The organism is Micromonospora sp. NPDC048040 (assembly GCF_055587185.1).
Map to the genome: position 1 here is coordinate 55,574 of NZ_JBVJGT010000017.1, position 54,075 is coordinate 109,648.

The following is a 54,075-nucleotide window of genomic DNA, read 5'->3' on the forward strand; positions in this document are numbered from 1 at the left end:
GGAGTCGGCCAGCCCGCTGGTCGCCGCCGTCGCCGGGGAGGTCGTCTCCCGGGTGGGCGACCCCGAGGCCGGCGAGGAGCTGCCGGTCATCGCGCCGTCCGACCCGCGGGCCTACCTGGAGGACGTGCTGGGCCGGGCCAAGGAGGCGGCGGCGCTGCTGGCCGCCAAGGTGGACGAGGGCGAGGCCGGGGCGTACAAGCACTGGCTGGTGGACATCGCCGAGCAGGTGGTGGGCGCGGCGTCCAGCGGCGGCATCCTCGGCCTCGGCGGGGACGTGGTCAGCGACTCGGAGCGGCGCTTCCGCGACCGGCTCGCCCAGGTGCTCAACGACTGACACGTCGGCGACGGCGGCGCCGGACGAGGTCCGGTGCCGCCGTCGCCCGGTCCGGGTGGCCGCCGACGCGCGTCCGGCGCGAGCGGCCGGGCCGGACGCGTCGCCGGGTCGGCGCGCGGCGGGATCCGCGCGGCGCTCAGGCGACCCGGCGGCGGAACAGCACCACGCTCGCCAGCACGGCGACGAGCAGGATTCCGAGGCACCAGGCCACGGCCCGGGCCGGGGCCGTACCCGTCGGGGTGTCCAGCAGCAGGGCCCGCAGCGTCTCGATGACGGGTGTGACCGGCTGGTTGTCGGCGAAGCCGCGCAGCCAGCTCGGCATGGTCTCCACCGGCACGAACGCGCTGCTCGGGTAGGGCAGGAACATCACCAGGAAGGTGAAGCCGCCGGCCGCCTCCGGGGTGCGGGCCAGCAGGCCGAACGCGGCCGAGAGCCACGACACGGCGAGCAGGAAGAGCAGCAGCACCCCGAAGGCGGCCAGCCAGCGCAGCGGCGCGACGGTCGGGCGGAAGCCGATGGCGACGGCGACGGCGAGCACCAGCACGGTGGAGACGGTGTTGCGGACGATGCTGGCCACGACGTGCCCGCCGAGGATCGCGGCGGCGCTGACGTCCATCGTGCGGAACCGCTCGATCACCCCTTCGGTCAGGTCGGTGGTCACGCTGACGGCCGTGCCCGCCGCCCCGAAGCCGGCGCAGAGCAGCAGCACGCCGGGGACGACGTAGGTGACGTACCGGGTGCCGGTGTCGATCGCGCCGCCGAACAGGTAGACGAAGAGCAGCATCAGGATCACGGGCAGCAGCAGCGAGGTCAGCAGCGCGTCGACGTTGCGCCGGGACAGCCGCAGGCAGCGCGCCGCCATCACGAGCGCCTCGCCGGCGCGGGAGGGCCGCAGGGTCAGCTCAGACACGGGCCACCTCCCGCGCGGCCGTCACCGGGTCGTCGGTGAGGGTGAGGAAGACGTCGTCCAGGGTGGCCTCGCGGACGGTGAACCGGGCGAGGCCCTGCCCGTCCGGGTCGACCTCGTCGAGCAGGTGCCGGACGTGCGGCGCGCCCCCGTCGGTCGCCACCGCCAACTCCAGCCGGGCCGGGTCGCGGTGCGTGACCCGGTCGCCGAGGCGGCGCTCCGCCGCGGCGAAGCTCGGCGCGTCGCGCAGCGTCAACTCCAGGCGGTGGGCGCCGAAGCGGCGCTTGAGGTCGCCCGCGCTGCCCTCGGCGGCGAGCCGGCCGCCGTGCAGCACCGCGATCCGGTCCGCCAGCCGGTCGGCCTCCTCCAGGTACTGGGTGGTGAGCAGCACCGTCACCCCCGCCCCGGCCAGCTCGGCCACCACCTCCCACAGCCCCTGCCGGCTGCGCGGGTCGAGGCCGGTGGTGGGCTCGTCGAGGAAGATCACGGACGGCTCGCCGACCAGGCTGGCCGCGAGGTCGAGGCGGCGGCGCATGCCGCCGGAGTAGGTCGCCACCCGCCGTCCGGCGGCGGCGACCAGGTCGAAGCGCTCCGTCAGGTCGGCGGCCCGGCGCCGGGCGGCGGCGGGGGACAGCCCGGCCAGCCGGGCCATCATGTGCAGGTTCTCCGTGCCGGTCTGCTGGTCGTCGAGCGCCGCGTGCTGGCCGGCGAGGCTGATCGTCCGCCGCACCCGGCGCCGGTCGCGCACCACGTCGTGACCGTCCACCCGGGCCACGCCCCCGTCGGGGGTGGCGAGCGTGGCCAGGATCCGGACGGTCGTGGTCTTCCCGGCCCCGTTCGGGCCGAGCAGGGCGTACACGCTGCCCCGGGCGACCCGCATGGTCAGGCCGTCGAGCACGGTGACCCCGCCGTACGACTTGCACAGGTCGATCGTCTCCACCGCCTCAGGTGCTGCTGCTCCCATCGCCACTCACCCTCCGCATTCCGCGTACGTCGTACGCTATTCTGCGTAGAAGATACGCAGAAGCTAGGATGGCGGTCAAGCCGGATCGGGAGGTGAGGGTGAGCGACGCCGACGTCGAGCTGCCCGAGAGTGTGGAGATCGCCTGGGGCCTGCGCGAACGCCCCGGAAAGGGCCCCAAGCGCAGCCTCAGCCTGGAGCAGGTGGTGGCCGCCGGCATCCGGGTGGCCGAAGCCGAGGGACTGCCGGCGGTGTCGATGAGCCGCGTCGCCGGCGAGCTGGGCGTGGGCACCATGTCGCTCTACCGTTACGTCTCCGCCAAGAGCGACCTGCTGGAGCTGATGGCCGACGCCGCGTACGGCGATCCGCCGCCACCGCGCGGCGCGGACGAGGGGTGGCGGCCGGCGCTGGCCCGCTGGGCGCTGGGCAACGCGACAGCGATCCACCGCCACCCGTGGACCCGGCACGTCCCGGTCGGCGGCCCGCCGATGGGCCCCAACCAGGTGCGCTGGATGGAACAGGGGCTGGACACCCTGCGCGGCACCGGCCTGCGCGCCGCCGAGCGACTCTCGACGATCCTGCTGGTCAGCGGGTACGCCCGGCACTGGGCCACCCTGGCGGCGGACATCACCGAGGCGGCGGCGCGGACCAGGATCAGCCCGGAGGAGGCCGGCGCACGCTACTGGCAGCAGCTCGCCCGGCTGACCCGGCACGGCCCGTACCCGGCGATCCGCGCGCTGCTGGCCGACGGCGTCGCCGCCGAGGGCGACGACGCGGAGGAGTTCGACGCGGAGTGGCAGTTCGGCCTCGACCGGGTGCTCGACGGCGTCGAGGTGCTGGTCCGCAGCCGCTCGGCGGCGGACTGAACGCGAACCCTCCCTGGCCGCCACCGGCCGCGTCGCCCACAATGGCCACCGGACGGAGCGCGAGGGACGGGGGGCGGGGATGCTGCGGCGGACCACCATCGACACGGAACAGGTTCCGGCAGCCGACCGCTTCGGGATGTGGCTCGACATGGTGGCCCGGACGGCGACGCCGCTGCGGATCCGGACGGAGCACGCGCGCGACTTCGCCGCCCGAGCCGAGATCATCGAGCTCGGCCCGATCCAGGTCGTCAACTACCGGTACCCGTCGCTGGACTGCGTCCGGACGCCCAAGCTGGTGCGCCAGTCGGATCCGGAGGTCTACATGCTGGCGCTGACCGTCAACGGCGACGGCGTGGTCAGCCAGGCCGGCCGGAGCAGCGTGCTGGGGCCCGAGGAGTTCACCTTCTACCACGCCTCGCGCCCGCACGGCGTCCGGCACCTCGGCGACGACCGGGGCCAGGAGGCGGCCCGGTCGGTGGTGGCGCTCATCCCGCACGGCGCGCTGCCGCTGCCGCCGGACCGGCTGGCTCCCCTGCTGGGCGGCCGGATGTCGGGCACCGAGGGGATCGGCGCGCTGCTGGCGCAGTTCCTCGTCCAGGTCGCCAACCATCCCGAGCAGTACCATGCCGCCGACGCCGCCCGGCTCGGCACCGTCGCGCTGGACCTCGCGTCCACCATGCTCGGTCGGCACCTGGTGGCCGAGGACGCCGTGCCCACCGAGGTACGCCGGCGCGCGCTGGTCGCCCAGGTCCAGGGCTACATCCAACGGCACCTGGGCGACGCGACGCTGAGCCCCCAGGTGGTGGCGGACGCCCACCACATCTCGCTGCGCAGCCTGCACCGGCTCTTCGAGGCCGAGGAGTCGACGGTCGCGTCGTACATCCGGGACCTGCGACTGGCGCGGTGCCGGCACGACCTGGCCGACCCGGGCCTGCGCAACCATCCGATCCAGACGATCGCGACACGCTGGGGTTTTCCCGACAAGGCGCACTTCAGCCGGGTCTTCCGGGCGGCCCACGGCATGACGCCGCAATCCTGGCGCGCCAGTCAGGCGGAGCCGGCACGGAAAGTCAACTCGACGGCGTCCACGGTCAACCCGGTCGGGGCAGACTGACATCCGAGGCGGCCGATCCCCTCCCGCCGATGGCGACAGCGGGATCGGGGCGCCAACGGGGGCCGTGGCGAGGCGCCCGCCGTCCATGGAGGCGGCGGGCGGCCGCCCGGTGACCACCCGGACTCGTCCTGGACCCCGGCCCCGTCGCCCACTCCCCCAGGACCGACGGCGGGGCCGGTCAGGCCTCCTCCAGCAGTTCCAGGACGATCTGCTCGGCCCTCTCCCGGGGCGTCCGCCCGTCGACCGGGGCCACCACACCGTCGTGGTAGAGGTCGACCACACGCGGGTCGACGTAGGACGTACGTGCCACGGTCGGGGTGTTGCCGAGCAGCTCCGCGACGTTCCGCATCACCCCCGCGACCGCCCTCCTGCGGGCGGTGACCGAACGCTGCGCCCCCGCCGTCGCCAGCGCGGTGGCGGCCAGCACGGTGGCGTGCCAGGTCCGGAAGTCCTTCGCGGTCATCTCCCCGCCGCTGGCGTCGCGCAGGTACTCGTTGACCTCGTCGCTGCGTACGTCGCGCCAGTCCCGGCCGTCCCAGTAGCCGAACAGCCGGTCGGCCGCCCGCCGCCGGCGCCGCAGGTTGGTCAGCACCCGGCACAACTCCGGGTCCTCGATCCGGCGCACCTGCTCGACGCCGCCCTTGGCGGGAAACTCGAACACCACGCAGCCGCCCCGGGACCGGGCGTGCTCCGGCCGCAGGGTCGACACCCCGAAGGTCGGGTCGTCGCCGGCCGCGTACTGGTCGCTGCCGACCCGGAACATGCCCATGTCCAGCAGCCGGGTGACCGTCGCCAGCACCCGGTCGCGGTTCAGCCCCCGGCCGGAGAGGTCCTGCCCGACCCGCTCGCGCAGCACCGGCAGCCGGCGGGCCACCTCCAGCACGTGGTCGAACTTCGCCTCGTCCCGCTTCTGCCGCCACGTCGGGTGGTAGAGGTACTGCTTGCGTCCCGCCGCGTCCACGCCGGTGGCCTGGATGTGCCCGTTCGGGTGCGGGCAGATCCACACGTCCCGCCAGGCCGGCGGGATCACCAGCTCCCGCAGCCGGCCCAGCGCGTCCGGGTCGCGGACCGGCTCGCCGGCCGGGTCGAGGAAGAGCCACCCCTTGCCGCGCCGGCGACGCCCGTACCCCGGCCTGCCCGGATCACTACGCCGCAACCGCACCGGAAACCCGCACCGCCTGTTCCGCCTCGTCCACGGCGGCCACCACCTCGTCGACACCCACGGCCGCCAACGTCGGATGCGTTCCTACCCCGTCCCACCTCGGCCAATCCCGTCCGCCGGCCCACAGCACCCGGTGCCGGGGGCGGTCCGGCGGCGGCCCCCACAGTGCCGGCGGGACCGGGCCGAAGAGCACCACGGAGGCGGTGCCGTAGCCGGTCGCCAGGTGCGCCACGCCGGTGTCCCCGCAGACCACCAGCCGGGCGTACGCGACCAGGGCCGCCAGCCCGGCCAGGCCCGTCCGGCCGGCCAGCACCGCCGTGCCGGGCAGCCCCGCGTCGTACGCGACCCGCTCGGCGAGCGCCCGCTCGTCGGCGCTGCCGGTCAGCACCACCCGGTGCCCCCGGCGGGTCAGCTCCCGGGCGAGCGCGGCGAACCGCTCCGCCGGCCAGCGCTTGGCCGGGACCTTGGTCCCGGGGTGCAGCACGGTGGCCCCGGTCGGGGCGTCCCCCGCCGGCGGCCGGCGCAGCCCGAGGTCGGCCGGGTCCGCCGCCGTCCCGTACCAGCGCAACAGCCGGCACCAGCGGTGCACCTCGTGCTCGTCGTCGGCCCAGTCGGGGCCGTCGTGGTGGCCGGCGGCGGGGTTGGCGAAGGCGAGCAGCCGGCCGGGCCGGGTCTCGGCGAGCATGCGGTGGGACTCGGGGCCGCGGCCGTGCAGGTTGACGGCGAGGCGGGGCCTTCGCACGGCGGGGTCGAGGCGGCCGAGGCCGTCGGTGGGCACCAGCCGGTCGACGCCGCCGACGAGGTCGACCAGCGGGGCCAGCCAGGCGGGCGCGGCGAGGGCGAGTTCCTGGTCGGGGTGGGCGGCGCGCAGGGCGCGCAGGGCGGGGGCGGCGGTGGCGAGGTCGCCGACGCCGAGGGCGCGCAGGGCGAGGATCACGGGTAGGAGGTTTCCTGTTCGGCGCAGACGACCATCTCGCGGACGGCGCAGCCGGGGGGCTGGGTGAGGGCGAACATGACGGCGGCGGCGGTGTCGGCGGGGTCGTTGAGGTTGGCGTCGGGGCCGGGCCGGTACTGGGGGTCGCGGTCGTCGAAGAAGGCGGTGCGCATGCCGCCGGGGATGAGCAGGGTGACGTTGACGGTGCCGGCGAGTTCGGCGGCGAGGGCGCGGGTGAAGCCGACGACCCCGAACTTGGCCGCGCAGTAGGCGGTGGCGTCGCTGACCGCCTTCACGCCCAACGTCGAGGCGACCGTGACGATGCTGCCCCGGGAGCTCTCCAGGAACGGCAGGGCGGCCCGGACGACGGCCGCCGTGGCGAGCAGGTCCACGGTCACGACGCGGTCCCAGGTCTCGCCGGGGAGGTCGGCAAGCCGGCCCGGCACGTCCACCCCCGCCGCGGTGACCACCGCGTCCAGCCCGCCGGAGCGCTCGGCGAGCTGCCGGGTGGCGGCCTCGGCGGCCCGCGTGTCGGCCAGGTCGCACTCCACCCACGGCACCCCGTCCGCCGGCGCGTGCCGGTCCAGCACCACGGGCCGGCCGCCGGCCCGGGCCACCGCCGCGACCACGGCGGCGCCGAGGCCACTCGACCCGCCGGTGACCAGCACCGTCTGCCCGGCCCCGGGCGGTGTGCCGCTCACCGGGTGCCCTCCGCCGTGCTCGGCCGCTGCGCCGACGCGCCCCCGGAACCGGGGCCGGGCGACGGACAGGTCGGCGGCACGGTGTCGGTGAGCGGCGGCACGGCGGCGGGGCCGGCCGACCGGGCCGCGGCGATCAGCCCGGTGGTGGAGCGACCGTCCAGGTACGGCACCACCACGGTGTGCCCGCCCCAGCGGCGCAGCACGTCCGCCTCCGGCAGGGCGGGCTCGCCGCCGTCGCCGGCGTAGTCGCCGCCCTTGACCCAGACGTCCGGCCGCAGCCAGGACAGCGCCGCGTGCGGGGTGGACTCGTCGAAGATCATCACCGCGTCGACGCAGCTCAGCGCCGCGAGCAACCGGGCCCGGTCGCCCTGCGGGATCACCGGCCGGTCGGGGCCCTTCAACCCGGACACGCTCGCGTCGGAGTTGAGGCAGACGACCAGGCAGTCGCCGAGCTGCCGGGCGGCCTGCAACGTCGCCACGTGCCCGGCGTGCAGCAGGTCGAAGCAGCCGCCGGTGGCGACCACCGTGCCGCCGGCCGCGCGTACCGCCGACACCACGGCGGCGGCCGCGGCCACGCCGACCCGCTCCCCGCCGGGGCTGGACACCGCCGGCGGCAGTGGACGCGCCGGCGGCAGCGCCGTCGCCACTCCCCCGCCCGCCACGTACGCCGACGCCTCCGCGACCGCCTCCTGCACCGCCTCGGAGACCAACGCGCCCCGCGCGAGGGCGAGGCTGGCGGTGGCGGCGAACCGGTCGCCGGCGCCGCAGGTGTCCCCCTCGGCGGTGGTCGGTGCGGAGACCACCAGCGGGGTCGAGCCGGCGTGGCAGAGCAGCGCGCCGTCCCCGCCCAGGGTCACCGCGACCGCGCCGGCCCGCCAGCGCTGCCGCAGCCCCTGCGCGTCCCGGGACGCGGTCGCCAGCCGGGTCGCGCCGGGCGGGGACTTGACCAGTTCCCGCACCTCGGACTCGTTCGGGGTGGCCAGGTGCACCCCCGGCACCGCCGCCGGTCCCCGCGGGTGGGGATCCCAGACCACCGGCGCCCGGGTCTCGGCGAGGGCCGCCCGCAGCGCGGGCTGCCGGGCCACCCCCCGGCCGTAGTCGCTGACCAGCACGGCGGAGGCCCGGGCGATCACCCGCAGCACCGCGTCGGAGGGCTCGCCCGGCGTGCCGGCGGCCCCGCCCCGGTCGTGGCGCAGCAGCACCCGGCCCCGGGCGCGCAGCCGGATCTTCTCCGGTGTGCCGCCGCGCAGGCCGAGGGCGTACACCTGCACCCCGGCGGCGTCGAGCAGCGAACTCAGCCGGGCCCCGCCGGCGTCGTCCGCCAACGCGGTCACCAGCACCACCTCCGCGCCCTCGGCGGCGGCGAAGACCGCCGCCAGTCCGGCGCCGCCGGGCCGGTCGACGTGGACGGTCTCGTCCAGCACCGGCACCGGCGAGTCCGGACAGAGCCGGTTCACCACTCCCTCGACGTCGCGGTCCAGCAGGGTGTCGCCGACCACCACCACGGGTCCCGTCACGCTTCCCCTCCTCATCACGCGTCGACCTGCTGACCTGCCCCACCGTCGAGCACCACCTCGACCCCGGTCCGCACGGGCGCCCCCGGCCCGGCGAGCGCCGTCGGCAGCGCCTGCTCCACGTACTCGCAGAGCAGGTGGCTGGTGACGAGGTGGAGTTCCTGGACGACCTGGCTGTCGGGTGAGGGGACGGCGAGGGTGTCGTGGCAGAGGTCGGCGAGGGGGTTGGGGGCGGGCCCGGTGAGGGCCCAGCAGCGCAGGCCGGTGTCTCGGCCGGCCTGGGCGGCGGCGAGGAGGTTGGTGCTGGTGCCGCTGGTGGACAGCAGCAGGAGGATGTCGTCCGCGCGGCCGTGGGCGCGCACCTGGCGGGCGAAGACCTCGTCGTAGCCGTAGTCGTTGCCGATGGCGGTGAGGGCGGAGGTCTCGGCGTGCAGGGCGATGGCGGACAGCGGTCGGCGGTCGTCGCGGAGTTTGCCGACGAGTTCGGCGGTGAGGTGCTGGGCCTCGGCGGCACTGCCACCGTTGCCGGCCACCAGCAGCCGGCCGCCGTCGACCAGCCGGCGCGCCAGTGTCTCCCCCCACCCGGCCAGCAGCTCCTCGTACTGCCGGAACGGCAGCAGCGCCGCGGCCAGGTTCGCGAGGTGCGCGTCGAGCGGCGTCGGGGCCGCCGCCATCAGGCCACCACCCGGGTGGGCCGGCGCACCGCCGCCACGTCGCCGTAGACCTCGACCAGCCGCTCGGCGGTGGCCGCCCACGAGTACCGCCGCCGGGCCCGTTCCCGCGCCGCGGCCGCGTACGCGAAGCGGCGGATCCGGTCGTCGAGCAGCCGCTGGATCGCGGTGCCCAGCGCGCGCGGGTCCCGGGCCGGAACGAGGTCGCCGGTGACGCCCTCGACCACGGTGTCCTTGATGCCGCCCACGGCGGTGCCCACCACGGGCACCCCGCACGCCATCGCCTCCAGCGGGGTGAGCCCGAACGGCTCGTACCAGGGGGCGGCCACCAGGACGTCCGCCGAGCGGTACCAGCGCCCCATCTCCTCCCTCGGCACCGCGCCGACCAGCTTCACCCGGTCGGCCACCCCGCAGGTGCCGGCGAGGGCGCGCAGCCGGCGGGCGTACGGGTCGGTCTCCAGCAGGCCGGCGGGCGGCCCGCCGACCACCACGCACTCGGCCCCCGGGACGTACGCCATCGCCCGGACCACCGTCTGGAAGCCCTTCCGCTCGACCAGCCGGCCGACGGTGAGGATCCGCGGCCGGCCGTCCTCCTTGTCGGCGGTCGGGCCGAGCGGGGCGAACGTGCCCAGGTTGACCCCGGACGGGACGACCGTCATCCGGGACCGGGGCACGCCCATCCGGACCAGCTCGCCCACCTCGTCCTGGCACTGCGCGATCACCCGGTCGACCGAGCGGCCCAGCTCCCGCTCGTAGCCGATGCGGCGGGCGGGGCTGGTGTCCTGCACGCCCTGGTGCCGCCGCTTCACCACGCCCAGGGCGTGGTACGTCTGCACCACCGGCACCCCGGTCTGCCGGCTGGCGGCCAGCGCGGCGAGGCCGCTCATCCAGAAGTGCGCGTGGATCACCTCGGGCATCCAGTCCCCGCCCCGCCACCGGTCGACCAGCCACCGGCTGAACTCCTTCATGTGCGGCAGCAGCGCGTCCTTGGCGACCGGCTCGGCCGGCCCCGCCGGGACGTGCACGACGTCGTAGCCGTCGGCGCTGCGTACGGTCACGGGCAGGTCCACCGCGTCGCGGCGCGTGTAGACCCGCACGTCGTGTCCGGCGGCCGCGAGCGCGGCGGAGAGCTCGGCGACATGCGTGTTCTGACCGCCGGCGTCCTCGCCGCCCAGGATGGCGAGCGGGCTGGCGTGCTCCGAGATCATCGCGATGCGCATACTTCCTCCTCCAGCAGCCGGTCCCAGTCGGCGAGGAAACGGTCGAGGCCGTAGCGCTCCCGGGCGGCGGCGCGGGCCACGGCCCCCGCCCGGCGCGCCTCCGCCGGCTCCTCGACGAACCGGCGGGCGGCGTCCAGCAGCGTGTCGACCCGGGTGGACAGGGCTCCGGCGCCGGGCGGCACCGCCGTCACCGCCTCGGTGGTGGCCAGCGCGACGACCGGCATCCCGATCGACATCGCCTCGATCAGGCTCAGCCCGAGGGACGTCCACCGGCACAGGTGCAGGTACGCCCGCCGCCGCCCCAGCTCGGCGTGCATCCGGTGCTGGGGGACGTCGTCGTGGCTGGCCAGCCGGTCGGCCGGCAGGCCCAGGTGGTCGGCCAGCCCGGCGACCCGCATCCCGAAGACGTCCAGCGGGGCGATCTCGGCGAACCGGGGCAGCAGGTCGGTGCCGGTGACCCGCCAGCGGCGTACCGGCTCGTTGATCACCACCGCCAGCCGCTCCAGCTCGCCGGTGTACTCGGCGGTGGGCGGGACGATGCCGTGGTCGACCACGGTGGTGCGGGTGGCGCCGGTGTCCCAGAACAGCTCGTTGAATGCGGTGACGTGGGCGATGAGCAGGTCGTCCCGGTCGGCCATGGGATGGCGGCTGTGGGGGACGTCGCCGTCCTTGGGGGTGTTGTGTTCGACGTAGACGGCGGGGATGTCCTGGCCGGGGCGGCGGCCGAGCCACTCGGTGGCGAGGTCGAGTTCCTCGGGGCGTTGGAGGACGACGAGGTCCACGTCGGCCGTGCGCAGGTGGTCGGGGGTGACCTCGACGGCCGTGTCCGGCCAGGAGTAGGTGCGGGCGCGGCCGAGGCCGTAGGGGCCCCGGTCGGGCGTGACCGGCACGAGGTAGCGGTGCTTGCCGTGCACGAACGAGGTGGTCCAGGAGCCGTGCACGTGCCACAGCAGGACGTTCATCGGCCGCTCCCGCCGGTGCTGGCCGCCGCCGGCACGCGGTCTCCCGCGCCGCCCCCGTCGGGCGCCGGCAGGCCCGCCGGGGCCACCCCGAGCAGCCGCAGCGCGTCGAGCACCTGCCCGGCCCCGACGCCGCTGAGGCAGGGATGCCCGGGCACGGGACACCGGGCGGCCCGGGTGTCCCGGCAGGGGGCCTCGGCGTCGCCGAGCCGTACGGTCGGCACCCGCCACGGCCCCCACTGCCCGAACGGGACGGTCGGGGCGAAGAGGCTGACGACCGGGACGCCGTGGGCGGCGGCGAGGTGGGCGGGGCCGGTGTTGCCCACCACCACCGCGCCGGCCCGGGCGACGGTGGCGGCCAGTTCGGCGAGCCCGGTCCGCCCGCCGAGGTCGACGGCGTCGTCGCCGGCCACCTGGGCGGTCAGCTCGCGCTCGCCGGGGCCACCGGTGACCACCACCCGGTAGCCGGCGCCGGTCAGGGTGCGGACGATCCGGGCGGCCAGTTCCGGCGGGCAGCCCCGGGCCTGCGCCGCCGAGCCGGGGTGCAGCACCACGTAGCCCGGCTCGCCGGCCTCGGGCGGGGGCTCCGGCGCCGGGCGCAGCCGCAGGGCCGGTTCGTCGTGGTGGGCGAGGGTGTAGCCGGCGGCGGCGGCGAGGGAGAGGGCGCGCTCGGGTTCGGGTACGCCGGCCGGGACGCGGTGGCGCACGTCGAGCAGGGCGCCGGGGTAGTCGTCGCTGATCGCGCTGATCCGGCCGACCCCGGCCAGCCGGAGCAGCAGCGCCAGGGGCAGGGCGGACTGGTGGAAGCTGGTGAAGATGACCGCCTCGTCGGCGCCGACGGCGGCCAGCCGATCCGTCAACGCCGTCATGTCGGCCGGGTCGACCGGCTCCGGGGTGGGGTCGATCCAGGGCAGCGGGTGTTCGACGATCTCGTCGACGCCGGGCAGCAGTTCCGCGGCGGCCCGCCCCCGGGGCCCGCACAGCATCACCACCCGTCCGGCGGTGGCGGCGACGGCGCGGATGCCGGGGCCGGTGACCAGCACGTCCCCCGCGGAGTCCGACCGCACCACCAGCACCGTCCCGCCCCGCTCCCGCCGGCCGACCGGCGGAACGGTGCCGGTCCCGGTCCACCGGGCAGGTCGGGTGCCGGCCCGGCCGGGGATGGCCGGGTCGAGGGCCGGCTGGCCGTAGGTGGCCGGGTCGAGGGCCGTCTGGCGGCGCAGGATCTCCGCCACCGCCGCCGGCAGGTCCGCCGCGACCTGCGGGGCGGCAGCCACCTCCTGGGGGCGGGTCACCGGCGTGGGCACGAGGATCCCCGCCGCCCCCGCCGCCAACGCCGCCGTCATGTCCCGGCCGATGTCACCCACCAGCACACACCGCGACGGCACCGTGCCCAACTCCCGGGCCGCGGCGTGCACCAGCCCCGGCGCCGGCTTGCGGCACCCACACCCGTCACCGTCGTCGTGCGGACACACCACCCACGCGTCGAACCGCCCCAGCAGTTCCTCGACCCGGGCGTGCACCGCCCGCATCTGCGCCTCGCCGAAGCAGCCCCGCGCCAGGCCCGACTGGTTCGTCACCACCGCCAGCTTCAGGCCGGCGGCCCGCAACCGGTCCAGCGCCGCCCGCGCCCCCGGCATCGGCCGCACCTTCTCCGGGTCACCGTTGTACGGCACGTCCTCCACCAACGTGCCGTCCCGGTCCAGCAGCACCGCGTCGAACAGGACGGGCCCGGACGCGCCCCGGTCAGCGCCGGCACAAACCCGGGCTGACCTGCGCTGATCCGGCTCCACCTGGTCCTGTCGCACAGCCGGCGGGTTCCCGGCGCCCCGGGGAGTAAACGTCATCTTCAACGCGCCGCCGCGTCGCCCACGCCGGCGGCGTCGACACGCCGGCCCGGGGTGGCGTTACCCGTCGCCCCGGAGAAGCTAACCCGCGGGCGCTGTTAGGCCGGGCCGCGTCAGGGTATGGGGACGCAGTGGCGATTGTGGAGAAAGTGATCGAAGCTCGCCCGGAGCAGGTCTGGGCGGTGCTGGCCGACGGGTGGACCTACAGCGACTGGGTCGTCGGCACGGTGCACGTCCGGGACGTGGACGACGCCTGGCCCCGGGTGGGCACCCAACTGCACCACAAGGCCGGGCCGTGGCCGCTCTCCCTCCAGGACTCCTCGACGGTGCTCGCCTGCGAGCCGCCGCGCCGGCTCGTGATCCGCGCCGGGCTCTGGCCGGCGGGTGAGGCGAACGTGGTCTTCACCCTCGAACCGGTCGGCGACGGAACGACCCGGGTGCGCATCGGCGAGGACTTCGCCGCCGGCCCGCTGCGCTGGGTACGCAACAAGCTCAACGACCTCGTGCTGCACCAGCGCAACAGGGAGACGCTGACCCGGCTGGCGGACATCGCCAAGCGGCAGAAGGCGGACGGATGACGCAGACCGTGGTGGTGACCGGGGCGAGTGCCGGCGTGGGACGCGCCGTCGCCCGCCGGTACGCCGAGCGCGGCGCCCGGCTCGCGCTGCTCGCCCGCGGCGAGGCCGGCCTGGCCGCCGCCGAGCGGGACTGCCGGGAACTGGGCGCCTCCGAGGTGCACGCCTACCGGGTCGACGTGGCCGACGCCGGCGCGGTGCAGCGGGCCGCCGACGACGTGGCGCACCGGTTCGGCGGGATCGACGTGTGGGTGAACAACGCGATGGTCTCGGTCTTCGCCCCGGCCTGGGACATCCCGGCGCCGGAGTTCCGCCGGGTCACCGAGGTCAACTACCTCGGCACCGTGCACGGCACCCTCGCGGCGCTGCGCCACATGCGGGCGCGCGGACGGGGCGCGATCGTGCAGGTCGGCTCGGCGCTGGCCTACCGGGGGATCCCGCTGCAGTCGGCGTACTGCGCGAGCAAGCACGCCATCCAGGGCTTCAACGACTCGCTGCGGGCGGAGCTGCTGCACGACTGCCCGGGCGTGAGCCTGTCGATGGTGCAGCTCCCGGCGCTCAACACCCCGCAGTTCTCCTGGGTGCGCACGCGGCTGCCCCGGCATCCGCAGCCGGTGCCCCCGATCTTCGCGCCCGAGGTGGCCGCGAAGGCGATCGTCTGGGCGGCCGACCACGGGCCGCGCGAGCTGAACGTGGGCGGGCCGACCTGGCGGGCCCGGCTCGGCGACATCCTGGCGCCCGGCCTGCTCGACCGGAAGCTCGCCCGCGACGGCTACGACAGCCAGCAGACCGGGACGCCCGTCGACCCGGATACCTGGCGGGACAACCTGGACCGCCCCGGCGACGACGAGCGGGACCGCGGCGTGGAGGGCGTCTTCACGGACCGGGCCCGCACCCGCTCGGCCGCCCTCTGGGTCGGTACGCACAAGCCGGCCGTCTCCGTCTCCGTCGCCCTCGCCGGCCTGGCCCTGGCCGGCACCGCCCTCACCCGCCGCCTCCGCTGATCCACGGACCACCACTCAGGCCCGTCCTCGCCCCGACCAGGGGGCGGATGACCGGCGGAACGGGGTGCCTTTTCGACCCGGATGTGGCAACTGGCTACGCTCTCAGGGAGCCCTGTCCGCCGACCGAGGATGTCCGACATGATCGAACCCGTGCAGTTGCCCGCGCCCTGGCGGGACGCACGCCTGACCGTCGTGGTTCCCACCTACAACGAGGCGGGCAACCTCCCGGTGCTGGTCGAGCGGCTCCTGGCCCTGCCGCTGCCCGGCCTGAAGATCCTCGTCGCCGACGACAACTCCCCCGACGGCACGGGCGAGGTGGCGGACAAGCTGGCCATCGAGCACCCCGACCGGATCGAGGTCGTGCACCGCGCCGGCAAGGAGGGCCTCGGCCGGGCGTACGTGGACGGGATCGGGCGCGCGCTGGACGGCGGCGCGGAGTACGTGGCGCAGATGGACGCCGACCTGTCGCACCCGCCGGAGGCGCTGCCGGGCATGCTCGGCGCGCTGCTCTCCACCCAGGCGGGCGTGGTCATCGGCTCCCGGTACGTGCCGGGCGGCGAACTCGACGAGAACTGGCCGCTCTACCGGCGGGCGCTCAGCGGCTGGGCCAACCTCTACGTGCACACCCTGCTGCGGGTCCGGATCCGTGACCTCACCGCCGGCTTCAAGATCTGGCAGGCGGACGCGCTGCGCGACATCGGCCTGGAGCGCGTGCAGTCCAACGGCTACAGCTTCCAGGTGGAGATGCACTACCTGGCCACCAAGCTGGGGCACACCATCCTGGAGGTGCCGATCCGCTTCGAGGAGCGGCGCGACGGCGCGTCCAAGATGACCACCGCCACCAAGATCGAGAGCGCGCTGATGCCGTTCAAGCTGCGCACCAAGCACCGCAACGTCGAACGCTGAGGCACAGCGAGCAGCGAGCAGCGTCTTCGACGAGCTGGTGACGGCAGCGTGGGTCAGCCGCCGGTCCCGCCGGCTGACCCGCTGGGATCCATGGAAGCCGCGGGAATCCACAGGGCGGCCGGGATCTACCGGTACAGCCGGAATCCCGGGTACAGCCGGGATTTCGGTGCGGCCCGGGTGCGGGCGGCGACGCCGGGCGGGCGTGGGTGGTGCGGTCGGGTCAGCGGTAGATCGCGCGGTGCGCCGCGTCGATCGTGGCGGCGTACACCGGACCGGTGAGGGCGCGGTCGCGGGCCAGGGCGGCGCGGGCGGCGTTCGCGCCGGGGGCGCCGTGCACCCCGCCGCCCGGATGCGCCGACGCACTCGCCAGGAACAACCGGTCCACCGGGGTGTCCGCGCGGCCGAGGCCGGGGATCGGGCGCAGGAAGAGCTGCTGGTACGCGGCGGAGGTGCCACCGCCGACCGCCCCGCCGACCAGGTTCGGGTCGCCTGCCTCCAGGTCGGCCGGCCCGGCCACGTGCCGTCCCACGATCAGGCTGCGGAAACCGGGCGCGGCCTCCTCCAGCACCCGCTCCATCCGGTCGACGTGGTCGGTTATCTCCTCGGCCCGCCAGTGCCGGCGGAACGGCAGGTGGGTGTACGACCAGAGCGACTCGGTGCCCGGCGGCGAGTGGCTGGGGTCGGCCACCGACATCTGCCCGACCAGCAAAAACGGGTCGCGCGGGACCTCCGAGCGGGCCAGTGTGGCCGCGTAGCCGGTCAGCCCGTTCAGGTCCGCCCCGAGGTGCACGGTGCCGGCGGTGGCCACCGCGCGGTTGGTCCACGGCACGGGCGCGGACAGTGCCCAGTCCACCTTCAGCGTCGAGCCGTCCCACCGGAAGTGCGCCAGGTCCTCCACCAGCCGGGGCGGCAGCGCCGCCGCACCGACCAGGTCCAGGTAGAGCGCGGGGGCGGGGACGTCGGCCAGCACGGCCCGGCGGGCCCGCCACAGGGCACCACCGACGGTGCGCACGCCCATCGCCCGGCCCCGGGCGGTCAGCACCCGGTCGACCCGGGCGCCGTAGAGGATCCGGCCGCCGCGCTCGGTCAGCCGGGCCACCAGCGCATCGGTGATCTTCTGCGCGCCGCCTTCGGGCACCGGCCAGCCGACCTGCTGGCCGAGCATGGCGAGCAGCCAGCCGTACACGCCCGAGCCGGCCTCCTCCGGCGACAGGTCGGTGTGCAGGGCACAACCGGCCAGCAGCGCGGGACCCCCCTCCCCGTCGAAGAGCTCCTCACTGAGCTTGCGGACCGGCACCACCAGCCGCCGGGCCAGCCGCAGCGCGCCGGAGACCCGCAGCCGGCGCAGCAGGGCCAGGCCGCCGCGCACCGGCGGGAACGGCCTGGTGATGGTGTCCAGCATCGGCTCGGCGACCTGCCGCCAGTCGTCGTACGCGTGCAGCCAGCGCTTGCCGTCGCCCGGCGCGAACGTCTCCAGCGAGGCCGCGGTGGCCTCCGGGTCGCGGTTGAGCACCGCCGCCCGACCGTCGGGCAGCAGGTGCGCCAGCACGTCCGGCGAGTGCCGCCAGCGCAGGCCGTACCGGTCGAGCCCCAGCCCGCGCAGCACCGGCGAGGCGTAGCCGAGGGGGTAGAAGGAGCTGTAGAGGTCGCTGAGGTAGCCGGGGGCCGTGACCTCCGCGGAGCGCACCGCCCCGCCGGGCGCGGCGGTGGCCTCCAGCACCAGGACGTCCCAGCCGGCGTCCGCCAGCAGGTTGGCGGCGACCAGACCGTTGTGACCGGCTCCGACGACGACGGCGTCCGCGCTCTCCGTGCCGGGCGAACTCATCCGGTCCGCCTACCCTGCCGGCAACCGGGCGAAACGCGTTTGCCTCGTCGGGGCACGGGGATCCACCGCCGCATGTACACGGTTGCGCAGCTCATAGGTGGAGTGTGGGGCGCGGGCGGCGAGGGGGGCGAGCTGGTCGTACGCGATCCGGCCGACGGCTCCCCGGTCAGCTCCGTGCCGGTGGCGACGGCGGACGAGGTCGGCAAGGCGGTGGAGGCGGCGCGCGGCGTCGCGGCGGAGTGGGCGGGGACCGCCCCCGCCGAGCGCGTGGCGGCCCTGCACCGGGCGGCGGACGCGGTGGCGGCGGTCGCCGACGAGCTGGCCCGCGCGACGACGGCCGAGATGGGCAAGCCCCTCGCGGACGCGCGGGGCGGCGTGGAGGCGGGCATCGGCACGCTGCGACAGTACGCGGAGCTCGCCCCGGTGCGCGGCGGGCGGACCCTGCACGGCGGCACGCACGCCCTCGACTTCATGGTGCCGCAGCCGCGCGGGGTGGTCGCCGCGATCACCCCGTGGAACGACCCGGTGGCGGTCTCGTGCGGGCTGCTCGGCGCCGCCCTGGTCACCGGCAACGTGGTGCTCTACAAGCCGAGCGAGCGCACCCCGGCGACCGGCTGGCTGCTGGCGAAGGCGCTGGACTCCGCGCTGCCGCCGGGGGTGCTGTCGCTGCTGACCGGCGGCCCGGAGGTCGGGGCGGCGCTGGCCGCGCAGGAGGTCGACGTGGTCGCGCACGTCGGCTCCACCGCCACCGGGCGCGCCATCGCGGCGGCGGCGGCGCGGACCGGCGCCAAGGTGGTGTTGGAGAACGGCGGCAGCGACCCGCTGGTCGTCGACGGCGACGTCGACCCGGTGTGGGCGGCCGGGCAGGCGGCGACGGGCGCGTTCGCCAACGCGGGGCAGATCTGCGTGGCGGTGGAACGGATCTACGCGCACCGGGACGTCGCCGAGGACCTCACGGGGTCCCTCGTGGAGCGGGCGGAGCGGCTGCGGGTCGGCCCGGGCGCGGACCCGGCGACCGAGCTGGGGCCGCTGGTGGACCGGCGGCACCGCGACCACGTGCACGGGCAGGTGACCGCGGCGGTGGCGGAGGGGGCCCGGATCCGCACCGGCGGGACGCTGCCCGAGGGCCCGGGGGCGTTCTACCCGGCGACGGTGGTCACCGACTGCCGGCACGACATGACGCTGGTACGCGAGGAGACGTTCGGGCCGGTCGCCGCGATCGTCGTGGTCGACTCGTTCTCCGAGGCGCTGCGGTGCGCCGCCGACTCCCCGTACGGGCTGTCCGCGACGGTGCTGACCGGGTCGATGAGTCACGCCCAGCGCGCCTGGCGGGAGTTGCCGGTGGGCACCGTGAAGATCAACGCGGTGTTCGGCGGGGCGCCGGGCGGTGCCGCGCATCCGCGCCGGGGCAGCGGCCACGGCTTCGGGTACGGCCCGGAACTGCTGGACGAGTTCACCGCCACCAAGGCGGTGCACATCGAGGCGCCCGGCGGCGGTCACTGGTGAGCACGCGCACGCAGGGGCTGCCCGCGGTCGGGCAGCCCCTGCGTCGTACGCGATGGTGGCCTCAGCGGCCGCGGGCCTTCGCGGTCTGCCGGTTGTTCGCCTTCTCGATGGCCTTGACCAGTTCGGGCTTGGTCATGCTCGACCGGCCGGGGACGTCCAGCTTGCGGGCCACCTTCATCAGGTGGTCCTTGGTGGCGTTGGCGTCCACCCCGCCGGCGGTGGGCGCCCGGCGCTCCGGTCCGCCGCCGGCCGCCTGGCGGTCGCTCGGGCCCTTGCGGCCCTTGGGCTCCCAGTGGTCGCCCACCTTCTCGTACCGGTGCTTCACCGCGGCGAACGCGGTGCGGTGTGCCCGCTCCCCCTCGCCGTACGTCTCCACGGCCGAGTCGTGCGTCTTCTCCCAGGTGCGCTGCGCCTTCTCCGGGGAGCGTCGCAGCGTGCTGGGCAGTACCTCGCGCCCGGGCATCTCGTCCTCCTCCGCGTCGATGGGTTCTGGTTTGACCGTTCCCCCACCGCCGGTCGGCAAACCGGGCGGCCGGGTTTGTCGTTTTCCGGCCGGGGGTACCGGCGGGGCCAGGCTGAGCCGGAGGCGCCCGGGCGTCCGGCGGCCGGGGCACAGGGAGCGGGCCATGACGACGACGGAGCCCGGCACGGCGCGCACCGGGGAGCAGCGGCTGCGGATCCCCCGCAGGGTGCGGCAGTTGAGCTGGCGGACCTGGCGCGGGGTGCTGGTGCGCAGCGCGCGGAACTTCGTCAAGGACAACTGCGCGGACTGGGCCGCCGCGCTGACCTACTACGGTGTGCTCGCGCTCTTCCCCTCCGCCATCGTGGTGGTCGCCCTGGTCGGGCTGGTGTCCAACGGCGAGCAGACCGTGGACACCGTGCTCGACCTGGCCCGGGACATGGGCGCCGGCTCGGTGGTGGCCAACGAGGGCTTCGTCTCGGTGGTCCGGGGCGTGGTCGACCAGAACGACTCGGCCAGCGTGCTGCTGAGCTTCGGTCTGCTCGGCGCGCTCTGGTCGGCGTCCGGCTTCATCGGGGCATTCACCCGGGCCTCCAACGCCGTCTACGGCGTGGTGGAGGGGCGGCCGGTCTGGAAGCTGCGGCCCATGCAGATCGGGCTCGCGGCGGTCTCGCTGGTGCTGCTCGCCGTCGTCGCCACCGGCCTGATCGTCAGCGGCCCGGTCACCGACGCCGTGGGCGACCTGCTGAACGCCGGCGGGCTGGCCCGCATCGCCTGGAGCGTCGCCAAGTGGCCGGTGCTGGCCATGGTCATGATGGTGCTGCTGAGCCTGCTGTTCTGGATCGCGCCGAACGTCCGGCAGCCACGGTTCCGCTGGCTCACCCCGGGCGGGGCGGTCGCCCTGGTGTCCTGGGTCGTCGCCTCCTTCGGCTTCGGCCTCTACGTGGCCAACTTCGGCTCGTACGACGCCACCTACGGCAGCCTCGGCGCCGTGATCGCGTTCCTGGTCTGGCTCTACCTGTCCAACTCGGCGCTGATGCTCGGCGTGCAGATCAACGCCGAGTTGCAGCGGGGTCGCGTGCTCCAGGCCGGCGAGCCGGACCCGGACGAGCCGGTCCTGCCCCCGAAGACGCCCGCCGACGCGTGACCGCTGCCGGTTTACCGCCGGTGCCACCGGGTAGCGCAGAAGGCATGGAACGTGGCAGCAGCAAGCACGGACCGAGGGTCGACGAGCAGATGAGCCGGGAGGTCAGCGGCCTCGTGCAGGGGCCGGGGACCGGCGGCTCGCGGGTCGACGAGTCCCGTGTGCCGGAGCCGGCCGGTGAGGACCAGCCGGAGCCGACGACGGCCCCGGCCGGCGAGTTGCGTACGGGCGCGCCCAAGGGGATGAGTTCCCAGGACGTCGAACGGCGCAGCCGGCTCGGACGGTACATCACGATGGCCGCCCTGCCGGGCGACCGGGAGGCGCTGATCGCCAACGCGCGGGACAACGACGCGCCGGCGGACATCCTCGCGGAGCTGGAGCGGCTGCCCGAGGGCATCCGTTACCAGACGGTCTCCGAGGTGTGGGCGGCGCTCGGCCACAAGAACGAGACGACCCGCTGGTGACCGGATTCCCGCACGATCCGGCCCGACACCGGCGGACGAAGGAGGATGCCTGATGAGTGGCGTTACCGAACACGTGGACGTCTCCGTCCCGGTGCGCACCGCGTACGACCAGTGGACCCAGTTCGAGGAGTTCCCCCACTTCATGGAGGGGGTGCAGGAGGTCCGGCAACTGTCGGACACGATGACCCACTGGACCGTCGAGATCGCCGGGGTGAAGCGCGAGTTCGACGCCGAGATCACCGAGCAGCTCCCGGACGAACGGGTCGCCTGGCGCTCGACCGGCGGCACGAAGCAGGCCGGAGTGGTGACCTTCCACCGGCTGGACCCGGACACCACCCGGGTCACCCTGCAGCTCGAGTTCGAGCCGCACGGCGTGGTCGAGCAGGCCGGCGACAAGCTGGGCATCGTCGACCGGCGCGCCAAGGGCGACCTCGATCGGTTCAAGCAGTTCATCGAGCGGCGCGGTCAGGAGACCGGCGCCTGGCGCGGCAGGGTCGACCGGCCGCAGCCCTGATCCCCCGCCCCCGGGCAACGAACTCCGATGGCCGCCGGCTCCCCCGGCGGCCATCGCCGTTTGCGGGGAGTCGGCCCGGGTACCGCGATGGGTATGACGGACGAGAACACGGTGTGGCGGGACGAGGAACGGATTCCCCTACCGGAACTGGACAAGGCCGTCGCGCGGTCGACCCTGGACGGCCAGACCGACGACGCGACGGGCAACGACGCCGGCGAGGAGGCCGCGTTCGGGCACGGGCCGGAGGCGGTGGACCGCGGCGGGCAGGCCGCCGGGGCGGGCCGCGAGCCGACCGACCCGCAGCGCGCCTACCGCCCCTCCACGACCGGACGGACCGGCCCCGACACGATGTGAGCCGCGACCGGCGCGGGCGAGCGCCCCGCCGGTCCTCGGGGCCATGCTCATCGTGTCTCCATCATCGTGCGGAGCCGCCTTGGCGGTCTCCCTCGGCGTCGCCTGGCCGGCGCCGGCCGCGCTCAGCGGGCCGCCGGCACCGGCCGGTCGGCACCTCCGGCCTGGGCGGGCGCCGGTCCCGTTCAGCGGGTCGCCGGCACCGGCCGGCCGGCGCCTCCGGCCCGGTGGCGGTCGTGCTGCCGGCGGGTGCCCGCTGCGTGCAGCGCGATCAGCGCCAGCGCGAGCACGACCAGCGCCGGCCCGAGCAGCTCGACCGAGGTGTTGCCGAGCAGCACGCCGATCCCCGCCGGGACGAGCGCCCCGCCCAGCCCGGCGGCGCCGATCTGGAGCCCGATGGTCCGGTCCGCGTGCGCGGCGCCCACCCGGTCGACGGTGGTGAGGGTGAGCAGCGGGAAGACCGGGGCGGCGGCGAACCCGACGACGAACAGCCCGGACACGGCCAGCCAGGCCGGGGCCGGGGCCGCGATCAGGGCCGCGCCGACGGCCATCCCGACCAGGCTGCCCCGCAGCACCACCCCCGCGCCCAGCCGCTCGGCCACCACGCCCTGCACCACCCGCCCGACGAACAGGCACCCCCAGTAGCCCGAGACGCAGATGCCGGCGACCGCCGCGCCGAGGCCGCGGCCCTCGGTGAGCAGCAGGAACGCCCAGAGCCCCGCGGCCACTTCGATCGCCACGTAGACGGCGAAGGCCAGCGCGCCGGTCCAGACCGCCGGCAGCCGCAGCGTCTCGCGTACCGGCGTGACGGTCGGCGGGGCGACGGGCGCCGCGCCGGCCGGGGGCCCGGCGGGCTCGCGGGCCGGGGCCCGGTCCCGCCAGGCCCGGACGGTCAGCGCGAACGCGGCGGCCAGGACGAGCTGGGCCGTCGCCACGAGGCCGTACCCCCAGCGCCAGGCCAGCCCCGCGCTGAGCGCCCCGGTCATGATCAGCGGCCCGAGCGCCACTCCGAGGCCGAAGAAGGCGTGCATCCAGTTCATGTGGCGCGCACCGAAGGCGCCGGCGGCGTACGCGTTGAGCCCGGAGTCGATCGCGCCGGAGCCCAGACCGAGCACCAGGGCGCAGCCCACCATCAGGGCGAGGCCGGGCGTCAACGCGTAGCCGGTGAGCGCGAGGCTGGCCAGCAGGGTGCTGCCGGCGAGCAGCCAGCCGACCCCGAGCCGGGCCAGCGTGAAGCCCGCCAGCACGCTGGAGGTGAGGTAGCCGGCGGTCCCGGCGGTGAGGACCAGGCCGACGGCCTCGGTGGGCACGCCGAAGTCGGCCCGGATCGAGGGCCAGCCCACCCCGATCAGCCCGTCGGGCAGGCCGAGGCTGACGAAGGCGAGGTAGGCCAGCAGGAGCAGCGAGGCGCGGGGCGGGACAGTGGACACGAACCACCATCCTGCCTCGTGTCACCGGCGCCGCGACCGGGCCTCCCCCGCAGGGACAAAAAGTGCGGTCCGGACGGGTGGAGAAACGGACAGCTCATCCAGAATCGGCCGTTCGGCTGACGGCAACCCCTGGGTCGCGCGCAAGACTTTCGGGATGCAACAGGGCTCCGGCTTCCTCTCCACGCGTCAGCGCCGCCTGGCTTGGCTCGGCTTTCTCCTCGCCGCGCTCCAGGCTCCCGTCTCCGCCAAGCTGGTCTCGGACGACTCCTGGTTGTTCAGCCTCTGCGTGGCGCTGATGGTGGCGACCGTGATCATCGCCGACGACGCGGCCCGCCGCCGCCCGGCCGACGCGCGCTCGACGGACTAGCGCTGCGGAGAGCGCGGCCCTCGCCGCGCGGGATCAGCCCGGCTTGACCGCGATCGCGCCGTCGACGGTACGCAGGATCAGGCGCAGCGTCTCGTGCCGGGAGGCGCCGGTCTCGGCGACGTAGGCCCAGCCGGCGTACAGCTGGGACCAGACCAGGCTCTGCACCCAGGCCGCCGGCAGCTCCGGGTCGATGGTCCCGTCGCGGTGGCCGCGCTCGACCATCGCGGCGAACTCCGGATCGCAGCCGGCCGGCCCCTCGGTGGTCGGGGCGGCGGCGAGGCCCGGCTCGGTGAAGATCAGCGAGAGCAGGCTGCCGAGGTCGAAGTACTCCTGGCAGAGCCGGCGTACGGCCGACGCCCCGCTGCCCTCGGCCATCCGCGCCTGGGCGGTCGCGCGGGACAGCCGGGCCCCGGCCTCGGTGCCGACGGCGGCGAGCAGGTCGGCGCGCTCGGCGAAGTAGCGGTGCAGCGTCGTACGCCCCACGTCGGCGGCGGCGGCGATGTCGCCGAGGGAGGCGGCGGGGTTGCGCCCCAGCACCTCGATCGCCGCGCCGACGATGGCCTGGCGGGTCCGGGCCCGGCTGCCGGACACCTGCGTATCGGTCACGCGGCGAGGATAGCAATACGTCGTTTCGGTATAGCGCTTGACTGAATTGGAACATCGCTGTTCCATTCAGGGCATGACTTCCTCCGTGCCGGTGCCATCCCGGATGCGTACGCTCGCGTCGTTCCTCGCCCCGCACAGGCGGACGATGGCCCTCGGGCTCGTGTTGGGGCTCGCCGCGAACGCGGCCGGGCTCGCGACGCCGATGGTCACCAAGTGGGTCCTGGACACACTGGGCGCCGGCGGGTCGATGGCCCGCCCGATCTGCCTGCTGCTGGCGCTCGTCGTCGTCGGCGCGGCCATCTCGCTGTGGCAGTGGCGGCTGCTCGGGACGCTGGCCGAGCACATCGTGCTCGACGCCCGGGCCGCGATCGTCCGGCACTACCTCCGGGCCCGCGTCGGCGACCTGCAACGCCGGCCCACCGGCGAGTTGGTCACCCGGGCCACCTCCGACACGCAACTGCTGCGCGAGGCGTCCGGCAGCATCGTCGGCCTGGTCAACGCCGGCATCGCCCTGGTCGGCACGCTGGTGCTGATGGGCGTGCTCGACCTGTTCCTGCTGGGCTGCACCATCGTGGCCGTGCTGGTCGTCGCGGCGGTCATGGGCGCGCTCATGCCCCGCATCGCGGCGGCGCAGGCCGCAGCGCAGGAGTCGATGGGCACGCTCGGCGGCACGCTGGAGGGGGCGCTGCGCGCGATCCGGACGGTCAAGGCCAGCCGGGCCGAGGCCCGGTTGACCGAGCGGATCGTCGCCGACGCACGGCAGGCGGCGGCGCACAGCGTACGGGCGGCGCGGGTGACCGCGTCGGTCTGGACCATCGCCTGGACGGGGATCCAGCTCGCGGTGATCGCGATCCTGGGCATCGGCGCCTGGCGGGCCCAGCGTGATCTGCTGGAGATCTCCAGCCTGATCGCGTTCCTGCTGTACACGTTCCAGCTCATGGGGCCGATCACCGAGCTGACCCAGAACACCACGGCGTTGCAGGCCGGGATCGCCGCGGCGGGACGGATCCGCGAGGTCGAGACCATCCCGGCCGAGCCGGTGGGCCCGGTGTCCGCCCCGACGGAACACCCGGGCACACCCGACGCGGAGCAGCCGGTGCTGGTGTTCCGTGGGGTCACCGCCCGGTACGGGCCGGACGCGCCCGCTGCGGTGCACGACATCGACCTGGCCATTCCCCGGCGCGGGCACACCGCGATCGTGGGGCCGTCGGGGGCCGGCAAGACCACGCTGTTCTCGCTGATCCTGCGCTTCCTGGAGCCCGAGCGGGGGCAACTGCTCCTCGACGGCCGCCCGTACGCGGCCCACGGGCACGACGAGGTGCGGGCCCGGCTCGCGTACGTCGAGCAGGAGACCCCCGCGGTGCCCGGCACCATCCGTGACAACCTGCGCTTCACCCACCCGGACGCCACGGACGAGGAAATCCGGACGGTTCTTCGCGCCGTCCGGCTCGACGACAAGGTCGATTCGCTGCCGGACGGACTGGACACGTCGCTGTCGTCGACGGAGGTGTCCGGCGGGCAGCGCCAGCGCATCGCCCTGGCGCGGGCCATGCTGCGCACCCCCGACGTGCTGCTGCTCGACGAGGCGACCGCGCAGGTCGACGGGCTGACCGAGGCGGCGTTGCAGGAGTGCGTCCGGCAGCGCGCGGCGGCCGGGGCCGTGGTGACCATCGCGCACCGGCTCTCCACCGTGCTCGACGCCGACCGGATCGTGGTGATGGAGCACGGCCGGATCCGGGCCCAGGGCACCCACTCCGAGCTGCTGGCCGGCGACGACCTCTACCGCCGGCTGGTCGTGGCGCTGCGCATCGCGGCCGAGGAGCACGCGGTGGCGGCGCGCTAGCCCCGCACCGGCGGAGCGCGCCTCGGGGCCGGCGCGGCCCCCTGGGCGCCTGTGCGGGGCCGCTTCCGGCGCACCTCGTGACCGGAGGAGAGGCCGCTAGCCCGCTCCGCCGGGGCGCGCCTCGTGGCCGGGGCGGCCCCGGCTCCGCCGCCGCTCCTTCATCTCCGCCTCGTAGAGGTGCCGGCGACCGTCGACCAGCTCCTCGCGGGCCGACCGGTCCAGGTCGCGGAAGAGGGCGTAGTACCCGTCGTCGAAGTCCTCGACGATCTGGAACGTCCAGCGGCCGGCGATCACGTTGCGGCCCAGCAGCTCGGTGTCGATGCGCTCGGCGATGTGCGGGTGCCCGGCGGCGCGGAACATCTCCACGGCGTCGTCGAGCATCAGGTCGGCGTGCCCGACGAGCTGGTGCAGCGAGTAGAGGTGGCCGCGGACCCGCTCGACGCACTCCAGCGCCTCGCTGAGCTTGCCGAGCGCGGCCACCGTCTCGTCGCTGACCCCGGCCGGCCGGCGGTGCCTTTCGTCCGGTCCGTCCACGTGCTGTCCCATCCGTTCCTCCACGGTGTCGGCTGCGCCCGTCCGGGCGGTTCTCCTCCTGCCCCGCCCGCGCCGGGTCAATCCCGGTGGGCCGGGTTGACCGATCGGTGGAGGACCAAAAACCCGCCGAGTGGCCGAGGTCGACCGGGGAATCGGCCGGATAGCCTCGTTTCCCATGCGTGTGCCGTTCAACCGGGTCGAGGCCCGTTCCGCCGCCGGCTCGGCGCGAGCCACCCTGGCCCTCCTGTCCACCTCGGTCGGCGTCGAGGGGCTGGCCGCCGCCGCGGCGCGGCCGGGACTGCTCGCCCTGGTCGACCAGCACGCCGCGGCGGTGCGGGAGAGCCTGGACGGCGACCGGCGGTCGCTGAGCGCCGCCGCGCTCGCGGGCTACGCGGAGGGCGTACGCGCGGCCGCGCTGGAGCACGGCTGGGAGCCGGCGGCGGCGCCGGTGGACTGGTCCGAGCCGGACTGGCTGCTCACGCGGCTGCTGGCGGTCTGCGCGCTGGCCCGCTCGCTGGGCACCCCGGCGCCGGGTCCGCTTCCCCGCGTCTGAGCGGGCCGACCGCGTCCGCCGGCACGCCGGAGGGGCGCCCGCCACGTTCGCGGACGCCCCTCCCGACTGGCCGTCACCGGCTCGGTCAGCGGCGGAACTGCTGGGTCTCCTCGCCCACGTTCCCCGACTGGTAGGTGCCGCGCCCGCCGGCCATCGTCGACTCCTGCGGCATGACCTGGGTGCGCTCGGCCGCCGCCCGGTCGGCCATCTGCCGGCCGACGTCGGTCTGGCCGGCCTCCCGGGCCCGGCGGTGCTCCTGCATCGCCCGCGACTCCTCGGCCATCCGGTTCAGCCAGCCGTCCCAGCGGTTCTGCATCGGCTTCACCAGACCGCCGCCGACGCCGACGATCAGGATGCCGGCCACCGTGGCGAGCACCGCGATCAGCACCGGTGTCGTCACCGTGGTGGCGATGCCCACCTGGTTCAGCGCGGCGATCACACCCAGCGCGAGGATGAAGATCGCCGTCAGGTCGGCCAGGATCTTGCCGTACGCGAGCCCGCCCAGCGCCCCGGTGACCAGGTCCCGGACGGCGTTGGCGATCGCGGCGGCCACGACGACGATGATGATCGCCACGAAGGCGCGTGGCAGCCAGGCGACCACGCCGCGGATCAGGTCACTGATCGCGTTGGGTCCCCAGACCCCGAAGGCGAACTGCAGGGTGAACAGCAGTACGGCGTAGTAGGCGAGTCTCGCCAGGATGTCGCTGGCGTCGTACTTCGTGCGTTCCAGCGCGCGCTTGATGCCGCCCCGTTCGACCGCTTTGTCGAAGTTCACCCGTTCCAGCGCCGCGTCGACGATTTTCAGCACGGCTCTGGCGATGAGCCATCCGACCACGAGGATCGCGATGAACGCGACGGCCCGCGGTATGAACAGCAGCACCGACCTCCACATGTCGGCCACGGCGTCGCCGATGTCGACCTGCCTGACCGCGAGGGTTTCCGGCATGATGTCCCTCCTGTCGCATGGACTGCGTCGGGCGCTTACCCGGTCGCCGACGCGGCACGCCGTGCCGGTCCCCGTCTTTTTCCCGACATGTCATCGCAGAACCGTCCCGACGTGGCCGAACATTCGCCGTGGACGACGCGCGGGACATGATCGGGAACGGGTGCCGGGTGGTCCGGTTAGGCTGCGTTCATGCCAGGAACGGTCGGACGGGTCCCCAACCCACCAGCCCCGGTGTCGGGGGCGCCCTCCGCCTCGGGCGCGGCGGCCGCCGTCCTCGGCCACGACTGGGCCGGCACCCCGCTCGGCCCGTGGCACTCGTGGGACCCGGCGGTCCGCGCGACGACCGAGGTCGTCCTCGCCTCGCCCGTGCCGATGGCCCTCACCCTGGGCGCCGACCATCTGCTGCTCTACAACGACGGGTACGCGGAGCTGATCGGCGACCGGCACCCGGGGGCGGTGGGCCGGCCGGCCGGCGAGGTGTTCCCGGAGGTCTGGCCGATGCCCGGGGTCGGCGACGCCGTCGAGCGCGCCTACCGCTCGGGCGAGCCGTTCCTGGAGAAGGAGTCCACCCTTCCCCTGCACCGGCGCACCGGCCCGGTCGAGCAGCGGGTCTTCACCCGGGGCCACTCCCCGGTGCGGGACAGCGCCGGGCGGATCGTCGGCGTGCTGACCGTGGCCGCGGAGACCGCCCAGGTCACCCAGCAGTTGCAGAGCCTCAGCGACTTCGCCGCCGCGCTCGCCGGCACCCTCACCCTGGACGACGTGGCCCGGGTGACGCTGCGCTACGCGATCACCTCGTTCGACGCCGACCGGGTCTCGTTCGCGGTGGACGAGGGCGGCGGCGGGTGGCGGATGGTCCGGCGCGTACGCGGCGAGCTGATGGACGAGGCCGACGAGCGGCTCCCCCCGCTGTGGCGGCGCATCCCGCCGGACTGGGAGGGCCCGGTCGCGTCGGCCGCCCGCACCGGCGTGCCGCTCTTCGTCGACGACGGCCACCCGCTGCGGGAGATCGCGGTGGACCGGCACGACCAGAAGATCCGGGCGCTGGCCGCGGTGCCGCTGCGGGCGTCGGTGGTCCGCGGCGGGCTGGCCGTCGGCTACCAGGCCCCGCGCGTCTGGTCGGCCGCCCGGCGGGCCCTGCTGGCCGCGTCCGCCGAGCTGGTCGGCCAGGCCGCCGAGCGGGCCCGCCGGTTCGAGACGCAGCACGGCACCGCCCAGCTCCTGCAGCGCAGCATGCTGCCCGAGCACCTGCCGGACCTGCCCCGGATGCGGATCGCCGCCCGCTACGACCCGGGCGTCGACGGCAACGCCGCCGGCGGGGACTTCTACGACGCGTTCCTGCTGCCGACGGGCGGCCTGGGCATCGTGCTCGGCGACGTCGCCGGCCACGACGTGCAGGCCGCGGCCCGGATGGGGCAGGTCCGGGCCGCGCTGCGCGCGCTGGCGCTGACCGATCCGCGCCCGGACGCCGTGCTGGCCGGGCTCGACCGGCTGGTCACCAGCCTGGGCGCCGAGGGCGACACGCACGAACTCTTCGTGACCGTGGTCTTCGGGGTGGTCGACGCCGAGCGGCAGCAGCTCACCCTGGCCAGCGCCGGCCACCCCGCCCCGCTGATCCGTCGGTGCGCCCCGGACGGCGAGCCGGTCGCCGAGTACGTCGACGTGCCCGCCGGCGCCCCGCTGGGCCTGGGCTGCCGGCCGCCCACCGCGACGGTCCGGTTCGCCCCCGGCGACACGCTGCTGCTGTTCAGCGACGGCGTGGTGGAGCGGCGCTGGCAGGGGCTGACGGCGGGCCTGGACGCCCTGGCCGAGGCGGTGGCCGGGGCGGGCAGCGGCGACCCCCGCGCGCTGTGCGCGGTGGCGACCGCGGCGGTGCCCGGCGCCACCGAGGACGACGTCGCGGTGCTGGCGGTGGAGCACGCGCTGCGGCCGAGCCGGTCGACGAGCATGGAGGTGCCGGCCGAGCCGACCGCGCCGAGCCGGGTGCGGCACTGGATGACCGGGCAGCTCACGGAGTGGCAGGTGCCGGAGTCGATCATCGGCGCGGCGGTGCTCTGCACCAGCGAGTTGACCACCAACGCGCTGCTGCACGCCGGCACCGCCGCCCGCGTGGAGATCGACCTGAGCCCGGAGCGGCTGCTGGTGTCGGTCGCCGACTCGGGCACCCGGGGCACGGTCACCCGGGCGCAGACCGACACGCTCAGCAGCCGGGGCCGGGGGCTCGGGCTGATCGAGGAGCTGAGCGACGCGTGGGGGACGGACCCGACCGTACGCGGCTCGACGGTCTGGTTCGAGCTGCTGATCCCGTCCGGCTGAGCGGTGGCGTCAGCCGGCCCGGCACGGGGTAGGAGGAACACCATGCCCACCGAACAGCCCGCCGGTGTCCTCTTCGACGTGGACGGCACCCTGGTCGACACCACGTACCTGCACACCGTGAGCTGGTGGGAGGCGCTGCGCCAGACCGACCGGCAGGTACCGATGGCGGAGATCCACCGCGCCATCGGGATGGGCTCGGACAAACTGCTCGACCACCTGCTCGGCCCGGAGCGGGACCGCGGCGCGGACGGGAAGCTGCGGGACGCCCACGACGCGCTCTTCGCGGAGTACTGGGAGCGGCTGGTCCCGCTGCCCCGCGCGGCCGACCTGCTGCGGGCCTGCGCGGAGCGGGGGCTGCGGGTGGTGCTGGCCACCTCCGCCGCCGAGCACGAGGTCGCCGCGCTGCGCCGGGCCCTGGCCGCCGACGACGTGATCGACACCGTGACCTGCGCGGCGGACGCGCAGGAGAGCAAGCCCGCACCCGACATCCTGGTGGCCGCGCTGGAGCAGTCCGGGCTGGCCGCCGAGCGGGTGGTCTTCGTCGGCGACTCGGTCTGGGACGTCGCGGCCGCCGGCAAGCTGGACATCCCGTGCGTCGGGCTGACCTGCGGCGGGACGAGCCGGGGCGAACTGGCCGGGGCCGGGGCGCTGGCCGTCTACGACGATCCCGCGGCCCTGCTCGCCGCCCTCCCGGACTCGCCGATCGCCACGGCGTGACGGTCGCACCGCACCGGACCGGGACACGAAGTCGATCGGGACAGGAATACGAAAAGACCTCCGGGGGCAAGGACTCTCTCCGCCTGCCCGCACGCCGTGGGCGACGCGGAGAGGTGGTGTCGTGGAGCCGGTAGACGTGGCGTTCGCGGTGGTCGGTCTGGGCGCGCTGCTGGCGGGGGTCCTGCCCCGGGTGCTCGAACGCCGACCGCTGTCGATGCCGATCGCCTTCCTCGGGCTCGGCATGCTGGCCTTCGTCCTTCCCACCGGGCTGCCGAACCCCGATCCGCTCGCGTACCCGGAGATCGCCACCCACCTCACCGAGATCGGCGTGATCGTCGCGCTGATGGGCGCCGGCCTCAAGATCGACCGGCCGCTGAGCTGGGCCCGCTGGTCGTCGACGTGGCGGCTGCTGGCCATCGCCATGCCGGTGTGCATCGCCGCGGTGGCGCTGCTCGGCTGGTGGTGGGCCGGGCTCGTGCCGGCCGCCGCGCTGCTGCTGGGGGCAGCCCTCGCCCCCACCGACCCGGTGCTCGCCGCCGACGTGCAGGTCGGCGAGCCCACCGACGTCGAGGACTCCGAGGACGAGGTCCGCTTCGCCCTCACCTCGGAGGCCGGGCTCAACGACGGGTTGGCCTTCCCCTTCGTGTACGCGGCCATCGCCATCGCCACCGCCGGCCTCGCCCCGGCGGACTGGCTGGGCCGCTGGCTCGCCGTGGACGTGCTCTGGAAGATCGTCGCCGGGGTGGCGGGCGGCTGGCTGATCGGCTGGCTGCTCGGCAAGCTCTTCTTCCGGGCCCCGAGCGAGCTGCGGCTGGCCCGTCACGCCGAGGGCTTTCTCGCCCTCGCCGCGACCTTCCTGGCGTACGGGCTGGTGGAGGTGGTCGGCGGGTACGGCTTCCTGGCAGTCTTCGTGGCCGCCCGGGCGATCCGGGCCGCCGAACGGACCCACGAGTTCCACTCGGTGCTGCACGCCTTCGCCGAGCAGATCGAGCGGCTGCTGACCGTCATGCTGCTGCTGCTCTTCGGCGGCGCGGTGGTGGGCGGGCTGCTGGCCCCGCTGACCTGGCCGGCCGCCGCGGTCGGGCTGGCGCTGGTCTTCGTGGTCCGGCCCCTGGTCGGCCGGCTGTCCCTGCTCGGCGCGCCGGGCCGGCCCGCCGAGCACTGGGTGATCGCGCTGTTCGGCATCCGCGGCGTCGGTTCGTTGTTCTACCTCGCGTACGCGACGGCGAAGACCGACTTCGCGCAGGCGGACCTGATCTGGGCGACCGTCGGCCTCGTGGTGATCGTGTCGGTGGTGGTGCACGGTGTCGCGGCGACCCCGGTGATGCAACTGCTGGACCGCAGGGGCGATCGCACCGCCGACCCGTCCGAGCGGGGCCGCGCCGGCGAGCCCGTCGCTGTCACGCGCTGACCGGTCGGCGCAGACCGGGGCGACCGGTCAGTCGGCGGCGAGCGATCGGCCTGGCCGGGGGCCCGGTCAGGCGGCGGCGACCCGAGGTCCGGGGCGGGCGGTCAGGTCAGGCGGGCGACCAGGGCGCGGCCGAGGTCGCGGCCCGAGAGCCAGGCGCTCTGCACCCGGGGCTCGCCGAAGGCGTCGCCGGCCAGCCCGACGCCGTCGGCGTCCAGGTGGTAGGTGCCGCCCCGGCCGGCCGTCGGCTTCGCGTACCTCCAGCGGTGCACGTGCACGTGCTCCGCCGGCTCGGGCAGCCCCAGCAGGTCCCGGACGGCCTCCTCGATCGCCGGCCCGGCGCCGGTGGGCTGGGCGAGGTGGCCGGCGGCGAACCCGGGCGTGGTGTGCGCGACCAGCACCGGCGCGCCGTCGCCGCGCCGGTCGCCGTCGTCGCAGACCAGGCTCAGCAGCGGGTGGTCGTTGACGAACGCGCCCCGGAAGGCGGCCCACCGGCGACTCGGGAAGCGCAGAACCCCGGCCAGCGACGGCGACCACCGCTGCGCCTGCACGACCCGCGTGGCGGCGTCCAGGGCCGGGTCGAGCAGCAGGGCCGCCTGCGGCCCCGGCATCGCCAGGGCCACCGCCTCGCAGGCCCGTCCGTCCACCACCGGCCCCGGCTCGACGCCCAGCACGAGCCGGTCGACGGTCACCGGCAGGTCCCGGGCCAGGTGCTCGACCAGCGACCGCAGCCCCCGGGGCGCCGCCCAGCGCATCGGGCCGGGCACCTCGCGCCGGCCGTCGGCGCCGTACGCGACGAAGGTGTCGGTCCACTCCCGGGCCAGCCCGGCGGCGCGCCACCCCTCGACCACCTCGGCGAAGGCGGGATCGCTGACGGTGAGGTACGCGGCGCCGGTGTCGGCGGGCCGGCCGTCGAAGCGGCGGCTGGCCAGCCGGCCACCGGCCACCCGGGCGCGCTCCCGGATCTCCACCGGCACGCCGGCGCGGACCAGTTCCGTCGCGCAGGCCACCCCGGCGATGCCGGCGCCGACCTCCACCACACCCGCCCGGTCCGCGCTCACCGGGTGATCGTATGCGCCCCGACGCCCGGCGGGCGGACGAGATCGACCCGGGCATGTCGGCGCGCGAAGGCCGCCCCGGCAGGCCGGCGGGACGGCGGGACGGGTGGGGGTCCGAGCCGGATCGCCGGCGGACGACAGGACCCCGTCCGGGCCGCCGCATGGATCGGCCCGGGGCGGGGTATTGGCACGTCTGTTCGAGGAAAGGTGGAGATGATGGCGGACCGCGACAGCACCCGGGCCAATCCGCAGGGCGCGATCAAGGACCCCGACGAGTGGGTCACCGGCGAGGAGCCGCCGACGGCGGCGCAGGAGTCGTACCTGGCCACGCTGGCCCGCGAGGCCGGCGAGGACCTGCCGGAGGGGCTCACGAAGGCCGAGGCGTCCAAGCGGATCGACGAGCTTCAGGAGGAGACCGGCCGCGGTCAGTGACGCGGCGGGAGGCGGTGCGACTCGACCTCGTCGAGCCGCCCCGCCGCCACCCGCGCGGTCACGAAGGTGGCGTACGGCTGGGCGCGCCGATCGGTCGGCGAGCCCGGGTTGAGCAGGCGCAGCCCGCCCGGGGCGACCGTGTCCCAGGGGATGTGCGAGTGACCGAAGACGAGCAGGTCGGTGTCGGGGAAGCGGGCCGCGCAGCGCTCCTCGCGCCGGGCCTTCGGCCCGGTCTCGTGCACGACCGCGATCCGCAGTCCGTCGAGTTCCACCCGGGCGACCTCCGGCAGCCGGGCGCGCAGCGCCGGCCCGTCGTTGTTGCCGTACACGCCGACGAGCCGGCGGGCCCGGGCGGCCAGGGCGTCGAGCAGCGCCTCGTCCACCCAGTCTCCCGCGTGCAGCACCACGTCGGCGGCGTCGACGGCCGCCCAGAGCGGCGCCGGCAGGTCCTTGGCCCGCGCCGGCACGTGGGTGTCGGCGGTGATCACCAGACGCATCCCCCCATTCTCCGCGACGGCGGTGCCGGCCCCCACCGCCCGTCCACCCCCGGCCATAGGATCGGAACGTGGGCGCTGCCGAGGTGGTCGAGGGGCGGTCGGCGCCGGTCGGGGCGCTGCTGCGGCAGTGGCGGGAGCGGCGCGGGCTCAGCCAGCTCGCCCTCTCGGTCGAGGCGGAGATCTCCACCCGGCACCTCAGCTTCGTGGAGACCGGCCGCGCGACGCCGAGCCGGGAGATGGTGCTGCGGTTGGCCGAGCACCTCGACGTGCCGCTGCGGGACCGCAACCGGCTGCTGCTGTCCGCCGGGTACGCCCCGGTCTACTCCCACGCGCCGCTGGACTCCCCCGAGCTGCGCCGGGTCCTCGACGCGGTACGCCGAGTCCTGCGCGCGCACGAGCCGTACCCGGCGGTCGCGGTGGACCGGCTCTGGAACCTGGTCGCCGGCAACGCCGCCCTGCCGCTGCTCACCGAGGGCGTCGCGACGCACCTGCTCCGGCCGCCCGTCAACGCGCTGCGGCTGACCCTGCACCCCGAGGGTCTGGCCCCCCGCATCGTCAACCTCGCCGAGTGGCGCGACCATCTGCTCGGCCGGCTGCGCCGGCACCTGGGACTGACGGCCGACCCGGAGCTGACCGCGCTCCACGAGGAGCTGCGCGGCTACCCGGGCGGGTCGGCTGATCCGGCCGCCGAACTGCCCCGCGCGGGTGACGTCGTGGTGCCCCTGCGGCTGCGCCGTCCCGGCGGCGAGCTCTCCTTCCTCAGCACCGTCTCGACCTTCGGCACCCCCCTCGACGTGACGGTCGAGGAGCTGTCCGTCGAGTCGTTCTTCCCGGCGGACGAGGCCACCTCGGCGTACCTGCGCGACGCCGGCCGCTGACCCCGTCCCGGCCGCCGGTGACCGCCACAGCGGACCGGCCGGGGAGGACCGGCCGGACGCGGCGTCCTGTCGAACCGGGCCGGCCCGCCGGGTGCGGTCCGCGCCCCCGGCGGCGTTACCCGTGGACGGCGGCGGGAACGCGGGCGGTTGACGAAGGAGGAGGCTCATGAGCACACCGTCGAGTGGGACCTCGGGCTGGCGGCCCGGCATGCCTGGCGGCGACACCCTCCCGTCCGGTCCCGCCGGTCGGCCGGCCGCCCATGCCGGCGACGGGCACGGTCCGGAGATGGGCCCGCCCACCGTGACGATCGGCTCGTACCCGGACTATCCGTCCGCCCAGCGGGTGGTGGACTACCTGGCGGACAACCGCTTCCCGGTGGAGCACACCGCCATCGTCGGCACGAACCTCACCCTGGTCGAGACGGTGCTCGGCCGGATGACCACCGGCCGGGCGGCGCTGCTGGGCGCCGGCACGGGTGCCTGGTTCGGGATCTTCGTCGGGCTGCTGTTCGGCATCTTCACGGCGGGCGACAACTGGATCGCGATCATCCTGGTCGCGCTGGTGGTCGGCGCGATCTGGGGGGCGGTGTTCGGCGCGGTCACGTACGCGATGACCGGCGGGCAGCGCGACTTCACCTCCGCCAGTTCGCTGCGCGCCGGCCAGTACGCGGTCATCGTCGACGCGCAGTTCGCCGAGCAGGCTCGGCAACTGGTCGGCCGGATGCACCTCACCGCGTCGCCGCAGACCCGGTGACGTCCGGACCCGGGCGACCGCCGCCCGGTGACGTCCCGCCCGGCGGCGGGCGGGTATCTGCCGGGCCCGGATGGGCGGCGGGCGGGGCGCGGGGCGTTGTTCAGCGGTCGGTGGCGAGGCGGGCGTGCAGGTGCTCGTCGTAGCGGCGGCCGTCGCCGTAGCGGTAGGACTCCCGCAGCGTGCCCTCGGCGAGGTAACCGGCCCGCTGGGCCACCCGGCAGGAGGCCGGGTTGGCCACGGCGTGACACAGCTCGATCCGGTGCAGCCCGAGCGCCGCGAACGCCCACCCGGTGAGCCGGACGACGGTCCTGGAGGCGACGCCGCGACCGCGCGCCGCGGCCACCGTCCAGTAGCCGATGGAGGCGTTCCGGTCGTGGATCCGGAACAGCGACACCGAGCCGAGCAGCCTGGCGGGGTCGGCCGGGTCGGCGACCGCCAGGGAGACGTGGTCCCCCGCGGACCAGTCGGCCCGGCGACGCACCCACGCCAGCGCCGCCTCCCCGTCGACCGGCCCCGCCGGGGGGTTCCACTGGGCGATCGCCGGCTCGCGCAGCGCGGCGAGGACCGCCGGCGCGTCCGCCTCCCGCCACGGACGCAGCAGCAGGCCCGGGGCGGTCAGTTCGAGATGGTCCACGACGCCGGAGTCTGACACACCCGCGCACCCCGCCACTCGGGTTTTCCGGCGCTGTCTTTCAAAGCTGGAGTACCCGTTCCGGACAGCGGCGGTAACCGCGCCCACACCCCACTAGTTAAATTATGAAGAGTGCTACTGTAGCGGCGTGACCGAGAGCCTGGACGCCCCCCGACTCGCCGCCTGGCGGGCATACATCGAGGCCAGCCAGCGGCTGTTCACGCGGCTGGAGGAGGATCTGCGCGCCGACAGCGCGCTCAGCTTCGCCGACTACCACGTGCTCGTCCTGCTCTCCGAGGCGCCGGACCAGCGGCTGCGGATGGGCGAGCTGGCCGGGCGCCTGGTCTTCTCGCCGAGCCGCCTGACGTACCAGATCTCGTCGATGCAGCGGCGCGGCCTGGTCGCCCGGGAGCCCTGTCCCGAGGACCGCCGCGGCAGCGAGGCCGTGCTCACCGCCGCCGGGCTGCTGACCCTGCGCGAAGCCGCCCCGCACCACCTGAGGTCGGTGCGCGCCCACCTGATGGACGACCTCGACGACGCCGAGGTCGCCTGCCTCACCCGGATCTTCGAGCGGCTCGGCCGGCGCCTGCGCGCGGACCGCGACGCGTCGACCCCGCACCCCGACAACTGAGGAGCCTCCGATGCCCGCCATCACCGTCGACGACGTGCTCGTCCTGCCGCGCCTGCCCCGGCTCGACGAGTCCACCGCGTTCCGGCCGGTCCGCCGGCTGACCACCGCTCCGAGCGGCTACGAGGGCGAGGGCTTCCCGGTCCGCCGGGCCTTCGCCGGCGTGCCGGTGACCGAGCTGGACCCGTTCATCCACCTCGACCAGATGGGCGAGGTGGACTACGCGCCGGGCGAGCCGAAGGGCACCGCCTGGCACCCGCACCGCGGCTTCGAGACCGTGACCTACATGATCGACGGGATCATGGACCACCAGGACTCGCAGGGCGGCGGGGGCACCATCACCAACGGCGACACCCAGTGGATGACGGCCGGCAGCGGCCTGCTGCACATCGAGGCGCCGCCGGAGCACCTCGTGACAAGCGGCGGGCTGTTCCACGGCACGCAGCTCTGGGTCAACCTGCCCCGGGTCGCCAAGATGAGCCCGCCCCGCTACCAGGACATCCGCGGCAAGGAGGCGGCGCTGCTCACCACGCCGGACGGCGGCGCGCTGATCCGGGTGATCGCCGGAGAGGTCGCCGGGCACCGGGGGCCGGGCTCCACCCACACCCCGATCACCATCACCCACGTGACCGTGCAGCCGGGCGCGCGCGTCGACCTGCCGTGGCGGCCGGACTTCAACGCCCTGGTCTACGTGCTGGGCGGCCGCGGCACCGTCGGCACCGACGGGCGGCCGGTGCACACGGGCCAGCTCGCCGTGCACGGCCCGGGCGACGCGCTGACCTTCGCGGCGGACGCCCGCCAGGACAGCCACACCCCGGCGCTGGACCTCTACATCATGGGCGGCGAGCCGATCCGGGAGCCGGTGGCGCACTACGGCCCGTTCGTCATGAACACCCGCGACGAGCTGCTCAAGGCGGTCGAGGACTTCCAGGCCGGCCGGCTCGGCGTCGTCCCGGCCGAGCGGCTGCCGCATACCGACGGCCAGGCGCCCCGGCCCTGAGCGCAGGCGCGGCCGGTGGCGCCTCCGGCGGACGACCAGAGGCGCCACCGGCGCGTCGAGTGCGGTGCCGCCGCCCGACGGCGGCGCGTGGCGTCAGGAGACGGCGAAGATGCCGGCGACGCCCAGGATCACCATGAGCAACACCGCCACCAGCGCACCCCGTTCGCTCTCCACCGCCTGCTCGCGGTACTCGGGCACGGAGTTCGTCGTCTCGCCGGGCATGGTGTTGCCTCCTCGGTTGCTCGCGTCGTGTCGGGTGGCGTCGGGGGTCGGCCGACCGGTCGCCGGGGGCGCCGGCCGGGATGCGGACCCGCGACGGGGGTCCTACCGTGAGGACGTTGTCGACCTCGGGGGGTTGGAACGGTGGGACCGCGCAACTGGTTCCTCAGCGCACGGGAACGCGCCAACCCGGTCTCAGAGTTACCCGTCTGGACCAGCGGAAACCTTGCGGAGCCGTTAATTCACGGTGCCGCGTACTTCGACCGGCTGGTCGACGAGGTGTCGGCGCTGGAGGCGGGCGACCATCTCTTCTTCACCGACTGGCGGGGCGACCCGGACCAACTGCTGCGCCCCGACGGGCCGACCGTGGCCCAGCTCTTCGCGCAGGCCGCCCAGCGCGGCGTGGTGGTCAAGGGCCTGATCTGGCGCTCCCACCTCGACGCGCTGGCCTACAGCGAGGCGGAGAACCGCAACCTCAGCGAGACCATCTCCGCCGCCGGCGGCGAGGTGCTGCTCGACCAGCGGGTCCGCCGGGGCGGCTCGCACCACCAGAAGCTGGTGGTGCTGCGCCACCCGCGGGCGCCGGAGCGGGACGTCGCCTTCGCCGGCGGCATCGACCTGTGCCACAGCCGGCGGGACGACGCCGGCCACCGGGGCGACCGGCAGGTCGTGCAGATGTCCGCCCGGTACGGGCAGCACCCGCCGTGGCACGACGTGCAGCTCGCGGTGCGGGGGCCGGTGGTGGGCGCGCTGGACACCGCCTTCCGCGAACGGTGGACCGACCCGATGCCGCTGGACTCGGAGAACCCCCTGGCCTACCTGCGAGACCGGCTGCGCGGCTCGGACCTGCGCCCCGACCCGCTGCCGGACCAGCCGGCCGACCCGCCGCCCTGCGGCCCGCACCACGTACAGGTGCTGCGCACCTACCCGGTGGTCCGCCCGCGCTACTCCTTCGCCCCGGACGGCGAGCGTACGGTGGCCCGCGGCTACACCAAGGCGGTCCGCCGGGCCCGCCGGCTGATCTACCTGGAGGACCAGTACCTGTGGTCCACGGAGGTGGCCGACCTGTTCGCCCGCGCGCTGCGGGACAGCCCCGACCTGCACCTGGTCGCGGTGGTCCCCCGCTATCCGGACGTGGACGGCCGGCTGGCGCTGCCGCCCAACTCCGTCGGCCGCGAGCAGGCGCTGTCGCTGTGCGAGCGGGCTGCCCCGGACCGGGTGCACGTCTTCGACCTGGAGAACCACGCCGGCACGCCGGTGTACGTGCACGCCAAGGTGTGCGTGGTCGACGACGTCTGGGCCAGCGTCGGCAGCGACAACTTCAACCGCCGGTCCTGGACCCACGACAGCGAGCTCTCCTGCGCGGTGCTGGACGAGACCCGGGACGGGCGGGCGCCGACGGACCCGGGCGGCCTGGGCGACGGGGCCCGGGTCTTCGCCCGGGACCTGCGGCTGCGCCTGTGGCGCGAGCATCTGGACCGGGACCCCGGGGGCGGCGAGGACGCCGACCTGATCGACCCCGCCGACGCCGTGGCGGCGATCACCGCCGCCGCCGACGCGCTGCGGCGGTGGCACGACTCCGGGCGGGTCGGTCCCCGGCCGCCGGGCCGCTTGCTGCCGCACCGGCCGGAGCGGCTGCCCTGGTACACCCGCGCGTGGGCGCTGCCGGCGTACCGGCTGGTCTACGACCCCGACGGCCGGCCGCTGCGGGCGCGTCGGGCCGGCACCTGGTGAGGGGCTAGGCCGGCACGGAGACCGCGGCGGCCCGGGCGCGTACGGGCCCGGCGACCCGGGACGTGCCGTCGGTCTCCGGGGTGTAGACGGTCAGGCCGCCGGGGTAGGCGAACGAGGCGCGCGGGGAGTAGAAGCCGAAGCCGATCGTGAGCGGATTCTCCGGACGTAGCGCATAGAGCGGGTGCCCCGGGTCCAGGAACTCCACCGAGTCGATCACGAACGGGTCGACCGGTTCGGCGACGAACGGGTACACGGCGCTGAGCAGCTCCCCGTCCCGGCCGGTGAAGTACCGGTGGTGGCCGCTGCTGATCGTCTGCCCCGTCTCACCGACCTGGCAGCGCGCGCGGATCAGCGGGGTGCCGCCGATCGCCGTCTCGGCGACCAGGGTTTCGCCCCGGCACTCGATGCTCGTGCGGCCGGCGACGGCGGGCGCGCCGCGCGCGGTGGCGTAGTCGCGGACCCGTTCGCTGGAGGTCACGTAGTGCGTCCACCAGCCGCCGAGGCTGGCCCCGCCGGGGGCGTCGACGCCGGCCAGGCACACCCCGAGGTAGGTCAGCGAGTGGGCACCGAAGCCGGAGGTCTGGCTCTCGTCGTCGACGACGTACTGGTTGATGAAGACCTGCCGGTCCGGGCACGGGGTCAGCCCCGGGGGCACCAGCGCCGCGACCGCCTGCGGGTCCGCCGGCAGCCAGCTGAAGAACAGCGTGCGGCTGTTCACGACGAGCTGGGGAGCGACGGGGTCGAGCACGGCACCTCCGGAAGGATGTAACCGCACGCTACGGCCGGTCCCGTCCATAGGACAACGACGGAAAGCCGACATTGGCGGCCGGTCATCCGCGCCCGCGGGGCCGCCCGGCCGACCGGCATGGCCCGCCAGATGTCGATGCGTCGATGTCCGGCCCACGCCGGCTGACCGTACGCATCGCGTAAGCCGACTCACAATCCGATGGGATTTTGCCCTTTTAGGGCCTTTGATAGGGAAAATCACCTAAGTACATCGTACTTTCGGCTAGATTTCGTCAGACCGATCGGGCTAAGGTGACTTCCGAACGGACATCTGAAGCTAAACCAAAGCGTCACGTCTTTCTATCCGCGGACGAGGTGCAGGGAGGACCACCCATGACCGCGCCAACGATCAGCGAGCAGGCGACCACAGCGGCCCCGGGCACCACCGAGAAGCTCGACCCGCGGGCGCTCACCGACAGCGCCGCCGACCTGCTCAACGCGATGGCCGCGCTGCCGGCCAACCACCCGTCCCGCGCCGCCCTGCGCGACAGGGCGATCGAGGCCTGGCTGCCGCTCGCCAACCACCTCGCCCACCGCTACAGCGGTCGCGGCGAGCCCACCGACGACCTGGCCCAGACCGCCGCCGTCGGCCTCATCAAGGCGATCGACAAGTTCGACCCGTCGCGGGGCGTCGACTTCGCGGGCTACGCCATCCCGACCATCATCGGCGAACTCAAGCGGCACTTCCGCGACCGCACCTGGGACATCCGGGTGCCGCGCCGCCTCCAGGAGCTGCGGCTGGCCATCTCCGACGCCAACAGCTCGCTGCTGCAGACCCTCGGCCGCTCGCCGACGGTCGCCGACATCGCCGCCCACCTCAAGCTCACCGAGGAAGAGGTCCTGGAGGGCCTGGAGGGCGCGCGGGCCTACAACGCGGTCTCGCTCTCCACGCCCACCGGCGACGGTGACCGCGCGACGGAGCTGGGCGACATGCTCGGCGGCGAGGACGGCGAGTTCGAGCTGGCCGAGCTGCGGGTCGCCCTCGGCCCGGCGCTGGCCACCCTCGACGAGCGGGAGCAGAAGATCCTCACGCTGCGGTTCTACGGCAACCTGACGCAGTCGCAGATCGCCGAGCAGGTCGGCGTCTCGCAGATGCACGTCTCCCGGCTGCTGGCCCGCGCGCTGACCAAGCTGCGGGGGCAGCTCGACGGCACGTACTAGGAAATGGTGGGCGAGGGCCGGGCCGGCGGGTCCGGCCCTCGCCGCGTCCGACCCGTGGCACCGGCCGGCGACCGGCGCGGGCCGGTGCCTGGCGTTCCCGGCGCCGGCCTTCGCCGCCGGCATCCACGGGTACGCCCCGACCGGGCCGCGGCCGGCGGTGCGAGACTGGGCCGTGCTTTCGGACGTGCCCCTCGACCTGCCCGTACGGCCGGTGCTGCCGGAACTGGTCGCGGCGCTGCGCGCGGCCGGCGCCGGGGTGCTGGTGGCCCCGCCGGGCACCGGCAAGACCACCCTGGCCCCGCTGGCGGTGGCCGACGAGGTGGCGGGCCGGGTGCTGGTCGCCCAGCCGCGCCGGGTGGCCGCCCGGGCGGCGGCACGCCGGATGGCCGCGCTGCTCGGTGAGCCCGTCGGCGAGCGGGTCGGGTACGCCGTGCGCGGCGAGCGGCGGTCCGGCGCGCGCACCCGGGTCGAGGTGGTCACCACCGGCCTGCTGGTCCGCCGCCTGCACCGTGACCCCGAGCTGGCCGGGGTGGGCGCGGTGCTGCTCGACGAGTGCCACGAGCGGCACCTCGACGCCGACCTGGCGCTCGCCTTCACGGTGGAGGCCCGGGCCGCGCTCCGCCCCGACCTGTGGCTGCTGGCGATGTCGGCGACCCCCGAGGCGGACCGGTTCGCCGCGCTGCTCGGCGGAGCGGGCGGTGCCGCGCCGGTCGTCCGGGCCTCCTCGGCCCTGCACCCGGTGACGCGGATCTGGGCGCCGCCGCCCCGGCCGGTGGCCGCGCCCGGTGCCGGCCCGGTCGACCGGGGCCTGCTCGACCACGTCGCGGCGACGGTGCGCCGGGCGCTGCGCGAGCACGACGGGGACGTGCTGGTCTTCCTGCCCGGGGCCGGCGAGATCGCCGCCGTCGCGGCCCGGCTGGCCGACCTGCGCGACACGGTCGCCGTGCTCCCGCTGCACGGCCGGCAGCGCGCCGCCGACCAGGACGCGGCGCTGCGGCCGGCCGACCGGCGGCGGGTGGTGCTGGCGACCTCGGTGGCGGAGAGCAGCCTGACGGTGCCGGGGGTCCGGGTGGTGGTGGACGCCGGGCTGTCCCGGGTGGCCCGGATGGACCTGGCCCGAGGCCTGGGGGCGCTGGTCACCGTGCCGGTGTCCCGGGCGGCGGCGACCCAGCGGGCCGGCCGGGCCGGCCGGGAGGCGCCCGGGCACGTCTACCGCTGCTGGTCGGCGGCCACACACGAACGGCTGGCCGCGCAACCGGAGCCGGAGATCGCCACCGCCGACCTGACCGGGTTCGCCCTGGAACTCGCCGCTTGGGGCTCGCCCGACGGCGCCGGGCTGGCCCTGCCGGACCCGCCCCCGGCCGCGGGGATGACGGTGGCCCGGGACGCCCTCACCACCCTCGGCGCGGTCGACGCGCAGGGCCGGATCACCGACCGGGGCCGCTCGATCGCCGCCGTCGGGGCGCATCCCCGGCTGGCCCGGGCGCTGCTGGACGGGGCCGCCCGGGTGGGCGCGGACCGGGCGGCCGAGGTCGTGGCGCTGCTCGCGGAGGACACCGTCGCCGGGCCGGGCGACGACCTGACCGCCGCGTGGCGCCGGCTGCGCGCGGGCGCGGACCCGGGCGCCACGGCCCGCTGGCGGGCGGAGGTACGCCGCCTGCGCGCCGCCCTGCCCCCGGCCCCCTCGGGACCGGCGCCGGCGGCCGGCACCGGCCGGGCGCGGCCGGCCGACGACTCCGACCCGGCGACGGGCGGAAGCACCGGCCGGGCGCGGCCGGCCGACGACCTCGGCCCGACCGGGAACCCCGGCCAGGACCACCTGACCGACGACCTCGCCGCCGGGCTGCTGGTCGGGCTGGCCCACCCCGAGCGGCTGTCCCGGGCGCGGCGGCCGGGCGGCTCGGCGTACCTGATGAGCGGCGGGACCGCGGCGGAGCTGGCGCCCGGGTCGGGGCTGGCGGGCGCCGGGTGGCTGGCGGTGGCGGTGGCGGACCGCTCCCCCGGCGCGCCGGCCGCCCGGGTGCGGCTGGCGACCCCGCTCGACGAGGCGACCGCCCGGGAGGCGGGCGGGCCGCTGCTGCGCGCCGAGCGGGAGGTCGGCTGGTCCGGCGAGGACGTGGTGGCGCGTGAGGTGGTGCGGCTGGGCGCCATCGAGCTGGCCGAGCGGCCGGTCCGGCCCGGGGCGGAGGAGGTGGCGGCGGCCCTGCTGACGGGCCTGCGCCGCACCGGTCTCGGACTGCTGACCTGGACCCCGGCGGCGCGGGCGCTGCGCGGGCGGCTGGCGTTCTGCCGGCACGCGCTCGGCGGCGACTGGCCCGACGTGGGCGACGAGGCGCTGCTCGCCGACGCGCCGGCCTGGCTCGGCCCGGAGCTGGCCGCCGCCCGCCGCCGGGCCGACCTGGCCCGGGTCGACGTGGCGGGCGCGCTGCGCCGATTGCTGCCGTGGGCGCTGGCGGCCCGGCTCGACGAGGTGGCGCCGGAGCGGATCACCGTGCCGAGCGGTTCCCGGATCCGGCTCGACTACGCCGACCCGGCGGCGCCGGTCCTCGCGGTGAAGCTCCAGGAGACGTTCGGCTGGCGGGACGCGCCGCGGATCGCCGACGGCCGGGTGCCCGTGCTGCTGCACCTGCTCTCGCCGGCGGGGCGGCCGGTGGCGGTCACCGCCGACCTGGCGTCGTTCTGGCGCACCGGCTATCCGCAGGTGCGGGCGGAGCTGCGCGGCCGTTACCCGCGCCACCCGTGGCCGGAGGACCCGACCACGGCCCAGCCCACCCGGCACGCCACCCCGCGCCGCCGCTGAGCCGGGCTACTCCTCCACCACGTCGGCGATGACCACCGTGACGTTGTCCGGCCCGCCGGCGCGCAGCGCCAGGTCGATCAGCCTGCGGGCGCACTCCGCGCGGTCCGGGTGCTCGGCGAGCACCTCGGCGAGCGTGTCCGGGCGGACCACGTTGGACAGGCCGTCGCTGCACAGCAACCAGCGGTCGCCGGGCCAGGGCACCATCGTCGCGTACGCCGGGGAGACCTCGTCGCCCTGCAGGGCCTGGGTGACCACGGCCCGGCGGGGGTGGCTGCTGGCCTGGTCGGGGGTGATCACCCCCTGGTCGACGAGCATCTGCACGAACGTGTCGTCCCGGGTGATCTGCTTGAGCACCCCTTCCCGGAACAGGTAGGCACGGGAGTCGCCGACGTGGGCGAGGGCCAGGCAGCTGCCCGTCCGGGCGAAGAGCAGGGCGGTCAGGGTGGTGCCCATGCCCTGCCGCTCCGGGTCCTCGGCGACCGCCTGGCGGATCCGCGCGGTGGCCAGCTCGATGCCGCTCTGCAGCGCGGCCACCAGCGCGTCCTCCGGGGTCTCCACGTCCAGCGGAGCGACCGCCTCGATGGCGATCGCGCTGGCCAGGTCGCCGGCCGCCATCCCGCCCATGCCGTCGGCGACGGCGACGAGCCAGGGGCCGGCGTGCAGGGCGTCCTGGTTCCCACTGCGGATCAGCCCACGGTCGCTCGTTCCCACGGAACGCAGCTTCAGGGTCATGGGTGGCAGCCTGCCAGGCCGAGGGCGCAGTTGTCTCTAGGAGATCAGCACCTCGGCGCGTCGCGCGGCGAATCTCACTGTCGCGCGCCGCCGCACCGACGGAAGGCCACCACGTACCGGACGCCGTCGCAGATATCGGTGGACCGGGCCCGGGGCGTACGAGATGGTGGCCGGCATGGACGACGCGGAGCGGCGGGTGTGGGGGCGGCTGCCGGACGGTGCCCGCGCCGCGCTGGCCCGCCTGGCCCCGGCGGACCTGCGCACGCTGCTGCTGGCGGTGGCCCGGGACCGGGCCGCTGCGGCACGCCCGGCGGACCTGGTCCGCCGCTGGCGGACGGACCGGTTCACCCGGCCGGCGGCGGTCGACCCGCGGGTGCTGTCCGGGGTCGAGGCCCGCCTGTGGGACCTGCTGCCCGCCGACGTCACGGGCGTCGACCTCTCCCCCGTCGCGCCGCTCGGGACCTGCGCCGCGGTCGCGCCGGTGAGCCAGAACCGGATCGTCACCACCCTGCGGCTCACCGAGGTGCTGAGCGATCCCACCAACGCCCTCGCGATCGAGGCCGCGGTGCGCCGCCGGGAACAGCCCGCCGACGGCACGGTGCACCTGGCCGCCTGCCACCGGGTGCTGCGGGCGCAGGACTTCGGGCCCGGATTCTCGGCGCACTTCCGGCTCTTCGCGCTGGTCTCGAGCGCCCGTGACAGCGGGTCGGGCAGCACCCAGGCGCGGCTGCTCACGCTGCACCTGGCGTACTGGCGGACAGTGCTCGCCACCCTGGTGCCGCAGGCGTCGGCGCGGCTACGCCTGACGGTCCTCGACAGCCCTGTCGTCGGCGAGCGGATCGCGGACACCGTCCGGCCGGGGCTCGGCCCGTCCACCGTGCCGCTGGTGGACGAGCCGGAGCGCCGGCGCGGCCGGGGCTACTACGTGGACGCCGCGCTGCGGATCACCGCGGGCGACGGCGGGAACGAGGTCGAGCTCGGCGACGGCGGCTTCACGGACTGGACCGCCCAGCTTGCCGGCGACCGCAAGGAACGCTGCCTGGTCTCCTGCCTGGCCACCGAGCGGCTCGCCGCGCTGGCCGGCGGCCCCGGAGCCCCGGCCGGGGCCGACGCCCCCGACGCCCGGCGGCCCTGACGCCCCTGAGCGGAGCGCCGGGGCCGGGGCAGGTGACACGGGACTGTCGAGCTGCCCGCGCAGATGGGCAGGGGTGGGCACGGTTGGTCCCATGGGTGGGGCAGCTCGACAGCGTTCGCCGAGCGGCTGCGGGGGGGCGATCGTCGCGGAATGGCGCAACCGGCTGCCACTCGACGCACGACCGCGGCAGCAATCGACGCACACCGCTGTAGCACGATGCCCACCATGACCGAGCGGAGCATCACCCTGCGTCCCGGCGGCCCCGCCGACGCGCCCGCCGTGCTGCGGCTGCTCGACGACGCGACCGCCTGGCTGGTGGCGCGGGGGCGCACCGGCCAGTGGGGCACCGAGCCGGCGTCGACCGATCCGCGGCGGATCGCGCAGGCCGACGCCTGGTCGGCGGGCGGCGGGCTGTGGCTGGCGATGCTCGGTGACCGGCCGGTCGGGGCGTTGGTGGTGGGCGCGGCGACGGACTACGTGCCGCCGGCCACCGAGCCCGAGTTGTACGTCAACCTGCTGGTCACCGACAGGGCGCACAGCGGTTCGGGGATCGGTGGCCGCCTTCTCGCCCATGCCGCGGAGCTGGCCCGGGGGCACGGGCTCAGCCTGCTCCGGGTCGACTGCTACGCGGGCGGGGACGGCGCGCTGGTCCGCTGGTACGAGCGGCAGGGCTTCACCCCCACCGAACCGTTCACGGTCGAGCGACCGGGCCGCGACCCGTGGCCCGGGCAGGTCCTCGCCCGCCGCCTGCCCTGACCCCGGGCGGGCTCAGCCGATCTCCTCGTCCACGAAGCACCAGCGCCAGGTCTCCCCCGGTTGGATCGACCGCATGACCGGGTGCGCGGTGGCGGCGAAGTGCGCCGAGGCGTGCTGGTACGGCGAGGAGTCGCAGCACCCGACGTGCCCGCAGGTGAGGCAGGACCGCAGGTGCACCCAGTACTCGTTGCCGATGGCCACGCACTCCGGGCAGACGTCGGTGCTCTCCGGCACGGCGGCGCCCGCTTCGGTCAGGTGCTGACAACTCACTCCACGACCTCCCGCCGCAGCAACGACTCCTCCAGGTCCAGCTCCCGGTAGGCGCGCACCAGCACCTCCTCGGGGATGCGGCCGGAGTCCCGGGCGTCCCGGAACACCTCCCGCTCTGCGTCGATCATCTCCTGCCGCAGCCGACCGTACGCCTGGGACGGCGTCTCCCGCGCGGTGCCGCCGAGGCGCTCCCAGGCCAGGTTGGTGCGCTCGTCCAGCGCCCGACGCAGCCGCTCCACCACGGGCGCGGGGGCGGTGTCGGCGAGCGCGTCGAGGCGCTCCCGTGCCGCGCGGCTGGCCTGCTGCTGCACGCCCGCGGCCGAGAGCGCGTCCTGCACCGGGTCGTCGGGCGGCAGCCGCATCCGGCGAGCCACCAGCGGCAGGGTGGCGCCCTGGCCGACCAGGGTCACCACGATCACCGCGAAGGCCAGCCAGATGAACAGCGCGCGCGGGTAGGACCGGCCGTCGGCGAGGGTGAGCGGCAGGGCGAGGGCGGCGGCCAGGGTGACCACGCCGCGCATGCCGGCCCATCCGAGCACGATCGGATAGCGCGGCGACGGCGGGGACTCCCGGCGACGGATCCTGGGCACCAGCCGGGCCAGGTAGGTGGCCGGGAAGAGCCAGACGAACCGGGTCAGGAAGACGGCGAGCAGCACCGCCGCGGTGATCGCGACCAGGAATCCGGCCGGCTCGTCGAGTTCCCGGAGCACCTCCGGCAGTTGGAGGCCGACCAGCAGGAAGACCAGGCCCTCCAGCAGGAACCGGGTCAACCGCCAGAACGCACCGACCTGGAGTCGGGACGCGGCCGACATCAGCCGGGGCAGCCGGTGCCCGAGCGCCAGTCCCGTGACCACCACCGCGACCACCGCGGAGGCGTGGATCTCCTCGGCGGCGAAGGCGACCGCGAACGGGATGATCAGCGACAGCGCGTTGTCCAGCAGCGGGTCGGTGATGTGCCGGTGCAGGAAGCCGAAGACGACCGCGCCGAGCACGCCGACCACGATGCCGCCACCGGTGGCCGTGACGACCTCCACGGCCACCTCCGTGACGCCGACGGCGGCACCGATGCTGGCCAGGGTGGCGACCCGCAGCAGCACCAGCGCCGTCGCGTCGTTGAGCAGGCTCTCCCCCTCCAGGATCGTCACGACCCGTCGGGGCAGCCCGATGCGGCGGGCCACCGCGGTGGCGGCGACCGCGTCGGGCGGTGCCACCACCGCGCCGAGGGCCAGGCAGACCGCGAACGGCACCGCCGGCAGCATCAGGTGTACGACGAGGCCGACCGCGAACGCGGTGAACAGCACCAGCCCGACGGCGAGCAGCAGGATCGGCCGCAGGTTGAGCCGGAACGCCGGCACCGAGGTCTCGAGTGCGGCGACGTAGAGCAGGGGCGGCAGGATGCCCACGAGCACCAGTTCGGGGTCGAGGCGCACCTGCGGGAAGCCCGGCACGAAGGCGAGGGCGAGGCCGAGCACCACGAGCAGGATCGGCGCGAGCAGCCCGAGCTTCCGGGCCAGCGCCGCACCCAGCGTCGCGATCGCGAGGAAGACGACGACGTCGAACAGAGCTTCCATGAGTTACGAGCCTATGGCCCGCTCGGCTCACCCGACGCCGCGCAGCTTCGGCAGCACCTCCGCCCCGAACGTGTCGACGAAGGCCCGCTGCTCCTGCCCGACGTGGTGCAGGGCGATCTGGTCGAAGCCGAGGTCCAGGTACTCCTCCAGCCAGCCGACGTGCCGGCCCAGGTCGGCGGAGACGTTGACGACCTCGCGGACCCGCTGCATCGGCACCTGCTCCGACACCACGTCGAAGTGCTCGGCCGTGTCCAGGTCCCAGCAGACCGGCGGCGCGAAGACGTTGCTGCGCCACTGGTCGTACGCGAGCCGCTCGGCCTCGGCCTGCTCCCGCGCCCAACTCAGGTGCACCTGCAGGTGCAGCGGCCCGCGCCCGCCGGCACCCCGGTACGCCTCGATCATCTGCCGCAGGTGCGCGGCCGGCGCGTTCACGGTGATCAGCCCGTCCGCCCACTCGGCGCACCAGCGGGCGGTGGCCACGCTGACCGCCGCGCCGATCAGCGCCGGCGGCTGCTCCGGCCGGGTCCACAGCTTCGCCCGGTCGACCCGGACCAGGCCGTCGTGGCTGACCTCCTCGCCGGCCAGCAGCGCGCGGATCACGTCCACGCACTCCCGCAGCCGCGCGTTGCGGACGTCCTTGCGCGGCCAGCCGTCGCCGGTGATGTGCTCGTTGCTCGCCTCGCCGGTGCCCAACGCCGCCCAGAACCGGCCCGGGTACATCGCCGCGAGGGTGCCGATCGCCTGCGCGACGATCGCCGGGTGGTAGCGCTGGCCGGGCGCGTTGACCACGCCGAAGGGCAGGTTGGTGGCCTGGAGGGCCGCGCCGAGCCAGGACCAGGCGAAGCCGGACTGGCCCTGCCGCCCGCTCCAGGGCGAGAAGTGGTCCGAGGACATGGCGGCGTCGAAGCCGGCCCGCTCGGCGTGGACCACCGCGTCCAGCAGGGCGCGGGGATGGATCTGCTCGTGGGACGCGTGGAAGCCGAACACCGTCATGGCGTCACTCCGTACCCGTGACGGTGTCCGGCTAAAGCTGCCCCCCGCCCGGCCGCGCCCGGGCGCTGCTACTCGGCGTGCGCGCCCGCGCCGGCCGTGGCGGCCCCCTCGCCCACCCAGACGGTCTTGGTGTTGCAGAACTCGCGCATGCCCAGCGCGGAGAGCTCCCGGCCGTACCCGGAGTTCTTCACCCCGCCGAAGGGCAGTTCCGGGTAGGACGTGGTCATCCCGTTGACGAACACGTTGCCGGCGTCCAGGTCGGTGGCGAAGCGCTCCTGCTCTTCGGGGTCGCGGGTCCAGGCGTTCGACCCGAGCCCGAAGGAGGTGCCGTTGGCCACCTCGATCGCCTCGTCGTACGACGACACGCGGTAGAGGCCGGCGACGGGCCCGAAGACCTCCTCGGACCACATCCGCATCTCCGGCCTCAGGTCGGTCACCACCGTCGGCGGGTAGAACCAGCCGGGGCCGGCGGGCGGCTCGCCGCCGCAGAGCACCGTGGCGCCCCTGTCGACCGCGTCCCGCACCTGGGCGTGGATCTCGTCGCGCCCGCCCTCGCTGGCCAGCGGGCCGACGTCGGTGTCGGGGTCCATCGGGTCGCCGACCCGCAGGGCCGACATGTGCGCGGCGAACTTCTCGGCGAAGGCGTCGAACACGTCGGCGTGCACGATGAACCGCTTGGCGGCGATGCAGGACTGGCCGTTGTTCTGGCAGCGGGCGGTGGTCGCCACCTCGGCGGCCCGGTCGAGGTCCGCCGAGGGCATCACCACGAACGGGTCGCTTCCGCCCAGCTCCAGCACCGTCTTCTTCAGCTCCCGGCCGGCGATCTGGGCGATCGAGCGGCCGGCGCCCTCGCTGCCGGTCAGCGTCGCCGCGCGTACGCGGGGGTCGCTGAGCACCCGGTCGACCTCGGCCGAGCCGACCAGCAGCGTGGTGAACGCCCCCTCCGGGAAGCCGGCGCGACGGAAGAGGTCCTCCAGCAGCAGCGCGGTCTGCGGCACGTTGGAGGCGTGTTTGAGCAGGCCGGTGTTGCCGGCCATCAGCGCCGGCGCGGCGAAGCGCATCACCTGCCAGAGCGGGAAGTTCCAGGGCATCACCGCGAGCACCGGCCCGATCGGCTGGTAGCGGACGAACGCCCGGGTGGCCTTGACCGCCGTCGCGTCGGCGGGCTCGTCGGCGAGGAACTCGGCGGCCTTCGCCGCGTAGAAGCGGCAGGCGGTGGCGCACTTGGTGACCTCGGCCTTGGCCGCCGCGTACGTCTTGCCCATCTCGGTGGTCATGAGCCGGGCGGTCTCGTCGCGTTCGGCCTCCAGCAGGTCGGCCGCCGCGGTCAGCCACCGCTCGCGCTGCGCGATCGTGGTGCCCCGCAGCTGGCGGTACGCCAGGTCGGCGCGCTCGATGGCGGCGTCGATCTGTTCGGCCGGCATCGGGTCGTAGCTCTTGAGCACCTGTCCCGTGGCGGGGTTGGTGGTCGCGATGGGCATCTCGTACTCCTGTCACTCGAAGAGTGAGTGGCGGGCGCCCGGCTCCTCCCGGCGGCGGGCGGCACGGCGGCGCTGGATGATGATCAGGTCGACCACGGCGACCACCGCGAAGACCACGCAGAGGACCCCCAGCCACACCAGGTCGGCACGGAACGCCAGCACCGCGAACACGGCCATGGTGACCAGCCCGAACCCGGCGAGCAGGAGCCGCATGTTCAGCGCGCTGTAGGCGTGGCCGACCGTGCCACGGGCGCGCCGGGGCTGCGATCTCGTCATTGCACGGACCTACCCCCGATCGGCCGGCTTAACCCGCTTTGCGGCCACCCCGGCCCCCCGCCGCGGGCCGCGTGGGCCGCGTCACGCCGCCGGTAAGGTGCGTTACACCCGGGCGCCATGAGCCGCCGGATCCCGCCGTGGCCGGGGAGGATGGTCGGCATGACCATGACCCACGCCCTGCCGGTGACCGTCGCCGTCGCGCGGCGCACCGATCCCGCCCGGACCAGCGAGATGGTGGCCTGGATGCGGGCCGGCACGGCGCTGGCCGAGGCGTTCCCGGGTTTCCTCGGGTCCGGCTGGGTACGCAGCGCGCCCGGCTCCGGCGAGTGGCACATCATCTACCGCTTCGCGGACCACGAGACGCTGCGCCGGTGGGAGGAGTCGCCGCAGCGGCACTGGTGGCTCTCCTCGGCGCAGGGCATCGTGGAGCACACCCGGGTGGAGCGGCGCACCGGGATCGAGGGCTGGTTCGACCCGCCGCGGGAGCACGTCGTCGAGACGGTGCCGGTCAGCGCCGATCCCACCGTGCCGCCGCCGTCCCCGCCGCGCTGGAAGCAGGCCGTGACGATCTGGCTGGCCTTCTTCCCGCTCAGCCTCACCGCGACGCTGCTGACCAGCCAGTTCCTCCCCGACGTGCCGCTGGCCGCCCGGGTGCTGCTGATGACCCTCACGCTGACCCCGCTAATGACCTACCTGGTGCTGCCCCGGATCACGGCGTCCCTGCACTGGTGGCTGCACGGGCAGCGCCCGCCGTGGCGCTCGGCCCGCTGACGCCCCGTCGCCCGCCGCGCAGGCGGGCTGCCAGTAGCAGGTCGAGGCGCGGCGGAACAGGGCTGTGCCGCATAGCCGACAGCAGCGGGTGACCGCACCCCGACCCGCGCGTACAGTTACCGCGCTGTTGCTCTCCGCTGCGGGACTGGGGAAGAGATGCCTCGACGCTGGGTCGCCGCCGTCGCCTGCCTGCTGGCACTGGTCGCCCTCGCCTGCGAGGGCGGCGGGGACCCCGGCTCCCGCCCGCCACGCGAGACGCCGTCGCCGGGCGCGTCCGGCGGCATCGCGGCGCTCGGCGACTCGATCAGCACCGGCTTCGGCTCCTGCCTGGTGCTGACCTCGTGCCAGCGCAACTCGTGGTCCACCGGGGACGGGCTGCGCGTGGACAGCCTCTACCGCCGGCTGCTCGACCGCACCCCCGCCATCCGCGGCCGGGCCTACAACCACGCCCGCCCGGGAGCGCGCGCGGCGTCACTGGAGGGACAGGCCCAGCAGGCGGTACGCGACCGCGTCGACCACGTGACCGTGCTGATCGGGGCCAACGACGTGTGCCGGGGCGGCATCGAGGCGATGACGCCCGTGACGCGGTTCCGCGCGGAGGTGGACCGGGGCCTGCGGGTGCTGCGGCAGGGCCGGCCGAAGGCGCGGGTGCTGGTGGTGAGCATCCCGGACCTGTACCGGCTCTGGGAGGTCGGGCACACCGACGCCCGGGCGGTCCGCGCCTGGAAGCGGGGCGTCTGCCCGGCACTGCTGGCCGACCCGGCCTCGACGGACCCGCTGGACCGGGCCCGCCGGGCGGCCGTCCGGGAGCGGATCGACGACTACAACGCCCAGCTCGCCGCCGCCTGCAAGG

At 75.4% G+C, this 54,075-nt stretch carries 56 protein-coding genes (2 of these 56 only partly in view); 29 read left to right on the top strand and 27 right to left on the bottom strand.

The window, feature by feature from the left end; all coding sequences use genetic code 11:
• Positions 1 to 334, top strand: the 3' portion of a protein-coding gene (locus ACZ6O2_RS18425) for a hypothetical protein (RefSeq protein WP_350706292.1). 170 nt of this gene lie to the left of the window's left edge; only the last 334 of its 504 coding nucleotides appear in the window; its start codon lies beyond the left edge, outside the window; the stop codon is at positions 332 to 334.
• 136 nt (positions 335 to 470) lie between these two features.
• Here ACZ6O2_RS18425 and ACZ6O2_RS18430 read toward each other — a convergent pair whose 3' ends face one another.
• Both ACZ6O2_RS18430 and ACZ6O2_RS18435 read right to left on the bottom strand, forming a co-directional pair.
• Complete coding sequence (locus ACZ6O2_RS18430; RefSeq protein WP_350706294.1) at positions 471 to 1,244, bottom strand: ABC transporter permease; 774 nt, start codon at positions 1,242 to 1,244, stop codon at positions 471 to 473.
• Positions 1,237 to 2,205 (bottom strand): ATP-binding cassette domain-containing protein, encoded by a 969-nt coding sequence (locus ACZ6O2_RS18435; protein ID WP_350706296.1) that lies wholly within the window; start codon positions 2,203 to 2,205, stop codon positions 1,237 to 1,239. The genes ACZ6O2_RS18430 and ACZ6O2_RS18435 overlap by 8 nt, the downstream gene beginning before the upstream one ends.
• A gap of 98 nt (positions 2,206 to 2,303) precedes the next feature.
• Here ACZ6O2_RS18435 and ACZ6O2_RS18440 point away from each other — a divergent pair, with 98 nt between their 5' ends.
• Together ACZ6O2_RS18440 and ACZ6O2_RS18445 are read left to right on the top strand one after the other, a co-directional pair.
• Positions 2,304 to 3,068 carry a TetR/AcrR family transcriptional regulator gene (locus tag ACZ6O2_RS18440; RefSeq protein WP_466023646.1) on the top strand — a complete coding sequence of 255 codons (765 nt, stop codon included), beginning with the start codon at positions 2,304 to 2,306 and terminating at the stop codon, positions 3,066 to 3,068.
• 79 nt (positions 3,069 to 3,147) lie between these two features.
• Entirely contained in the window at positions 3,148 to 4,182 is a 1,035-nt protein-coding gene (locus ACZ6O2_RS18445) for an AraC-like ligand-binding domain-containing protein (RefSeq protein WP_466023647.1), read from the top strand.
• A 178-nt stretch (positions 4,183 to 4,360) separates the two neighbouring features.
• On the opposite strand, the gene ACZ6O2_RS18450 is transcribed toward ACZ6O2_RS18445, so the two are convergent.
• The 8 genes from ACZ6O2_RS18450 to ACZ6O2_RS18485 are packed head-to-tail and all read right to left on the bottom strand — an operon-like array spanning position 4,361 to position 13,151.
• The gene (locus ACZ6O2_RS18450; protein WP_350706301.1) at positions 4,361 to 5,344 is read right to left on the bottom strand and encodes a DNA topoisomerase IB; all 984 of its coding nucleotides are present in this window, start codon (positions 5,342 to 5,344) and stop codon (positions 4,361 to 4,363) included.
• Positions 5,328 to 6,281 carry a glycosyltransferase family 9 protein gene (locus ACZ6O2_RS18455; protein WP_466023648.1) on the bottom strand — a complete coding sequence of 318 codons (954 nt, stop codon included), beginning with the start codon at positions 6,279 to 6,281 and terminating at the stop codon, positions 5,328 to 5,330. The genes ACZ6O2_RS18450 and ACZ6O2_RS18455 overlap by 17 nt, the downstream gene beginning before the upstream one ends.
• Positions 6,278 to 6,979 (bottom strand): SDR family oxidoreductase, encoded by a 702-nt coding sequence (locus tag ACZ6O2_RS18460; protein WP_350706303.1) that lies wholly within the window; start codon positions 6,977 to 6,979, stop codon positions 6,278 to 6,280. Before ACZ6O2_RS18460 ends, ACZ6O2_RS18455 begins: the two co-directional genes overlap by 4 nt.
• Positions 6,976 to 8,496, bottom strand: a complete 1,521-nt coding sequence (locus tag ACZ6O2_RS18465; RefSeq protein WP_466023649.1) for a PfkB family carbohydrate kinase — start codon at positions 8,494 to 8,496, stop codon at positions 6,976 to 6,978. Before ACZ6O2_RS18465 ends, ACZ6O2_RS18460 begins: the two co-directional genes overlap by 4 nt.
• Before the next feature lie 14 nt (positions 8,497 to 8,510).
• A complete protein-coding gene (locus ACZ6O2_RS18470; protein ID WP_350706306.1) occupies positions 8,511 to 9,167 on the bottom strand; it encodes a D-sedoheptulose-7-phosphate isomerase in 657 nt (218 codons plus the stop codon).
• Positions 9,167 to 10,384: a glycosyltransferase gene (locus ACZ6O2_RS18475; protein ID WP_350706308.1), complete on the bottom strand. Its 1,218-nt coding sequence runs from the start codon at positions 10,382 to 10,384 to the stop codon at positions 9,167 to 9,169. Before ACZ6O2_RS18475 ends, ACZ6O2_RS18470 begins: the two co-directional genes overlap by 1 nt.
• The gene (locus ACZ6O2_RS18480; RefSeq protein ID WP_466023650.1) at positions 10,369 to 11,346 is read right to left on the bottom strand and encodes a glycosyltransferase; all 978 of its coding nucleotides are present in this window, start codon (positions 11,344 to 11,346) and stop codon (positions 10,369 to 10,371) included. Before ACZ6O2_RS18480 ends, ACZ6O2_RS18475 begins: the two co-directional genes overlap by 16 nt.
• Positions 11,343 to 13,151 carry an HAD-IIIA family hydrolase gene (locus ACZ6O2_RS18485; protein ID WP_466023651.1) on the bottom strand — a complete coding sequence of 603 codons (1,809 nt, stop codon included), beginning with the start codon at positions 13,149 to 13,151 and terminating at the stop codon, positions 11,343 to 11,345. The genes ACZ6O2_RS18480 and ACZ6O2_RS18485 overlap by 4 nt, the downstream gene beginning before the upstream one ends.
• Before the next feature lie 188 nt (positions 13,152 to 13,339).
• On the opposite strand from ACZ6O2_RS18485, the gene ACZ6O2_RS18490 reads away from it, so the two are divergent.
• The 3 genes from ACZ6O2_RS18490 (at position 13,340) to ACZ6O2_RS18500 (ending at position 15,675) form a co-directional block, all read left to right on the top strand.
• Positions 13,340 to 13,768: an SRPBCC family protein gene (locus ACZ6O2_RS18490; RefSeq protein WP_466023652.1), complete on the top strand. Its 429-nt coding sequence runs from the start codon at positions 13,340 to 13,342 to the stop codon at positions 13,766 to 13,768.
• On the top strand, positions 13,765 to 14,769 hold the full coding sequence (locus ACZ6O2_RS18495) for an SDR family oxidoreductase (RefSeq protein WP_466023653.1): 1,005 nt from the start codon (positions 13,765 to 13,767) through the stop codon (positions 14,767 to 14,769). The genes ACZ6O2_RS18490 and ACZ6O2_RS18495 overlap by 4 nt, the downstream gene beginning before the upstream one ends.
• A gap of 138 nt (positions 14,770 to 14,907) precedes the next feature.
• Positions 14,908 to 15,675, top strand: a complete 768-nt coding sequence (locus tag ACZ6O2_RS18500) for a polyprenol monophosphomannose synthase (protein ID WP_350706318.1) — start codon at positions 14,908 to 14,910, stop codon at positions 15,673 to 15,675.
• Positions 15,676 to 15,895: 220 nt separating this feature from the next.
• On the opposite strand, the gene ACZ6O2_RS18505 is transcribed toward ACZ6O2_RS18500, so the two are convergent.
• Positions 15,896 to 17,500, bottom strand: a complete 1,605-nt coding sequence (locus ACZ6O2_RS18505; RefSeq protein ID WP_466023654.1) for a phytoene desaturase family protein — start codon at positions 17,498 to 17,500, stop codon at positions 15,896 to 15,898.
• 72 nt (positions 17,501 to 17,572) lie between these two features.
• Between ACZ6O2_RS18505 and ACZ6O2_RS18510 the strand changes: the two genes are divergently transcribed.
• On the top strand, positions 17,573 to 19,006 hold the full coding sequence (locus ACZ6O2_RS18510) for an aldehyde dehydrogenase family protein (RefSeq protein ID WP_350706320.1): 1,434 nt from the start codon (positions 17,573 to 17,575) through the stop codon (positions 19,004 to 19,006).
• A 61-nt stretch (positions 19,007 to 19,067) separates the two neighbouring features.
• On the opposite strand, the gene ACZ6O2_RS18515 is transcribed toward ACZ6O2_RS18510, so the two are convergent.
• Positions 19,068 to 19,469 (bottom strand): ChaB family protein, encoded by a 402-nt coding sequence (locus tag ACZ6O2_RS18515; RefSeq protein ID WP_350706322.1) that lies wholly within the window; start codon positions 19,467 to 19,469, stop codon positions 19,068 to 19,070.
• 163 nt (positions 19,470 to 19,632) lie between these two features.
• Here ACZ6O2_RS18515 and ACZ6O2_RS18520 point away from each other — a divergent pair, with 163 nt between their 5' ends.
• From ACZ6O2_RS18520 to ACZ6O2_RS18535, 4 genes are all read left to right on the top strand, one after another.
• On the top strand, positions 19,633 to 20,613 hold the full coding sequence (locus tag ACZ6O2_RS18520; protein ID WP_466023655.1) for a YihY/virulence factor BrkB family protein: 981 nt from the start codon (positions 19,633 to 19,635) through the stop codon (positions 20,611 to 20,613).
• 44 nt (positions 20,614 to 20,657) lie between these two features.
• A complete protein-coding gene (locus ACZ6O2_RS18525; RefSeq protein WP_350706325.1) occupies positions 20,658 to 21,074 on the top strand; it encodes a DUF2795 domain-containing protein in 417 nt (138 codons plus the stop codon).
• A gap of 52 nt (positions 21,075 to 21,126) precedes the next feature.
• Positions 21,127 to 21,588: an SRPBCC family protein gene (locus ACZ6O2_RS18530; RefSeq protein WP_350706327.1), complete on the top strand. Its 462-nt coding sequence runs from the start codon at positions 21,127 to 21,129 to the stop codon at positions 21,586 to 21,588.
• A 93-nt stretch (positions 21,589 to 21,681) separates the two neighbouring features.
• Positions 21,682 to 21,942, top strand: coding sequence for a hypothetical protein (locus tag ACZ6O2_RS18535; RefSeq protein ID WP_393456261.1), 261 nt, complete (start codon positions 21,682 to 21,684; stop codon positions 21,940 to 21,942).
• Positions 21,943 to 22,124: 182 nt separating this feature from the next.
• Here ACZ6O2_RS18535 and ACZ6O2_RS18540 read toward each other — a convergent pair whose 3' ends face one another.
• Positions 22,125 to 23,369: an MFS transporter gene (locus tag ACZ6O2_RS18540; RefSeq protein WP_466023656.1), complete on the bottom strand. Its 1,245-nt coding sequence runs from the start codon at positions 23,367 to 23,369 to the stop codon at positions 22,125 to 22,127.
• 154 nt (positions 23,370 to 23,523) lie between these two features.
• Here ACZ6O2_RS18540 and ACZ6O2_RS18545 point away from each other — a divergent pair, with 154 nt between their 5' ends.
• Complete coding sequence (locus ACZ6O2_RS18545) at positions 23,524 to 23,736, top strand: hypothetical protein (protein WP_350682944.1); 213 nt, start codon at positions 23,524 to 23,526, stop codon at positions 23,734 to 23,736.
• A gap of 33 nt (positions 23,737 to 23,769) precedes the next feature.
• On the opposite strand, the gene ACZ6O2_RS18550 is transcribed toward ACZ6O2_RS18545, so the two are convergent.
• Entirely contained in the window at positions 23,770 to 24,342 is a 573-nt protein-coding gene (locus ACZ6O2_RS18550; protein ID WP_466023657.1) for a TetR/AcrR family transcriptional regulator, read from the bottom strand.
• 73 nt (positions 24,343 to 24,415) lie between these two features.
• On the opposite strand from ACZ6O2_RS18550, the gene ACZ6O2_RS18555 reads away from it, so the two are divergent.
• On the top strand, positions 24,416 to 26,185 hold the full coding sequence (locus ACZ6O2_RS18555; protein ID WP_466023658.1) for an ABC transporter ATP-binding protein: 1,770 nt from the start codon (positions 24,416 to 24,418) through the stop codon (positions 26,183 to 26,185).
• A gap of 96 nt (positions 26,186 to 26,281) precedes the next feature.
• Here ACZ6O2_RS18555 and ACZ6O2_RS18560 read toward each other — a convergent pair whose 3' ends face one another.
• Complete coding sequence (locus tag ACZ6O2_RS18560) at positions 26,282 to 26,731, bottom strand: hypothetical protein (RefSeq protein ID WP_466023659.1); 450 nt, start codon at positions 26,729 to 26,731, stop codon at positions 26,282 to 26,284.
• Between the two features lie 163 nt (positions 26,732 to 26,894).
• Here ACZ6O2_RS18560 and ACZ6O2_RS18565 point away from each other — a divergent pair, with 163 nt between their 5' ends.
• On the top strand, positions 26,895 to 27,272 hold the full coding sequence (locus tag ACZ6O2_RS18565; protein WP_357697659.1) for a DUF6401 family natural product biosynthesis protein: 378 nt from the start codon (positions 26,895 to 26,897) through the stop codon (positions 27,270 to 27,272).
• Between the two features lie 85 nt (positions 27,273 to 27,357).
• Here ACZ6O2_RS18565 and ACZ6O2_RS18570 read toward each other — a convergent pair whose 3' ends face one another.
• A complete protein-coding gene (locus ACZ6O2_RS18570) occupies positions 27,358 to 28,218 on the bottom strand; it encodes a membrane protein (RefSeq protein ID WP_466023660.1) in 861 nt (286 codons plus the stop codon).
• Between the two features lie 189 nt (positions 28,219 to 28,407).
• On the opposite strand from ACZ6O2_RS18570, the gene ACZ6O2_RS18575 reads away from it, so the two are divergent.
• The 3 genes from ACZ6O2_RS18575 (at position 28,408) to ACZ6O2_RS18585 (ending at position 32,662) form a co-directional block, all read left to right on the top strand.
• Complete coding sequence (locus ACZ6O2_RS18575) at positions 28,408 to 30,534, top strand: ATP-binding SpoIIE family protein phosphatase (protein ID WP_466023661.1); 2,127 nt, start codon at positions 28,408 to 28,410, stop codon at positions 30,532 to 30,534.
• Between the two features lie 42 nt (positions 30,535 to 30,576).
• Positions 30,577 to 31,251, top strand: a complete 675-nt coding sequence (locus ACZ6O2_RS18580; protein WP_350706342.1) for an HAD family hydrolase — start codon at positions 30,577 to 30,579, stop codon at positions 31,249 to 31,251.
• 121 nt (positions 31,252 to 31,372) lie between these two features.
• Entirely contained in the window at positions 31,373 to 32,662 is a 1,290-nt protein-coding gene (locus ACZ6O2_RS18585; protein WP_350706344.1) for a cation:proton antiporter, read from the top strand.
• A gap of 101 nt (positions 32,663 to 32,763) precedes the next feature.
• On the opposite strand, the gene ACZ6O2_RS18590 is transcribed toward ACZ6O2_RS18585, so the two are convergent.
• Complete coding sequence (locus ACZ6O2_RS18590) at positions 32,764 to 33,699, bottom strand: NAD(P)/FAD-dependent oxidoreductase (protein WP_466023677.1); 936 nt, start codon at positions 33,697 to 33,699, stop codon at positions 32,764 to 32,766.
• 234 nt (positions 33,700 to 33,933) lie between these two features.
• Between ACZ6O2_RS18590 and ACZ6O2_RS18595 the strand changes: the two genes are divergently transcribed.
• The gene (locus tag ACZ6O2_RS18595) at positions 33,934 to 34,149 is read left to right on the top strand and encodes a DUF3072 domain-containing protein (RefSeq protein WP_350706346.1); all 216 of its coding nucleotides are present in this window, start codon (positions 33,934 to 33,936) and stop codon (positions 34,147 to 34,149) included.
• On the opposite strand, the gene ACZ6O2_RS18600 is transcribed toward ACZ6O2_RS18595, so the two are convergent.
• Positions 34,143 to 34,646 (bottom strand): metallophosphoesterase family protein, encoded by a 504-nt coding sequence (locus ACZ6O2_RS18600; protein ID WP_350706348.1) that lies wholly within the window; start codon positions 34,644 to 34,646, stop codon positions 34,143 to 34,145. The genes ACZ6O2_RS18595 and ACZ6O2_RS18600 overlap by 7 nt on opposite strands.
• A 68-nt stretch (positions 34,647 to 34,714) precedes the next feature.
• Here ACZ6O2_RS18600 and ACZ6O2_RS18605 point away from each other — a divergent pair, with 68 nt between their 5' ends.
• On the top strand, positions 34,715 to 35,524 hold the full coding sequence (locus ACZ6O2_RS18605) for a helix-turn-helix domain-containing protein (RefSeq protein ID WP_350706350.1): 810 nt from the start codon (positions 34,715 to 34,717) through the stop codon (positions 35,522 to 35,524).
• Between the two features lie 286 nt (positions 35,525 to 35,810).
• A complete protein-coding gene (locus tag ACZ6O2_RS18610) occupies positions 35,811 to 36,278 on the top strand; it encodes a YflT domain-containing protein (RefSeq protein WP_466023678.1) in 468 nt (155 codons plus the stop codon).
• A gap of 100 nt (positions 36,279 to 36,378) precedes the next feature.
• On the opposite strand, the gene ACZ6O2_RS18615 is transcribed toward ACZ6O2_RS18610, so the two are convergent.
• A complete protein-coding gene (locus ACZ6O2_RS18615; RefSeq protein WP_350706354.1) occupies positions 36,379 to 36,912 on the bottom strand; it encodes a GNAT family N-acetyltransferase in 534 nt (177 codons plus the stop codon).
• 145 nt (positions 36,913 to 37,057) lie between these two features.
• Here ACZ6O2_RS18615 and ACZ6O2_RS18620 point away from each other — a divergent pair, with 145 nt between their 5' ends.
• Complete coding sequence (locus tag ACZ6O2_RS18620) at positions 37,058 to 37,540, top strand: MarR family winged helix-turn-helix transcriptional regulator (protein WP_350706355.1); 483 nt, start codon at positions 37,058 to 37,060, stop codon at positions 37,538 to 37,540.
• A gap of 10 nt (positions 37,541 to 37,550) precedes the next feature.
• Entirely contained in the window at positions 37,551 to 38,537 is a 987-nt protein-coding gene (locus tag ACZ6O2_RS18625) for a pirin family protein (RefSeq protein ID WP_350706357.1), read from the top strand.
• A 93-nt stretch (positions 38,538 to 38,630) separates the two neighbouring features.
• Here the strand turns inward: ACZ6O2_RS18625 and ACZ6O2_RS18630 are convergent, their stop codons facing one another.
• Complete coding sequence (locus ACZ6O2_RS18630; protein ID WP_350706359.1) at positions 38,631 to 38,759, bottom strand: hypothetical protein; 129 nt, start codon at positions 38,757 to 38,759, stop codon at positions 38,631 to 38,633.
• A 141-nt stretch (positions 38,760 to 38,900) separates the two neighbouring features.
• Here ACZ6O2_RS18630 and ACZ6O2_RS18635 point away from each other — a divergent pair, with 141 nt between their 5' ends.
• Positions 38,901 to 40,490 (top strand): phospholipase D family protein, encoded by a 1,590-nt coding sequence (locus ACZ6O2_RS18635; protein WP_466023662.1) that lies wholly within the window; start codon positions 38,901 to 38,903, stop codon positions 40,488 to 40,490.
• 4 nt (positions 40,491 to 40,494) lie between these two features.
• On the opposite strand, the gene ACZ6O2_RS18640 is transcribed toward ACZ6O2_RS18635, so the two are convergent.
• Positions 40,495 to 41,238, bottom strand: a complete 744-nt coding sequence (locus tag ACZ6O2_RS18640) for a hypothetical protein (protein ID WP_350706363.1) — start codon at positions 41,236 to 41,238, stop codon at positions 40,495 to 40,497.
• Positions 41,239 to 41,609: 371 nt separating this feature from the next.
• Here ACZ6O2_RS18640 and ACZ6O2_RS18645 point away from each other — a divergent pair, with 371 nt between their 5' ends.
• Positions 41,610 to 42,437, top strand: coding sequence for a SigB/SigF/SigG family RNA polymerase sigma factor (locus tag ACZ6O2_RS18645; RefSeq protein ID WP_350706365.1), 828 nt, complete (start codon positions 41,610 to 41,612; stop codon positions 42,435 to 42,437).
• 172 nt (positions 42,438 to 42,609) lie between these two features.
• Entirely contained in the window at positions 42,610 to 45,237 is a 2,628-nt protein-coding gene (locus ACZ6O2_RS18650) for an ATP-dependent RNA helicase (RefSeq protein ID WP_466023663.1), read from the top strand.
• 6 nt (positions 45,238 to 45,243) lie between these two features.
• Here the strand turns inward: ACZ6O2_RS18650 and ACZ6O2_RS18655 are convergent, their stop codons facing one another.
• The gene (locus ACZ6O2_RS18655) at positions 45,244 to 45,969 is read right to left on the bottom strand and encodes a PP2C family protein-serine/threonine phosphatase (protein WP_350706369.1); all 726 of its coding nucleotides are present in this window, start codon (positions 45,967 to 45,969) and stop codon (positions 45,244 to 45,246) included.
• Between the two features lie 175 nt (positions 45,970 to 46,144).
• On the opposite strand from ACZ6O2_RS18655, the gene ACZ6O2_RS18660 reads away from it, so the two are divergent.
• Both ACZ6O2_RS18660 and ACZ6O2_RS18665 read left to right on the top strand, forming a co-directional pair.
• Positions 46,145 to 47,104: a hypothetical protein gene (locus ACZ6O2_RS18660; RefSeq protein ID WP_466023664.1), complete on the top strand. Its 960-nt coding sequence runs from the start codon at positions 46,145 to 46,147 to the stop codon at positions 47,102 to 47,104.
• A gap of 225 nt (positions 47,105 to 47,329) precedes the next feature.
• On the top strand, positions 47,330 to 47,860 hold the full coding sequence (locus tag ACZ6O2_RS18665; RefSeq protein WP_466023665.1) for a GNAT family N-acetyltransferase: 531 nt from the start codon (positions 47,330 to 47,332) through the stop codon (positions 47,858 to 47,860).
• 12 nt (positions 47,861 to 47,872) lie between these two features.
• On the opposite strand, the gene ACZ6O2_RS18670 is transcribed toward ACZ6O2_RS18665, so the two are convergent.
• The 5 genes from ACZ6O2_RS18670 to ACZ6O2_RS18690 all read right to left on the bottom strand — a co-directional run bounded on the left by ACZ6O2_RS18670 (position 47,873) and on the right by ACZ6O2_RS18690 (position 52,451).
• On the bottom strand, positions 47,873 to 48,130 hold the full coding sequence (locus ACZ6O2_RS18670; protein ID WP_350706375.1) for a UBP-type zinc finger domain-containing protein: 258 nt from the start codon (positions 48,128 to 48,130) through the stop codon (positions 47,873 to 47,875).
• Complete coding sequence (locus tag ACZ6O2_RS18675) at positions 48,127 to 49,701, bottom strand: Na+/H+ antiporter (RefSeq protein ID WP_466023666.1); 1,575 nt, start codon at positions 49,699 to 49,701, stop codon at positions 48,127 to 48,129. The genes ACZ6O2_RS18670 and ACZ6O2_RS18675 overlap by 4 nt, the downstream gene beginning before the upstream one ends.
• 27 nt (positions 49,702 to 49,728) lie before the next feature.
• A complete protein-coding gene (locus ACZ6O2_RS18680) occupies positions 49,729 to 50,694 on the bottom strand; it encodes a TIGR03885 family FMN-dependent LLM class oxidoreductase (RefSeq protein WP_466023667.1) in 966 nt (321 codons plus the stop codon).
• Between the two features lie 68 nt (positions 50,695 to 50,762).
• Positions 50,763 to 52,175: an NADP-dependent succinic semialdehyde dehydrogenase gene (locus ACZ6O2_RS18685; RefSeq protein WP_466023668.1), complete on the bottom strand. Its 1,413-nt coding sequence runs from the start codon at positions 52,173 to 52,175 to the stop codon at positions 50,763 to 50,765.
• Between the two features lie 12 nt (positions 52,176 to 52,187).
• Positions 52,188 to 52,451 (bottom strand): DUF6343 family protein, encoded by a 264-nt coding sequence (locus ACZ6O2_RS18690; protein WP_350682876.1) that lies wholly within the window; start codon positions 52,449 to 52,451, stop codon positions 52,188 to 52,190.
• Between the two features lie 159 nt (positions 52,452 to 52,610).
• Between ACZ6O2_RS18690 and ACZ6O2_RS18695 the strand changes: the two genes are divergently transcribed.
• Positions 52,611 to 53,222 carry an antibiotic biosynthesis monooxygenase gene (locus tag ACZ6O2_RS18695; RefSeq protein WP_466023669.1) on the top strand — a complete coding sequence of 204 codons (612 nt, stop codon included), beginning with the start codon at positions 52,611 to 52,613 and terminating at the stop codon, positions 53,220 to 53,222.
• A gap of 156 nt (positions 53,223 to 53,378) precedes the next feature.
• Positions 53,379 to 54,075: the 5' portion of a GDSL-type esterase/lipase family protein gene (locus tag ACZ6O2_RS18700; protein WP_466023670.1), read on the top strand. It continues 155 nt past the right edge of the window; 697 of the gene's 852 nt are visible here — the first part of the coding sequence; the start codon lies at positions 53,379 to 53,381; the stop codon falls past the right edge of the window.

Excerpts from the sequence above, each read along its gene's own strand:
- ACZ6O2_RS18435 (WP_350706296.1), bottom strand. The coding sequence starts at position 2,205 with ATGGGAGCAGCAGCACCTGAGGCGGTGGAGACGATCGACCTGTGCAAG.
- ACZ6O2_RS18445 (WP_466023647.1), top strand. The coding sequence starts at position 3,148 with ATGCTGCGGCGGACCACCATCGACACGGAACAGGTTCCGGCAGCCGAC.
- ACZ6O2_RS18470 (WP_350706306.1), bottom strand. The coding sequence starts at position 9,167 with ATGGCGGCGGCCCCGACGCCGCTCGACGCGCACCTCGCGAACCTGGCC.
- ACZ6O2_RS18475 (WP_350706308.1), bottom strand. The coding sequence starts at position 10,384 with ATGCGCATCGCGATGATCTCGGAGCACGCCAGCCCGCTCGCCATCCTG.
- ACZ6O2_RS18480 (WP_466023650.1), bottom strand. The coding sequence starts at position 11,346 with ATGAACGTCCTGCTGTGGCACGTGCACGGCTCCTGGACCACCTCGTTC.
- ACZ6O2_RS18495 (WP_466023653.1), top strand. The coding sequence starts at position 13,765 with ATGACGCAGACCGTGGTGGTGACCGGGGCGAGTGCCGGCGTGGGACGC.
- ACZ6O2_RS18500 (WP_350706318.1), top strand. The coding sequence starts at position 14,908 with ATGATCGAACCCGTGCAGTTGCCCGCGCCCTGGCGGGACGCACGCCTG.
- ACZ6O2_RS18505 (WP_466023654.1), bottom strand. The coding sequence starts at position 17,500 with ATGAGTTCGCCCGGCACGGAGAGCGCGGACGCCGTCGTCGTCGGAGCC.
- ACZ6O2_RS18510 (WP_350706320.1), top strand. The coding sequence starts at position 17,573 with ATGTACACGGTTGCGCAGCTCATAGGTGGAGTGTGGGGCGCGGGCGGC.
- ACZ6O2_RS18515 (WP_350706322.1), bottom strand. The coding sequence starts at position 19,469 with ATGCCCGGGCGCGAGGTACTGCCCAGCACGCTGCGACGCTCCCCGGAG.
- ACZ6O2_RS18520 (WP_466023655.1), top strand. The coding sequence starts at position 19,633 with ATGACGACGACGGAGCCCGGCACGGCGCGCACCGGGGAGCAGCGGCTG.
- ACZ6O2_RS18525 (WP_350706325.1), top strand. The coding sequence starts at position 20,658 with ATGGAACGTGGCAGCAGCAAGCACGGACCGAGGGTCGACGAGCAGATG.
- ACZ6O2_RS18530 (WP_350706327.1), top strand. The coding sequence starts at position 21,127 with ATGAGTGGCGTTACCGAACACGTGGACGTCTCCGTCCCGGTGCGCACC.
- ACZ6O2_RS18535 (WP_393456261.1), top strand. The coding sequence starts at position 21,682 with ATGACGGACGAGAACACGGTGTGGCGGGACGAGGAACGGATTCCCCTA.
- ACZ6O2_RS18545 (WP_350682944.1), top strand. The coding sequence starts at position 23,524 with ATGCAACAGGGCTCCGGCTTCCTCTCCACGCGTCAGCGCCGCCTGGCT.
- ACZ6O2_RS18555 (WP_466023658.1), top strand. The coding sequence starts at position 24,416 with ATGACTTCCTCCGTGCCGGTGCCATCCCGGATGCGTACGCTCGCGTCG.
- ACZ6O2_RS18560 (WP_466023659.1), bottom strand. The coding sequence starts at position 26,731 with ATGGGACAGCACGTGGACGGACCGGACGAAAGGCACCGCCGGCCGGCC.
- ACZ6O2_RS18565 (WP_357697659.1), top strand. The coding sequence starts at position 26,895 with ATGCGTGTGCCGTTCAACCGGGTCGAGGCCCGTTCCGCCGCCGGCTCG.
- ACZ6O2_RS18570 (WP_466023660.1), bottom strand. The coding sequence starts at position 28,218 with ATGCCGGAAACCCTCGCGGTCAGGCAGGTCGACATCGGCGACGCCGTG.
- ACZ6O2_RS18575 (WP_466023661.1), top strand. The coding sequence starts at position 28,408 with ATGCCAGGAACGGTCGGACGGGTCCCCAACCCACCAGCCCCGGTGTCG.
- ACZ6O2_RS18580 (WP_350706342.1), top strand. The coding sequence starts at position 30,577 with ATGCCCACCGAACAGCCCGCCGGTGTCCTCTTCGACGTGGACGGCACC.
- ACZ6O2_RS18595 (WP_350706346.1), top strand. The coding sequence starts at position 33,934 with ATGGCGGACCGCGACAGCACCCGGGCCAATCCGCAGGGCGCGATCAAG.
- ACZ6O2_RS18600 (WP_350706348.1), bottom strand. The coding sequence starts at position 34,646 with ATGCGTCTGGTGATCACCGCCGACACCCACGTGCCGGCGCGGGCCAAG.
- ACZ6O2_RS18610 (WP_466023678.1), top strand. The coding sequence starts at position 35,811 with ATGGGCCCGCCCACCGTGACGATCGGCTCGTACCCGGACTATCCGTCC.
- ACZ6O2_RS18625 (WP_350706357.1), top strand. The coding sequence starts at position 37,551 with ATGCCCGCCATCACCGTCGACGACGTGCTCGTCCTGCCGCGCCTGCCC.
- ACZ6O2_RS18630 (WP_350706359.1), bottom strand. The coding sequence starts at position 38,759 with ATGCCCGGCGAGACGACGAACTCCGTGCCCGAGTACCGCGAGCAGGCG.
- ACZ6O2_RS18645 (WP_350706365.1), top strand. The coding sequence starts at position 41,610 with ATGACCGCGCCAACGATCAGCGAGCAGGCGACCACAGCGGCCCCGGGC.
- ACZ6O2_RS18655 (WP_350706369.1), bottom strand. The coding sequence starts at position 45,969 with ATGACCCTGAAGCTGCGTTCCGTGGGAACGAGCGACCGTGGGCTGATC.
- ACZ6O2_RS18660 (WP_466023664.1), top strand. The coding sequence starts at position 46,145 with ATGGACGACGCGGAGCGGCGGGTGTGGGGGCGGCTGCCGGACGGTGCC.
- ACZ6O2_RS18665 (WP_466023665.1), top strand. The coding sequence starts at position 47,330 with ATGACCGAGCGGAGCATCACCCTGCGTCCCGGCGGCCCCGCCGACGCG.
- ACZ6O2_RS18675 (WP_466023666.1), bottom strand. The coding sequence starts at position 49,701 with ATGGAAGCTCTGTTCGACGTCGTCGTCTTCCTCGCGATCGCGACGCTG.
- ACZ6O2_RS18680 (WP_466023667.1), bottom strand. The coding sequence starts at position 50,694 with ATGACGGTGTTCGGCTTCCACGCGTCCCACGAGCAGATCCATCCCCGC.
- ACZ6O2_RS18685 (WP_466023668.1), bottom strand. The coding sequence starts at position 52,175 with ATGCCCATCGCGACCACCAACCCCGCCACGGGACAGGTGCTCAAGAGC.
- ACZ6O2_RS18690 (WP_350682876.1), bottom strand. The coding sequence starts at position 52,451 with ATGACGAGATCGCAGCCCCGGCGCGCCCGTGGCACGGTCGGCCACGCC.
- ACZ6O2_RS18695 (WP_466023669.1), top strand. The coding sequence starts at position 52,611 with ATGACCATGACCCACGCCCTGCCGGTGACCGTCGCCGTCGCGCGGCGC.